The organism is Microbacterium sp. NPDC058389 (assembly GCF_042722305.1).
Lineage (GTDB): Bacteria > Actinomycetota > Actinomycetes > Actinomycetales > Microbacteriaceae > Microbacterium.
On the sequence record NZ_JBHXJQ010000002.1, the window covers coordinates 242,452 to 298,197 of the forward strand.

General features: G+C 65.0%; 54 protein-coding genes (1 of these 54 only partly in view). 29 read left to right on the forward strand and 25 right to left on the reverse strand.

The window, feature by feature from the left end:
- Positions 1-339 precede the first annotated feature (339 nt).
- The 7 genes from ACFWJ8_RS03965 to ACFWJ8_RS03995 all read right to left on the reverse strand — a co-directional run bounded on the left by ACFWJ8_RS03965 (position 340) and on the right by ACFWJ8_RS03995 (position 8,760).
- On the reverse strand, positions 340-1,383 hold the full coding sequence (locus ACFWJ8_RS03965; RefSeq protein WP_378809209.1) for a class I mannose-6-phosphate isomerase: 1,044 nt from the start codon (positions 1,381-1,383) through the stop codon (positions 340-342).
- Entirely contained in the window at positions 1,383-3,425 is a 2,043-nt protein-coding gene (locus tag ACFWJ8_RS03970) for a hypothetical protein (protein WP_378809212.1), read from the reverse strand. The genes ACFWJ8_RS03965 and ACFWJ8_RS03970 overlap by 1 nt, the downstream gene beginning before the upstream one ends.
- Before the next feature lie 118 nt (positions 3,426-3,543).
- Complete coding sequence (locus ACFWJ8_RS03975) at positions 3,544-4,578, reverse strand: LacI family DNA-binding transcriptional regulator (RefSeq protein ID WP_378809215.1); 1,035 nt, start codon at positions 4,576-4,578, stop codon at positions 3,544-3,546.
- Positions 4,575-5,402, reverse strand: coding sequence for a carbohydrate ABC transporter permease (locus ACFWJ8_RS03980; RefSeq protein ID WP_378809218.1), 828 nt, complete (start codon positions 5,400-5,402; stop codon positions 4,575-4,577). The genes ACFWJ8_RS03975 and ACFWJ8_RS03980 overlap by 4 nt, the downstream gene beginning before the upstream one ends.
- On the reverse strand, positions 5,399-6,361 hold the full coding sequence (locus tag ACFWJ8_RS03985) for a carbohydrate ABC transporter permease (RefSeq protein WP_378809221.1): 963 nt from the start codon (positions 6,359-6,361) through the stop codon (positions 5,399-5,401). Before ACFWJ8_RS03985 ends, ACFWJ8_RS03980 begins: the two co-directional genes overlap by 4 nt.
- Positions 6,362-6,429: 68 nt before the next feature.
- Positions 6,430-7,722 (reverse strand): ABC transporter substrate-binding protein, encoded by a 1,293-nt coding sequence (locus ACFWJ8_RS03990; RefSeq protein ID WP_378809224.1) that lies wholly within the window; start codon positions 7,720-7,722, stop codon positions 6,430-6,432.
- Between the two features lie 108 nt (positions 7,723-7,830).
- Complete coding sequence (locus tag ACFWJ8_RS03995; RefSeq protein ID WP_378809227.1) at positions 7,831-8,760, reverse strand: sugar-binding transcriptional regulator; 930 nt, start codon at positions 8,758-8,760, stop codon at positions 7,831-7,833.
- A 93-nt stretch (positions 8,761-8,853) separates the two neighbouring features.
- Between ACFWJ8_RS03995 and ACFWJ8_RS04000 the strand changes: the two genes are divergently transcribed.
- Positions 8,854-9,870 carry an NAD(P)-dependent alcohol dehydrogenase gene (locus tag ACFWJ8_RS04000; protein ID WP_378809229.1) on the forward strand — a complete coding sequence of 339 codons (1,017 nt, stop codon included), beginning with the start codon at positions 8,854-8,856 and terminating at the stop codon, positions 9,868-9,870.
- 87 nt (positions 9,871-9,957) lie between these two features.
- Here ACFWJ8_RS04000 and ACFWJ8_RS04005 read toward each other — a convergent pair whose 3' ends face one another.
- From ACFWJ8_RS04005 to ACFWJ8_RS04035, 7 genes are all read right to left on the reverse strand, one after another.
- Entirely contained in the window at positions 9,958-10,497 is a 540-nt protein-coding gene (locus ACFWJ8_RS04005) for a hypothetical protein (protein ID WP_378809230.1), read from the reverse strand.
- A 96-nt stretch (positions 10,498-10,593) separates the two neighbouring features.
- On the reverse strand, positions 10,594-11,496 hold the full coding sequence (locus ACFWJ8_RS04010) for an alpha/beta fold hydrolase (protein WP_378809232.1): 903 nt from the start codon (positions 11,494-11,496) through the stop codon (positions 10,594-10,596).
- Positions 11,486-11,959, reverse strand: coding sequence for a winged helix-turn-helix transcriptional regulator (locus ACFWJ8_RS04015; protein ID WP_378809233.1), 474 nt, complete (start codon positions 11,957-11,959; stop codon positions 11,486-11,488). Before ACFWJ8_RS04015 ends, ACFWJ8_RS04010 begins: the two co-directional genes overlap by 11 nt.
- Before the next feature lie 100 nt (positions 11,960-12,059).
- Positions 12,060-12,518 (reverse strand): OsmC family peroxiredoxin, encoded by a 459-nt coding sequence (locus ACFWJ8_RS04020; protein ID WP_378809235.1) that lies wholly within the window; start codon positions 12,516-12,518, stop codon positions 12,060-12,062.
- Complete coding sequence (locus ACFWJ8_RS04025) at positions 12,515-13,375, reverse strand: enoyl-CoA hydratase/isomerase family protein (protein WP_378809237.1); 861 nt, start codon at positions 13,373-13,375, stop codon at positions 12,515-12,517. Before ACFWJ8_RS04025 ends, ACFWJ8_RS04020 begins: the two co-directional genes overlap by 4 nt.
- Positions 13,376-13,698: 323 nt before the next feature.
- Positions 13,699-14,247 carry a flavin reductase family protein gene (locus tag ACFWJ8_RS04030; RefSeq protein ID WP_378809239.1) on the reverse strand — a complete coding sequence of 183 codons (549 nt, stop codon included), beginning with the start codon at positions 14,245-14,247 and terminating at the stop codon, positions 13,699-13,701.
- A gap of 119 nt (positions 14,248-14,366) precedes the next feature.
- The gene (locus ACFWJ8_RS04035) at positions 14,367-14,936 is read right to left on the reverse strand and encodes an RBBP9/YdeN family alpha/beta hydrolase (protein ID WP_378809242.1); all 570 of its coding nucleotides are present in this window, start codon (positions 14,934-14,936) and stop codon (positions 14,367-14,369) included.
- Positions 14,937-15,096: 160 nt separating this feature from the next.
- On the opposite strand from ACFWJ8_RS04035, the gene ACFWJ8_RS04040 reads away from it, so the two are divergent.
- Positions 15,097-16,173 carry a hypothetical protein gene (locus ACFWJ8_RS04040; protein ID WP_378809245.1) on the forward strand — a complete coding sequence of 359 codons (1,077 nt, stop codon included), beginning with the start codon at positions 15,097-15,099 and terminating at the stop codon, positions 16,171-16,173.
- A gap of 66 nt (positions 16,174-16,239) precedes the next feature.
- On the opposite strand, the gene ACFWJ8_RS04045 is transcribed toward ACFWJ8_RS04040, so the two are convergent.
- Together ACFWJ8_RS04045 and ACFWJ8_RS04050 are read right to left on the reverse strand one after the other, a co-directional pair.
- Positions 16,240-16,842, reverse strand: coding sequence for a hypothetical protein (locus ACFWJ8_RS04045; RefSeq protein ID WP_378809248.1), 603 nt, complete (start codon positions 16,840-16,842; stop codon positions 16,240-16,242).
- Entirely contained in the window at positions 16,832-18,112 is a 1,281-nt protein-coding gene (locus tag ACFWJ8_RS04050) for an ATP/GTP-binding protein (RefSeq protein WP_378809251.1), read from the reverse strand. The genes ACFWJ8_RS04045 and ACFWJ8_RS04050 overlap by 11 nt, the downstream gene beginning before the upstream one ends.
- Positions 18,113-18,486: 374 nt before the next feature.
- On the opposite strand from ACFWJ8_RS04050, the gene ACFWJ8_RS04055 reads away from it, so the two are divergent.
- The 4 genes from ACFWJ8_RS04055 to ACFWJ8_RS04070 all read left to right on the forward strand — a co-directional run bounded on the left by ACFWJ8_RS04055 (position 18,487) and on the right by ACFWJ8_RS04070 (position 21,463).
- Entirely contained in the window at positions 18,487-19,536 is a 1,050-nt protein-coding gene (locus ACFWJ8_RS04055; protein ID WP_378809254.1) for a ComEC/Rec2 family competence protein, read from the forward strand.
- Positions 19,533-20,228, forward strand: coding sequence for a hypothetical protein (locus tag ACFWJ8_RS04060; RefSeq protein WP_378809257.1), 696 nt, complete (start codon positions 19,533-19,535; stop codon positions 20,226-20,228). The genes ACFWJ8_RS04055 and ACFWJ8_RS04060 overlap by 4 nt, the downstream gene beginning before the upstream one ends.
- A 157-nt stretch (positions 20,229-20,385) precedes the next feature.
- The gene (locus ACFWJ8_RS04065; RefSeq protein WP_378809261.1) at positions 20,386-21,201 is read left to right on the forward strand and encodes a metallophosphoesterase; all 816 of its coding nucleotides are present in this window, start codon (positions 20,386-20,388) and stop codon (positions 21,199-21,201) included.
- Positions 21,188-21,463, forward strand: coding sequence for a hypothetical protein (locus tag ACFWJ8_RS04070; RefSeq protein WP_378809264.1), 276 nt, complete (start codon positions 21,188-21,190; stop codon positions 21,461-21,463). The genes ACFWJ8_RS04065 and ACFWJ8_RS04070 overlap by 14 nt, the downstream gene beginning before the upstream one ends.
- Before the next feature lie 263 nt (positions 21,464-21,726).
- Here ACFWJ8_RS04070 and ACFWJ8_RS04075 read toward each other — a convergent pair whose 3' ends face one another.
- The 3 genes from ACFWJ8_RS04075 to ACFWJ8_RS04085 are packed head-to-tail and all read right to left on the reverse strand — an operon-like array spanning position 21,727 to position 24,438.
- Entirely contained in the window at positions 21,727-22,674 is a 948-nt protein-coding gene (locus ACFWJ8_RS04075; protein ID WP_378809267.1) for a sugar kinase, read from the reverse strand.
- Positions 22,671-23,309: a bifunctional 4-hydroxy-2-oxoglutarate aldolase/2-dehydro-3-deoxy-phosphogluconate aldolase gene (gene eda / locus ACFWJ8_RS04080; protein WP_378809269.1), complete on the reverse strand. Its 639-nt coding sequence runs from the start codon at positions 23,307-23,309 to the stop codon at positions 22,671-22,673. The genes ACFWJ8_RS04075 and eda overlap by 4 nt, the downstream gene beginning before the upstream one ends.
- A complete protein-coding gene (locus ACFWJ8_RS04085; RefSeq protein WP_378809271.1) occupies positions 23,302-24,438 on the reverse strand; it encodes a glycoside hydrolase family 88 protein in 1,137 nt (378 codons plus the stop codon). Before ACFWJ8_RS04085 ends, eda begins: the two co-directional genes overlap by 8 nt.
- 298 nt (positions 24,439-24,736) lie before the next feature.
- Here ACFWJ8_RS04085 and ACFWJ8_RS04090 point away from each other — a divergent pair, with 298 nt between their 5' ends.
- On the forward strand, positions 24,737-26,080 hold the full coding sequence (locus tag ACFWJ8_RS04090) for an MFS transporter (protein WP_378809273.1): 1,344 nt from the start codon (positions 24,737-24,739) through the stop codon (positions 26,078-26,080).
- Positions 26,081-26,137: 57 nt separating this feature from the next.
- On the opposite strand, the gene ACFWJ8_RS04095 is transcribed toward ACFWJ8_RS04090, so the two are convergent.
- Entirely contained in the window at positions 26,138-26,896 is a 759-nt protein-coding gene (locus ACFWJ8_RS04095; RefSeq protein WP_378809275.1) for an IclR family transcriptional regulator, read from the reverse strand.
- A gap of 146 nt (positions 26,897-27,042) precedes the next feature.
- Here ACFWJ8_RS04095 and ACFWJ8_RS04100 point away from each other — a divergent pair, with 146 nt between their 5' ends.
- Both ACFWJ8_RS04100 and ACFWJ8_RS04105 read left to right on the forward strand, forming a co-directional pair.
- A complete protein-coding gene (locus ACFWJ8_RS04100) occupies positions 27,043-27,861 on the forward strand; it encodes an enoyl-CoA hydratase/isomerase family protein (RefSeq protein ID WP_378809277.1) in 819 nt (272 codons plus the stop codon).
- Complete coding sequence (locus ACFWJ8_RS04105; protein ID WP_378809279.1) at positions 27,858-29,120, forward strand: CaiB/BaiF CoA transferase family protein; 1,263 nt, start codon at positions 27,858-27,860, stop codon at positions 29,118-29,120. The genes ACFWJ8_RS04100 and ACFWJ8_RS04105 overlap by 4 nt, the downstream gene beginning before the upstream one ends.
- A gap of 42 nt (positions 29,121-29,162) precedes the next feature.
- On the opposite strand, the gene ACFWJ8_RS04110 is transcribed toward ACFWJ8_RS04105, so the two are convergent.
- From ACFWJ8_RS04110 to ACFWJ8_RS04125, 4 genes are read right to left on the reverse strand one after another with little or no spacing between them, the layout of a single operon-like run.
- Positions 29,163-30,179, reverse strand: a complete 1,017-nt coding sequence (locus ACFWJ8_RS04110; protein WP_378809281.1) for a LacI family DNA-binding transcriptional regulator — start codon at positions 30,177-30,179, stop codon at positions 29,163-29,165.
- 29 nt (positions 30,180-30,208) lie between these two features.
- Positions 30,209-31,105: a carbohydrate kinase family protein gene (locus ACFWJ8_RS04115; RefSeq protein ID WP_378809283.1), complete on the reverse strand. Its 897-nt coding sequence runs from the start codon at positions 31,103-31,105 to the stop codon at positions 30,209-30,211.
- A gap of 29 nt (positions 31,106-31,134) precedes the next feature.
- Positions 31,135-31,659: an SIS domain-containing protein gene (locus ACFWJ8_RS04120; RefSeq protein ID WP_378809285.1), complete on the reverse strand. Its 525-nt coding sequence runs from the start codon at positions 31,657-31,659 to the stop codon at positions 31,135-31,137.
- Entirely contained in the window at positions 31,656-32,282 is a 627-nt protein-coding gene (locus ACFWJ8_RS04125; RefSeq protein WP_378809287.1) for an orotidine 5'-phosphate decarboxylase / HUMPS family protein, read from the reverse strand. Before ACFWJ8_RS04125 ends, ACFWJ8_RS04120 begins: the two co-directional genes overlap by 4 nt.
- A gap of 297 nt (positions 32,283-32,579) precedes the next feature.
- On the opposite strand from ACFWJ8_RS04125, the gene ACFWJ8_RS04130 reads away from it, so the two are divergent.
- The 12 genes from ACFWJ8_RS04130 to ACFWJ8_RS04185 all read left to right on the forward strand — a co-directional run bounded on the left by ACFWJ8_RS04130 (position 32,580) and on the right by ACFWJ8_RS04185 (position 44,625).
- Positions 32,580-33,539: a carbohydrate ABC transporter permease gene (locus ACFWJ8_RS04130; RefSeq protein WP_378809290.1), complete on the forward strand. Its 960-nt coding sequence runs from the start codon at positions 32,580-32,582 to the stop codon at positions 33,537-33,539.
- Positions 33,536-34,357 carry a carbohydrate ABC transporter permease gene (locus ACFWJ8_RS04135; protein WP_378809293.1) on the forward strand — a complete coding sequence of 274 codons (822 nt, stop codon included), beginning with the start codon at positions 33,536-33,538 and terminating at the stop codon, positions 34,355-34,357. The genes ACFWJ8_RS04130 and ACFWJ8_RS04135 overlap by 4 nt, the downstream gene beginning before the upstream one ends.
- 63 nt (positions 34,358-34,420) lie before the next feature.
- Complete coding sequence (locus tag ACFWJ8_RS04140; protein ID WP_378809295.1) at positions 34,421-35,707, forward strand: ABC transporter substrate-binding protein; 1,287 nt, start codon at positions 34,421-34,423, stop codon at positions 35,705-35,707.
- A gap of 130 nt (positions 35,708-35,837) precedes the next feature.
- Entirely contained in the window at positions 35,838-36,794 is a 957-nt protein-coding gene (locus ACFWJ8_RS04145) for a LacI family DNA-binding transcriptional regulator (RefSeq protein WP_378809298.1), read from the forward strand.
- A gap of 123 nt (positions 36,795-36,917) precedes the next feature.
- Positions 36,918-37,811, forward strand: a complete 894-nt coding sequence (locus tag ACFWJ8_RS04150; protein WP_378809301.1) for a helix-turn-helix domain-containing protein — start codon at positions 36,918-36,920, stop codon at positions 37,809-37,811.
- A complete protein-coding gene (locus ACFWJ8_RS04155) occupies positions 37,811-39,553 on the forward strand; it encodes a dihydroxyacetone kinase family protein (protein ID WP_378809304.1) in 1,743 nt (580 codons plus the stop codon). The genes ACFWJ8_RS04150 and ACFWJ8_RS04155 overlap by 1 nt, the downstream gene beginning before the upstream one ends.
- Positions 39,550-40,017: a ribose-5-phosphate isomerase gene (locus ACFWJ8_RS04160; RefSeq protein ID WP_378809306.1), complete on the forward strand. Its 468-nt coding sequence runs from the start codon at positions 39,550-39,552 to the stop codon at positions 40,015-40,017. The genes ACFWJ8_RS04155 and ACFWJ8_RS04160 overlap by 4 nt, the downstream gene beginning before the upstream one ends.
- On the forward strand, positions 40,014-40,856 hold the full coding sequence (locus ACFWJ8_RS04165; protein WP_378809308.1) for a triose-phosphate isomerase family protein: 843 nt from the start codon (positions 40,014-40,016) through the stop codon (positions 40,854-40,856). Before ACFWJ8_RS04160 ends, ACFWJ8_RS04165 begins: the two co-directional genes overlap by 4 nt.
- Positions 40,850-41,986 (forward strand): Gfo/Idh/MocA family protein, encoded by a 1,137-nt coding sequence (locus ACFWJ8_RS04170; protein ID WP_378809310.1) that lies wholly within the window; start codon positions 40,850-40,852, stop codon positions 41,984-41,986. The genes ACFWJ8_RS04165 and ACFWJ8_RS04170 overlap by 7 nt, the downstream gene beginning before the upstream one ends.
- Positions 41,983-42,981, forward strand: coding sequence for a sugar phosphate isomerase/epimerase family protein (locus tag ACFWJ8_RS04175; protein ID WP_378809312.1), 999 nt, complete (start codon positions 41,983-41,985; stop codon positions 42,979-42,981). The genes ACFWJ8_RS04170 and ACFWJ8_RS04175 overlap by 4 nt, the downstream gene beginning before the upstream one ends.
- A complete protein-coding gene (locus ACFWJ8_RS04180) occupies positions 42,978-44,081 on the forward strand; it encodes a serine hydrolase domain-containing protein (protein WP_378809315.1) in 1,104 nt (367 codons plus the stop codon). Before ACFWJ8_RS04175 ends, ACFWJ8_RS04180 begins: the two co-directional genes overlap by 4 nt.
- A 31-nt stretch (positions 44,082-44,112) precedes the next feature.
- Positions 44,113-44,625, forward strand: coding sequence for a VOC family protein (locus ACFWJ8_RS04185; RefSeq protein WP_378809318.1), 513 nt, complete (start codon positions 44,113-44,115; stop codon positions 44,623-44,625).
- A gap of 44 nt (positions 44,626-44,669) precedes the next feature.
- Here the strand turns inward: ACFWJ8_RS04185 and ACFWJ8_RS04190 are convergent, their stop codons facing one another.
- Entirely contained in the window at positions 44,670-45,563 is an 894-nt protein-coding gene (locus tag ACFWJ8_RS04190) for an aldo/keto reductase (protein WP_378809320.1), read from the reverse strand.
- 245 nt (positions 45,564-45,808) lie between these two features.
- Between ACFWJ8_RS04190 and ACFWJ8_RS04195 the strand changes: the two genes are divergently transcribed.
- The 8 genes from ACFWJ8_RS04195 to ACFWJ8_RS04230 form a co-directional block, all read left to right on the forward strand.
- The gene (locus ACFWJ8_RS04195) at positions 45,809-46,765 is read left to right on the forward strand and encodes a zinc-binding dehydrogenase (RefSeq protein WP_378809322.1); all 957 of its coding nucleotides are present in this window, start codon (positions 45,809-45,811) and stop codon (positions 46,763-46,765) included.
- Positions 46,766-47,116: 351 nt separating this feature from the next.
- Positions 47,117-47,803, forward strand: a complete 687-nt coding sequence (locus tag ACFWJ8_RS04200) for a hypothetical protein (protein ID WP_378809324.1) — start codon at positions 47,117-47,119, stop codon at positions 47,801-47,803.
- A 214-nt stretch (positions 47,804-48,017) separates the two neighbouring features.
- Positions 48,018-50,378 (forward strand): hypothetical protein, encoded by a 2,361-nt coding sequence (locus ACFWJ8_RS04205; RefSeq protein ID WP_378809325.1) that lies wholly within the window; start codon positions 48,018-48,020, stop codon positions 50,376-50,378.
- Between the two features lie 116 nt (positions 50,379-50,494).
- Entirely contained in the window at positions 50,495-51,721 is a 1,227-nt protein-coding gene (locus ACFWJ8_RS04210; RefSeq protein ID WP_378809327.1) for an extracellular solute-binding protein, read from the forward strand.
- An 82-nt stretch (positions 51,722-51,803) separates the two neighbouring features.
- Complete coding sequence (locus tag ACFWJ8_RS04215; RefSeq protein WP_378809330.1) at positions 51,804-52,820, forward strand: LacI family DNA-binding transcriptional regulator; 1,017 nt, start codon at positions 51,804-51,806, stop codon at positions 52,818-52,820.
- Positions 52,821-52,965: 145 nt separating this feature from the next.
- A complete protein-coding gene (locus ACFWJ8_RS04220; protein WP_378809332.1) occupies positions 52,966-54,063 on the forward strand; it encodes an ABC transporter ATP-binding protein in 1,098 nt (365 codons plus the stop codon).
- Positions 54,060-54,956: an ABC transporter permease gene (locus ACFWJ8_RS04225; RefSeq protein ID WP_378809334.1), complete on the forward strand. Its 897-nt coding sequence runs from the start codon at positions 54,060-54,062 to the stop codon at positions 54,954-54,956. Before ACFWJ8_RS04220 ends, ACFWJ8_RS04225 begins: the two co-directional genes overlap by 4 nt.
- A 2-nt stretch (positions 54,957-54,958) precedes the next feature.
- Positions 54,959-55,746, forward strand: partial view of an ABC transporter permease gene (locus tag ACFWJ8_RS04230; RefSeq protein WP_378809336.1) — the 5' portion only. It continues 43 nt past the right edge of the window; 788 of the gene's 831 nt are visible here — the first part of the coding sequence; it begins with the start codon at positions 54,959-54,961; its stop codon lies beyond the right edge, outside the window.

Here is a 55,746-nt window from a genome sequence, read left to right on the forward strand (position 1 = left end):
GGTGTGGGGGGCGATGGGCGTCCGTCCCCGCAGCCAGCCGGCCGCGTGTCGCGCGCGCGGCGGGGGGCCGACGGCGGCCCGCCCCCCCCCCCCCCCGCCCGCCGAGCGCTTGCACGTGAGCGATGTGGGACCAACAACCATCCCCAGACCGGAGCACGGTTGCGTGAGAAGAGTCCCTCGGCCGCCGCGTGGGACGTTGCGGCGGCCGAGGGACCTGAACCGCACCCGAAACTGTCACTGCCCGCTGGGGGGAACGGGGCTCGGCACTGGGGCTGCCGTGGACGGGGTGCGGGCCTGATGCTGGGTTGAAGCTCCAGCAGTCTTCCTCGCGTCTGCTGCTCAGGCGCTCACGTCATGCTCATGTCTGCGGGCGACCGCGGGTGGGATACACCGGATGACTTCCATCGGCCCAACGAGTTCCACGCTCCCCGCAGCAAACGGCACCAGCACCGTCGCTCCGCGCTCCACCGCGATCTCGCTGTCCGACGTCCGAATTGCTCCCGCGCCGTCGATGACGACAAGGACGGCATACCCGCTTGCCAACCCATGCGCACCGTCGGCCTTGATCCGCTCGGCCCGGAAGAAGCGGTCAGCAGCGGGGGGTAGGAGCCAGCCATTGCGTCGCGCGACCATGAGGCTGCGCAGCCTGGCTCCGCCCCAGCTCGACCGGTCCAGGGCGGTCAGCGCAGTTGCCTCATCCAAGTCCAAGAATGCGTTGCGACGATCGACGCCGGGATAACCGGTGAACTCCAGCAACACGGAAACGTCGGCTGGCTCCTGGAGTTCGACAACCGTCAGCCCGGGGCCCAGGGCGTGAGGGACACCGGCGGGCACCAGAATCGCGTCACCCACCCTCAGGACGATCTTGTTCATGGCCGCCAGCATCCCCGGCACGTTCTGCGAGTCAACCCAGTCCGCGACCTCTTCGGCACTGACATCGCGAGCGAACCCAAGATAGGCAGCGCCCGAGTCCGGCCCCGCGTCGCGGATGGCTGTGACGATCCACGCTTCGGTCTTGCCGTGAGCGAGACCAAGATGCTTCGCGGCGAACGCGTCATCGGGATGGAAATGGACGAACAGCCGTTCTCCCGTGTCGAGTAGCTTCACGAGCAGTTCGGGCTGGGCTCCGAAGGCATCCACATGTGAGGCGCCGAGGAACTGCTCCGGCGTCTGGGCGATCGCATCCTTGAGCACTGAACCGTCCGGAAGCGTTGACAAGCCGATGTGGTCGTCGCCGAAGATGGACACCGTCGACGCGATGAAGTCCTCGGGGCGGTGGTCGTCCTCCGAGCTGGTACCTCGCAGCGCGGCGATCCCCTCACCCCCACGGTACGGGCGCGCCGGACGATTGGGGGCGAGGATCATCGGGGACAGGCCAGTCATCAGTCCTCACCCTGGCTGAACTCGATCACTGCATAGGTTGCCAGCTGGGGCACCGTCACCGTCCACACACCCTCCTGCTGCGTCAGCTCCAGGTCCACAGCCTGCTCGCCGGGCGCGTACAGGCGTGCCCGGCTGAAGGTGCCAGCCAGCTGTGCGCCGACCGTCACTCCCGTGCGTGGGCGGACGACGTCGCTCTCCTCGTCGTAGTCGTAGTTCACGAGATGAAGCGCGACGGCGCCGGACTGCAGTTCGTGCAGGCTCGCCGCGGCCAACGGGCCGAGGTCCGCGACAATGTCGACAGGCGTCAGCGCCGGCAGCTCGTCGATTGCGTCGACGATCGCGACATTGGCGTGCGACGTCAGTTCCTCGCGGGTGGCGGGGTCCAGCTCGCTGCCGTACACCCCGTGGATGAGGACATGTCCACCGCGGTGTACGTAGTCGAGAAGAGCCCGATGCTGCTCGGCACTGACGGCCCACACGTCGGGCAGAACGATCGTCTCGTACCGGGACAGGGACTGTCCGGTCACGTCATTCGCACGGAGCGCTTCGTCCGGGAACACCACGACGTCGTACCCCTTGGAGGACCGGCTGAGGGATTCGATGACCTCCCAGTACGACTGTGCCGGCGCGTCGGGCTGTTCGACGTCGGGGAACCAGCGTTCCCCGTCGTTGAACTGGTCGGAGTCGATCGTCAGCGCGATGAGGCTGCGCACCGAGTGCACGACAGCGGTCCGGTGGGGCGACGACGGCGAGATGAGGTGGTCGATCTCTTTGAGGAACTGGCCGGTCTCGACCACGAGGTGGCGGGGCACCCAGTACGAATCCTTCACCTCGGTGCCCAGCCACGACCCGTAGGGCAGCGACATGTTCGCGCCCATGGCGCTGGCCTCGAAGATCGTGAGCCGGAACAGGTCGAACGCGCGTCCGAGCTGCACCTTCTGAAGGAGTTGCTCGGTGACCCCGCCGTAGGGGTTTTCGACGGCGACGAGCGGCTTGCCGCGGGAGAGCCCGACGCCGTGGCGGAAGTACCAGGGCTGCTGGTACTTCGTCTCACGCATCTCGGTGACCAGCACATCGACGTGATCGACCATCGGGTCGAAGTACGGCGCGCAATCGTAGAAGTTCCCGGCGACCCGGATCTCGACGCCCTTCGAGGCTGCGTACTGCTTGGCGTAGGTGGAGAGCTCCTCGAACGTGCGGGCGATGGCCAGCTGCTGGCAGCGGCTGAAGTGCTGGTACAACGGAAGCCCGCGTGGATTCTCGCCGGCGCGGTGGCCGAGCTCGAGGAGCCAGGCACGGTAGTCGAACCGTGTCAGGTCAACGCCTTCCAGTTCGACCGGAATCTCGTCGAGGGCGAGCAAGTACGCGCGCATCTCATCCATGCAGTCTCGACAGAAGCAGCCGCCGTAGCGCAGCGCACTCATCGGCGTGTCGGTCTCGTCGAGCTGGATGCCGCGGGCCCCCGCGTCGATCTGAATCCTGATGACTGCCTTCAGATACTCCCGCCACACCGGGTTGTTACGGTCGGCGTAGTAGCTGACCTGGTCGCGGACCGCTACCTCGACCCAGTGCGCACGGATCGGGTTGCCTTCGAGGTCGCGGCACGCGACTTCCTCCCACAGGTTGGTGACCTGCTCGCCGGCGGAGTTGACCAGCCCATCGGGGAAGTAGTGACGGAACGGCTTCCACGACGCAGGTCCGGTGTCGGTACTGAACTCCCGCAGCCCGATCGTGGTCTGTGGGGCGACGCCGCGCAGCTCATTCTGAGCGACCACCTCGCCGTCGACGAGCTCGGCGGGAAACTCCCACGCCTGCGATTCGAAGATGATCGCGAACAGGTCGATGTCGCGCTCGCGGGCGTGGTGGATGAACTCCGACTCGGAGACGTAGCCGTAGTGACGGAAACGGGCCGGGACGGGGCCGTAGGCCTCCTCCTCGAGGTAGGGCAGACTGATCGAGCCGCCGCCGAGGCCCGCCCAGACCAGGATGGTGGCGCCCATCTCTTCGAGGTCGTCGAGCATGCTGAGACGGCGTGGTGGCATGCTGGGGTGCTGGCAGTAGGTCTGGGGGGACCATCCGTCGAAGTAGACGCCGCGTTCCATGTGCGTGAGAGCTTTCTGTTCGTTGTTGGGTCGGGTGTGGGTGTTCAGTGGCCCGGAGCTACAGGCGTCCGGTGCTTTCCCTGATCAGTAGTTCGGTGGGGAGCACGCTGACTCCGGTGTCGATGCCTTCGCTGATCAGGCGGATAGCTTCCGCACCGAGTGCTCGGGTGGGCTGCGAGATCACGGTGATCGACGGGTGAGTGAGCCATGCCCAGGGCACGTCGTCGATCATGGCCAGTGAGATGTCCTGCGGCATCCGCAGTCCGAGGGTGCCGATCGCGGCCAGCGCCGCCTCACCGAGCACATTGTTCGAGGCGATGACGGCGGTTGGCCGGTCTGGGCGGTCCACCAGACTCAACGCACTGCCGTGCGCTGAGTCGCGAGTGAACTCCTGGCGGATGATCAGGTCTTCGCTTAGCGGCATCCCCGTCACCTGGTGGGCGCGGCGGAATCCTTCCTCACGCAACCGACCGCTTGACAGCGCGACTGGGCCGCCGAGGTACCCGATCCGTGAGTGGCCTTGCTTGAACAAGTGCACCGTGAGACGGAAGGCAGCCTCGTCGTTGTCGATGACAACCGCTGGCGCATCGAAGCCGGCCAGCAGCCGGTCAGCGAAGACGACAGAGACGCCCCGGTCCCTTGCTGCACGCCAGGTCTGCACATTGCCGCCCGTCGGGAAGGCAATGATCCCGTCCACTCGCTGCTCAAGGAGGAGGTCTACGTACTCCCGTTCGGCAGTCGGGTCCTCACCGCTGGACCCGACGATGACATGGCGGCCGGCGGCTTTCGCAGCGTCGAGCACACCCTTGGCGAACTCGCCGTAGAACGGGTTGGCGATGTCGGCGACCAGGAGGCCGATGGTGTCGGTGCGTTGCCGCTTCAAACCCCGGCCGAGGGCACTGGGGCGGTAACCCAGTTCGCGCACCACCTCCTCGACACGGGTTCGGGTGGCGTCGGCGACCCGGCCGTTGCCGGAGAGGACGCGCGACACCGTCCCGAGTCCGACGCCTGCCGCGGCGGCGACGTCTTTCAACGTCGGCGGTGACTGGTTCACTGTCGAGTCGAGCGGCTCGACGGCATCGGCGGCGGTCATCCCTTCACCGCCCCTTCGAGCACGCCGCGTACGAACTGCTTGCGGAAGAGCAGGTAGACCAGCAGGGGTAGCGCTGTCGCCACGGCGAGCACGGCCATCTGCACCGCGATCTGCGAGGTCGATCGACCTGCGAACTGCAGTACCCCCACCGGGACGGTGTACAGGTCCGGGCTCTGGATGTAGACCAGCGGGTAGATGAAGTCGTTCCAGACCCAGATGACGTTGAAGATGATCACCGTCGTCAGCGCCGGTCGAGCCAGCGGCAGCATCACCTGGAGGAAGATGCGGACGTGGCCGGCACCGTCCATGGTCGCCGCCTCACGTAGTTCTTTCGGGACAGAGTCGAAGAAATTCCGCATCACGAGGATGCCGAATGGTGTCCAGCCGAGATAAGTCATCACGAGCGCAAGATAGCTGTTCTCGATTCCGAGGACTTCGATCCATCGGTAGCCGGCGATGACGAGAGCCTGCGGCGGCACCATCAGGCCGATGATGAGCAGGCCGAACCAGATGTTCTTGCCGGGGAAGTCGAACGTCGAGAACCCGTACGCCGCGACGGCCGCCAGCAGGGCGATGAACACGACGCTGAGGACGTTCACGATCACGCTGTTGGTGATCCAGGTGCCCAACCGGCCGTCCTCGATGAGGAAGATGTAGTTGTCCAGGCTCCAGGTGCCGTCGAATCCGAACGGGTTCGCCAACGCGGAACTGTTGTCTCGCAGCGAGATCGTGCCCATCCAGAACAGCGGGTACAGGATCGTCAGCGCCAGCAGACCGAGCAGTACGTACTTGATGGCGCGGTTCGCCACCGTGCTCGCGTTCATCGTTCGTCTCCTTCAACGGTGGCGCGCGCCGCGCGACGTTCGGCACGATCACCGCGGCCCTGACGGACGTAGAAGAAGGTGAGCACCAGAGTGATGAGCAGCAGCACCACGAGGATCGCGCTGCCGTAGCCGACCTGGTTGCCACTGAACGCCTGGAAGAACGCCCATGTGGACAGCACCTCGGTGGCGTGGTTGGGGCCACCGCCGGTGGTGACGTAGATGGTCGCGAACACTTTCAGACTGTCGATCGCCGCGAGCAGCACGACGAGCTTGATGGTGTCGGAGATCATCGGGAGGGTGACGAACCACGTCTCCTGCCACTTCTTTGCGCCGTCGACCTTGGCTGCCTCGAAGACGTCACCCGGCAGGGTCGACATGCTGGACAGGAAGATGAACAGGTAGATCCCGAAGCCGATCCACACGTCGAGCAGGATGAGGATCGGCAGTGCCCGGTTCGGGTCCGCCAGCCACGCGCCCGCGAACGCCCCGAGCCCAACAGCCTTCAGCAGTGGGTTGATCAGTCCGTTGTTCGGGTCGAGGAGGAACTTCAACACAAGGCCGACCACGACCAGCGAAAGGGTGGTCGGGATGAGGAAGACGCCCTGGAAGAACCCGCTGAGTGGGAAGGCGCGGCGCAGGGCCAGGGCCAAGCCGAGGGCGAGAAGTGTGCGGAGGACGACGGAGCCGATCAGGAACCAGATGTTGTGGACCAGTGCCTGGAGGAAGACGGTATCCCCGGCGAGTCGGATGTAGTTGTCGACGCCATTGAAGTGGATGTTGTCGTAGCTGTAGCCGTTCCAGTCCGTGAAGCTCAACAGCACGGTCAGCCCGAGCGGGATCAGCAGGAATGCGACGAAGAAGAAGTATCCGGGGGCGATCGCTGCCAGTGCCCTCCCGGGTGACCGGGTGGAGTTGAATGGCTTGCGTCTCCGGCTGTTGCGGATCGCGGTAGTGGTCATGAGGAGAAGTCCATTTCGGCGGACGTCCCGGGAGCGCCTTTCGGGCGACGCTCCCGGGAGCGTAGGGGTCAGCCTGCTGCTGTTTCGGCGGCCTGCTGCACCGAGGCGACGAAGTCCTCGGGCGTCATGGTCCCGGCAGCGACCCCGGTCGCGCCGTTGTACATGGCCTGGTCGCCGACCTCCGGCGGCACGAGTCCTTCGAAGTAGGTGACGAAACCCTGCCCGCCGCCGGTGAACGCCTGTGAGGCGATGTCCCACGCCGGCTGCAGGTCCTCGGGGAGGGCCGCCTGGGAGTCGGCGATCATGTTCATCACGGACGCCTTCGAGAACAGGTCGCCAGAGGACTTCTGCGCCATGTAGCTGAGGAACTCGTAGGAGGCGTCCTTGTCCTTCACCTTGGCGGGGATGCCGAAGCCTTCGTTGATGCCGCCGAGCTGCTCGGTTGAGGGGTTGGCCGGGTCAGCCTGCGGGAACGGCTTGAGCTGCACATCGAACGACGGCGGAGTCTCCGCCAGAGTCTGCTGGAACCAGGTGCCCGTCTGCATGAATACTGACTTGCCGGAAAGGAACAGCGACATCATCGAGTTGTAGTCGGAGCCGGCTACGCCTTCGGGGAACACCCCCGCTGCGGCCAGCTGTGCGACATCCTTCGCCGCCTCGAGGAAGCACGGGTCGTCCCAACGGGCGCCGTCCTGTGCTGCCGCGGCGTTGATCGTGTCGATCCCGCAGCGCTGGATGGCCAGCAGGTACCACCACTGCGCCGCTTCCCAGCCTTCACCGCTGTAGAGCGAGACTGCATTGATCCCGGTGCCCTCGAGCTTCTTGGCGATATCCACGAAGTCGCTCACCTTGGTGGGGGCTTCGATGCCGTACTTGGCGGCGAGGTCCGGGTTCATGTAGAGCACGTTGCTGGTGTAGAGGTCCAGCGGGATGCAGTACACCTTGCCCTCGTAGGAGCAGAGCCCCTCCACAAGCTTGCTGTCCGAGTAGGAGAACGCGTCCTTGTGCTCGTTCCACCAGTCGGTGATGTCCGTGAGAAGCCCCTCTTTGGCGTACTCCTCGGTCTGCCGGAACCCCTCGAACTGCAAGATCGCGGGCGGGTTGTTGCCGGAGATGCCGGTTCGCACCACGGTGTCTGCTTCGCCATCGGCAAGCTGCCGGTTCTCGAACTTGGTGTCGGGGTGTGCCTCATTGAAGTCGTCGATCAACTGCTGCATCGCCTCGTTGCCGGAGCCAGCCAGTTGGTGCCAGACGCTCAGATTCGTCGACGCGCCGCCGGCGGCAAGTCCGCAGCCGCTGAGTGCGACTGCGGTGAATGCCGCGACCGCGAGGGCGGCGCCGCGCTGTGTTGCCTTCCGCATTGTGGTCACTTCCTTGTGTTGGGAGGGTTGCCGATCGGGTGCGGCAACGTTTCCACAAAGTATGCGCGTGTGGCCAACGAGCGTCAAACATGCCCGCTCATATGAGCGTTACTCGTCGAGGAGCCTCCTGGCCAGGCCGCTGTCGGTCACCAGAGAGTTCACCAACCCGGACCGCAGCGCCGCCATCACGGCATCCGTCTTGTTCCGGCCGCCGGCAACGCCGATCACTTCCGGGATCGCGCGCAACTGTTCTTCGTTTGCTGCGATTGTGCGGGCGTCGAGGTCGCGAATCAGCCGGCCATCGCGGGCCACGAGCAGCCCCCCGACATCCGCAATGACGCCCTTCTGCAGCAGCATCGTTCGGGTGCGCTGGTCGAGCGCTCTGCTCTCAAACAGCTCGGAGTCCGGCGGCTGCCAGCTGCCGACCGCCACCATCGCCAGACTCACCCGCGAATACTGCGCCAAGGTGGTGGAGATCTCCGGCTGACGTCGCAGAACTGTCGTCGCATCGACGTCCGACATCACCAGCGGCGCGTAGATCGTGTATGCCCGGCCGCCAGAGACGAGGCTGGCGCGCCGCATCACTTCGACAGCGGTGCTCTGAATTGAGCCAGCGACACCGGACAACTGGACGATGTCCGCGCTGGCCAAGGCGCCGAGGTTGCGCGCCATGACCGTGAGGGTGCGACCCGAGGTCAGTCCGACGACCTCACCGGGGGTCACCAGCTCCTCCAACAATTGGGCGGCGACACGGCCGAGATACTGCTGAACGACCTCGGAGTTCTCCATCGGCGTCGCGACTACCAGCGCTCGCCGCAATCCGAAACGCTCTTTGAGGCGCAGGGAGAGATGGGCGTCGACCGGCCCCGGTGTCTCCACCGTGATGCTCACGATGCCGCGCTCTTTGGCTTCCTCAAGCATTCTCGCGACCTTGAACCGGCTGAGGCCGAGCTCGTCAGCGATCTCAATTCTGGAGCGGTTGTCGTTGTAGTAGCGGTTGGCCACGTACGCCAACCGCAGCATTTCCTCGGGTCCCATCTATCCTCCGCTCATATGAGCGCCGATGTTGCTGCTTTGTTGCGCCGTGGACGTATCGTACCGTCCGAAACGTCATCCGTAGGGAGAAGAAAGATGGCAGAGAAGATGAAGGCGAGCGTGCTGCTCAGACAGGGCGAGCTGGAAGTGCTTGAGGTGGACTGGCCGGTCCCGGCGGCCGACCAGGTGGTGGTGCGCATCGCCGCGGTCGGTGTCTGCGGGTCGGACGTCCACTATTTCGACGAGGGGCGGATCGGAGACTTCGTCGTCGACGGCCCCTTGATCCTCGGCCATGAGGCTGCAGGGACCATCGTCGCTGTCGGTGCGGGCGTGCCCGCGGATCGTGTCGGTGAGCGTGTGTCGATCGAGCCGCAGCGCCCATGCCGGGTCTGCGCGCAGTGCAAGGCGGGGCGCTACAACCTCTGCCCGCAGATGGAGTTCTACGCGACGCCGCCGATCGACGGCGCGTTCGCGGAGTACGCGGTGATCCAGGCCGACTTCGCGCACCCCATCCCGCCCTCCCTGTCGTTCGAGGCCGCCGCGTTGTGCGAGCCGTTGTCCGTAGGAATCTGGGCGAACCAGAAGGCTGGCACCGGTCCCGGATCGCGGGTGCTCATCGCCGGCGCCGGACCGATCGGTGTGATCTGTGCGCAAGTGGCTCGCGCTTTCGGGGCATCCGAGGTCGTTGTCAGCGATCCAGCGGCGGGGCGGCGTGATGTCGCTCATCGGTTCGGCGCGACCAAGGTGTTCGACCCGACGTCGGGTGCGGAGCTCGCAGACGACTTCGACGTGTTCATCGACGCGTCCGGCGCGGCGGTCGCAGTGCGCAGCGGCATCCGTGCGCTCGCTCCTGCCGGACGCGCCGTGCTGGTCGGCATGGGCGCGGATGAGTTCCCACTTCCGGTTGCCCGAATCCAGGCTCGCGAACTCGTGGTGACAGGCGTGTTCCGCTATGCGAATACGTGGCCGCTGGCGATCGAGTTCGCAGCTGCTGGACTTGTCGATCTGGACGCGATGGTGACGGGCCGATTTGGCCTCGATGACGTCGAGGCCGCGTTCGGGGCGGCGAAGGATCCCGCGACAATCAAGGCGATCATCACGCCGGGAACGTAGCGACAAATCAGACGGGACGGTGGGCGGGACCTGCCGTCCCGTCTGGCGCGACTGGCTGGCGGTGATGTCGACGCTGCAGGTGTGGGGTCAGCCCAGCGTCACGGGGACGTCGACGCTTGCAACGTTGTCGCCGGTGATCTCTTCGACCTCTACCAGGGGTCCCGTCATGAGTTCGCCTGCCTCACCGATGCATTCCTGCACCTTCTGCGGCTGGTTTCGGGCGATGGGGAGGGTGATCGACATCAGATAGTCACCATGCAGGGGAGTGCCTTTGTCAGAGAACGGTCCGAACGTGATCGTGCCATTGGCGAGCACGCTGGCGTCCTGGCCAAAGTAGCCGCCCTCGACAAAGAAGCTTGCGTTCATCTCGGCGCCATCGGGCAGGTTCGATGCTGCATCGACGAAGACGGCGCCAGCTGCGTCCGCGCGGATTTCGTAAGTGATGACGACTTCAAACGGCTCGCCAGTGCACTCTCCGTGCATCTCAGGTGTCGATGCCGGGCTCGCCGCCTCAATGGACCGCTCGGGCGTCACTTTCGGTGTCGGGGCCAGCCCATCAGTCGAAGCGCACCCGGAGAGCACGATCGCCAGTGCAACCGCCAGCGTCGCTGGTGCAGCAAGGTTCATCCCCAGAGCTTGGCAGAAGCGAACCTTCACAGCTGTAGTTCGCGAAACGATCTGGGCACCACGCTTCTCCAACTGGCGCCTTTCGAATTCGCGCCGTCAGTCGGGCGACCCGAGAAAGCGGTCGATATCGTCCGCGAACTCTTCGGCGTGCTGGAACAGGAACGCGTGCGCCGCATCGCTCCATAGCACTGTGCGCGCCTTGGTCAACTTCCTCGCTGTCGCATACGTGTGGTCGGCAAGGATCATCACGTCGTGGGTGCCGTTGGCAAGAAGCACTGGCATCTCCAACTGCTCGAGCCGAGCCCAGTACCCTTCGCGGAACCGACCGAGTGCGGTGAGTTGCCCCCTCACGGCATCGCCGCTGATCGCTGCTTGTGACTGGTCGAGGCGATAGCGCAACCGCTTCAGGTGCTGCGTGCCGGCCTCTCGACCCGCCGGCGTCTCAGGGAAGAACAGCGCCAAGAAGTCGTCGTCACTGTTGACGGGCTTCGACGCGATCGCGCCGACTCGCTCGCTCATTCGTGGGATGTCGGGAATGCCTCCGGGCGTACTCCCGGCGATGATAAGCCGACGCACCAGCCCAGGCTCGGTCAGTGCCACTCCGAACGCAACCATCCCGCCCATCGACCAGCCCAGCAGATCGACCTGAGGGAGGCCGAGCGCTTGGATGAATGCGATCGTCCCATCGACGAGCTCCTCGATTGTCGACGCGGGGTCTCCCGTTGATGCATTGAGTCCGCGGTTGTCGAATATGATGACTTCGCGTTCCCGGGCGATCGCGTCGAGAAACGCGGGGTCCCAGTGGTCGATCGTGCCGCGCAGACGCATCGTCAGCACGAGCGGGGGAGTGGAGCCAGGGCGGCCGAGCAGACGGTACGCGAACGTTTCGCCCAGTGGGCCGTCCACGTACCTGGTCGGCGCGAGGTCTGCTTGATACGGGGAGGGGGTCACGTCGTGTTCTTCCAGGTGTGGGTGATGCAGGTCAGTGTCAGTGCGCATGTGCCTGCGGTGTCAGCGCGAGTTCGGTGTCGCTCACACGATGGCCGTGCTCGCACTCGAGGACTGCTTCGACACCGCCGCCACACCCGTCGTGGACAAGGTCTAGGACTGCGTCATCGGCGACGTGGCGGCGTCCCCAGCTGAAGATCCCCATCACGATCGGTTCCAACTCCGCTCCGGCGGGTGTGAGTATGTACTCCTCGCGGGCGCGCTTCCCCGGCGCCTGATAGGAACGCCGTCTGAGCAGGTTGGCGCCCTCTAGCGCCCGCAGCCGACTGGCGCCGACGCTGCGAGCCATCCCGACCCGATCACAGAAGTCCTCGAAACGTGTCGTTCCGTAGAACGCCTCGCGCAGCACTAGCAGCGCTGTGCGGTTGCCTAGGATCTGGGTGGTCCGCTCGATGGGGCAAACGCCGACGGCAGACCAGCCGGCGCGGTCGTCAAGACCGTTTGTGAGTTGCATGACAGCCCTTCTGTCCTGGGGTCGGAGGTGGTGTTCGGGGGACCTCATCTGACTACAGCTTGCTCATGTTGTGCCGTGGTTGAGCGGAGGTGTGCGGTCCTCAGTTGTGTTCGGCGGTCACGGTCACCTCGACGCGAAGGGCCTTCGAGAATGCGCATCCGACTCGCGCGCGTTCGACCAAGTCAGCGAAATGCGGCTTTGTCGCCTCGGCGACGTTGGCTTTCACTGTCAGGTGGATACCGAGGATGGCGGGTCCGGCTGAGTCCCGTCCCATCTCTACGTACGCCGAGGTCGTGACCCTGTGAACCGTCTCGCCGCGGAGCTCGGAGATGTTTGCCAGGGCGTGGTTGAAGCACGCGGCGTGCGCAGCGGCGAGCAACTCCTCGGGGCTTGCTCCCGTGGCACCCTCGAATCGGCTGGCGTATGTGTAGGGAGCGTCGGTCAAGACGGGGCTGCCCGTTGAGATGGCGCCGTGCCCCTTCCGGAAGGTTCCTTCCCAGGTCGAGAAGCCTTCGACGACGCGGCCACCGCCATACTCAGGCTGGCTGAGCAGGGTCATCGCTGCTCCGGTCCGTACCAGTCCGGGAGATTCAGCTCCGCGGGTGCGAGGGACCCTCCGGCCTTGGCACGAACCCGAGCCGAGATGGCGCGCGAGTCTTCGGAGGTTGCCAGCTGCAGGATCGCCTGGAAGCTCTCCTGGAGTTCGTCGGTGGCGGGAAGCTGCTGTCTCGCCGCGACGAGCGCTTTGGTGCGCACGATCGACTGTGCGGGAAAGCTTGCGATCCGTCGGGCAAGCCGGTCAACATGCTCATCAAGATCGGCATCAGGAAGCGACCGGTTCACGAGGCCGTACAGTTCTGCGGTCTTCGCGTCGATGTCCTCCGCGCCGAGGATCATCTCCAAGGCGCGGGCGCGGCCGATGTGGCGCGGCAGCCACTCCAAAGCGCCGCCACCGGGAACCATTCCAAACCCGACTTCGATCTGGCAGAACTGCGCGCGCTCGAGACTGGCAAATCTCAGATCGCAGGCGATGGCGAACTCGTTGCCGATTCCTCGCGCGCGGCCTCGTACCTTCGCGATGCTCACGATGGGGGCCTGGCTAAGCCACGTACTGAAACTCGGCCAATGCTCGATCAGGCTGCGCCCGCCCGCTGCCGCCGAGATGTCGCCTACGCGTGGAAAGTCCACGTGGGCGAAGAAGAAGTCCGGATGCGCTGACTCGAACACAACGACTCGCACGTCCGCGGCGGCGCTGTCGACGTACTGCTGCAGGAGTGTAAGGCCGGCGAATACTTCTGGGTCGAACAGATTCAGCGGTGGGTTGTCGAACTGGACCCGCAGATACCCCGGGGACACCTGCGCGACGTGGACGACCGCGCTGTCGATCAGTGACGACGGGCTAGCGACAGGCGACATGACTACTCCTCTCCTGCGGGCGCAGGGTCAGTCGATGTAGATATGGACGGAAGCTGAGTACAGCATCCAGTACTCAGCCAGGGTAAACCCGATGAGTTCGGTTTGCAATACTCAGCTCGTCCTAGGAGCGTGTCAGACCGCCGCTCGTGCCGACTCGATGGGCTTCGAGACGACGCCCGCGGAGCCCTTTCGCTCGCCGAAACCACTGATGGCGACCCGGCATTGGGGTGCCGGGTCGCCATCAATGCGGAGGCCACCGGTTCGTCGTCCGGCCACTGGGACCACGCTCGGTCCCGATGTCGTGCCAGTGGGACTCGTGCCGTCTAGGTGGTCAGCTGGATGCGCGAGGCGTAGTCCACGCCGAAGTACTCGCCTGGTCGCCCGCCCCGCAACAGGGTGCGAGCCTTCTTGATCTCAAACACGTCATTGGTGATGGTGAGGGGGTCGAGGTGGATGTGTACCGCTTCGCCGATGACCAACCAGGAATCGAGCTGCGTGCCGTTGTGGGTCTGCAGCTGAGTGATCTGGGTAGCGACGCACTCGATTGCTACCGGGCTCTCGGCAACTCGATCGGCTTTCACCGTCATGCCGCGGACAGGCGTCAGGCCCGTGGCGTCGAACTCATCTCGACCTTCGTCGCTTGACGTGGCCTCCACCTCCGCCACGAGGTCCACCGTTGCGAGGTTCCAGATGAACACCCCTGTCTCCTGCACGATCTGGACGGTGTCCTTCCAGCCGTTGCTCGCAAACGCCAGCAACGGTGGCCTGTTGTCAAGCAGGTTGAAGTAGCTGTATGGCGCCAGGTTGCGACGGCCATCCGTGGTGCGCGTCGAGATCCAGCCGATGGGTCGCGGGCCGACGATGGAGTTCAACGGGTTGTGACTCAGTCGATGGCCCTCGGATGGCACGTACGAGTGCATCGGCCGTGGCTGCGAGGTCGACGAGTCGTATGCGGTCGCGGAGTGGGGGCCGGTCTCGAACATCTCGTGCCCTATCCGACCGTGATCCCGGCGGCCGACAGGGCAGGGAGCAGTTCGGGGAACGTCGTCTTGCCCTCGGTCTCCTGAAAGTGACCCGCACCCGGGACCGTGACGAGGTCCGCACCGAACCGTGCCGCAAGCCTCGCGGTGATCGCAGGGTCGACGATCGCGTCGTTGTCGGAGACAAACACCGTCCGGTTGGGCGTGAGGGCTCGGAGTGCCTCGATGTCCAGCGGTACGCGGGTAAACGCGTCGAGCGCCGCGTATCCGGGCAGTGGTTCTGCGAATCCTCCGACTAGAACGATGCCGGCGAGCCTCCGACCTTCGGGCAGCGCGGCAAGCGCATTGAGGGCAGTGACCGCACCCAGGCTGTGCCCGATGACCACGGTGTTCTCATCGGCAGCCGCGATCGCTTCTGCGGCGACGACTTCCCATGTGTCGAACTTCGGAGCCGTCGGATTCGGAAGCTCGGGGACCTCGACCGTCACGCTCGGCACCTGCGCTGCCAGCCAGGGGAACCAATGGCTCCGCGGCGTGGCGCCGTATCCATGGATCACGATCAGGCGCTGCTTGTCGGTCATAGGAGTCCTTTCGTCAGCCCCACCCAGGGTGGCGGGGGCAGAAACCGTAACCGACCCGAATCTAATTACATTCCGGATATGTAACGTATTTGCTCCAGGCTGCGCGAGAGGGGTCCGGCTGGACCAACCGAAGAACTCTGTCGTTCGCTACGGTGGCGCCATGGGGAAGGCTGACAACGTCGTCGTCGAAGCAGCGCCGCGACGGGCCCGGGAGTCATTTGCAGAGCTTGGCGCGTTCGTCGCTCTACTTGCTCTGCCCGCCGCGTTCCTAGTGCTGTGGGTCGCGGCGGGCGCGGACTGGGTTCGGTGGTGGGAACTGGCCATCCAAGCAGGTTCCGCTGTGCTCGCTGAGATCGGATGGGTCTTCGGCGTGTACGTGCCAACGTTGCTGGGCTTTTACGTGCTGGTCCTCGGCGAACAGTTGGGTCATGCGGTCGACGCAGGGAGGCTTCGGCGGCTGTTGGGGGGTGTCGCGGAGATCAGCTTCGCGGCTCTAGTCCCCGCCTTGCTGCTCATTGTGCTGTCCTGCCTCAGTGAGCCTGCGAACATCGGCCCGCTGCTCGTGATCGGACCTGCAACGCTCCTTCTGCTCTTCCTCACCGTGCAGTTGGGTGGCTTCGTGGTCTTTGACGTCTCCGTCCAGCTTGATGACGCGGTAAAGACTCGGCAGAAGGCGAAGGTCCGAATGCAGGCGCTGCAGCCGCGCTCCCGTCGGCCGGTCTGGTTAGTGCTGGCCGCGAACGGCGTAGGCACGGTTACCGTGGGCTGTCTTGCCATCGCGGCGGCGGGGGCTGCGCCGTGGCTGACGCAGTGGCAAACGTACGTCGTAGTGGGTGCGGGCGCACTGCTCATGTGCGGTCTTGGTGCCTTCGGGGCAACGATGGTCGTGGCCGGCACCCGACTCGGTCAATGGGCCGCGATTGCGCTGCTCATCCTGATGTGGGCGGCAGTCACGGTGATCGCCTGGGGCGTGCGCGGTCACGTGCTCAACCCCGTTGTCTTGGCGTACGGCGCGATGGCGGCCGCGGCGACACTCTCCGCCTACTGGCCGCGGCAACATGCCGCCCGACGCCTCGTGGACTGGACACTCGTGGGCGCGGTGACCACCGTCGCTGCCCGCAACGAAGCGAGGGCGCACCGGGCGAGCGTGATTCGAATCGCGGAGTTGAGATCGCTGCTTGGCCCCGAGAAAGGTCCGCCCCTCGTTCAGCGCCTGTGGGGCGCCCTGCGCGCCTGACCTGTCGCCGGCTCGGCTGGCCGCCCAGCACGCTCGGTCGGGGGCGCTTCATGGATCGGTAGTCGCCTACAGCAGGCCGATCTGCGCCGTCCCATGGAACCTCTCCGACGAACCGAGAATGCTGTCCACCAACCGGTACGCATCGGTGCGGACGCTCGGCTCAACGAGGGCCAGTGCCCGGGACTTTGCCACCTCGTACCGACCGGACAGCGCGTCCTCGTATCGGCGCAGTGGCTGCGCGAACGTTGGCGAAAGAACTTGGAGAGCTCCGGTGAGGGCCTCGGAAGTGGGGGGTTCGGGCAGATCGGCGAGGTGGAGCATCAGCCATGTTCGAAGGTCGGGGGTGGAGCCGACGACTGATACCCGGGGCGCTTTGGCGTCGCGCTGCAGGTCCGCGGCCTCGTCCGGCGTGACGCCATCGAGGATCACCCAGACCTGCTGGCACTCGGATCCCATGGTGCGCTGATCCCGCGCGATCTTGGCGGCTCGTCGAATCGTCTGCTTGGGGTCGTCCGCGGGTGAGGCCTCTTCGAACAGGCCGGGGTGCTGGTCGATGCGCCTCAGCAGCCATCGCGTGTACTCGCGGTGCAGCGGCGTGGATCCAACGACGAGCACTCTGTCTTTCGGGAACTGTGTGGCGCGTGGCCTGCGCAAACGGTCAGGATTCATCGCCGCTGTCGTGATCTGCGACCGCGTCAACGAAAGCGCGCGGCTCGAGCCGGGGTACCCCGCCGTAACGGCCGTAGAGGTAGTAGCGGCTGAACACCTCGTTTGGTCGGGCCTTCAACTTGGCGAGCGGGTCCACGGTCGAGACCCCGTCTGCGTTCTTGTTGATGAACCAGATGTCTTCCCGGGATAGGACATCGAACGGAGTTGTGTTCATCATCACCGTGACATCGTGGGTCGAGAGGATGAGCTGCGCTTGCCGCGGATTGGACTCGCTGCTGGTGAACAGTCGCACAAGCTCGTTCACAAGCAACGCGTGCAGGCTCGTATCGATTTCGTCAATGATGAGCGCACCCCCGGTGTCGAGACACTTCAGGATGGGAGCGAGCAGCGCGAGGAAGTTGCGGGTACCTACCGACTCGAAGCTGAATGGAAGCGTGATCGACTTGCTGCCGGCACGGTGGGTAAGTCGAGGTGAGAGGTGTCGCTCGGGGAAGTCGATCTTGACCGCGTCGGGGGCATGGGAGCGCATTTCCGCAAAGACGGCTCGGATCTCTTCGGGTATCTCGTCTTCCTCGATCGTGACGGATTCGACGCCAAGATCGGCGATCGCGAGGAGCCGGCGCGCCCGGTCGAGCAGGCGAGGGTTCTCGCGATACGTCTCCATGGACTGCTCGAGCAGCTGTTGCATGTCGCCGTTGACCCAGGTGGCCATGCTCGATAACCGGGCGCCCAGCGGGGTCAACGTCTCGTGGTTGAGCAGCTTCACCGTCGACATCAGCAGCGCGTTGGGTCGAGTCAGATTCGCGAGCGCCTGATTCTGACCGGTGAGCGTGTCACCGAACCGCCACGTCTCGGGCGCGTCAACGTCGCGTTCGAAGAGCACCCGTACGCGACCTTTCGGCCACGACCGTAGCCACTCCTTCAAGATGCGATCCGCGTCGTAGCGGAATCCGTACTCGTAGCGGACGTCGTCGACGAGGACAGTGATCTCGAACTCGGTCCACGGGTGCTGCTTCGATCCGAGCAGGAACGGTTCGAAGGGGAGACCCGCTTCTGCATCCGCCGCCGACTGCGAGAGCATCCGGAACATGAGGCGCAGACCGCGCAGGAGGTTCGATTTTCCGGACGCGTTGGAGCCAAGCAGCGCCACCGCGGGGGCCACCGTGGGGTAGGGAAACTTCCGGTCGGCGTTCTTCGGAGAGCGCGTCAGCACAAGGTGGGAGGGGTCGCGGAACGACCGGTAATTTTCGAGCTGGAAAGCTAGCAGCATTTGATCTCCACGCCCCCACACTAGCTGTTTAAACGGGCAGTTCTGACAGATTCCTGCGAAAACGGCGCCTAAACCGGCATCAAGTTCCGGTTTCAGGTGTCCGATGCGCTATCCTGAGAACGCGAAGACCCCGAACACCGGTGAGGGGTCCTCGTAGGTGGCTCGGGGTCGCGCAGTTTCTTTAGGCGGAAACAAGTTGACTCTAACGCTCCCGATGGGCGTTGCGAAACCGCAGTTTCGTGAACCACCTCCTCAAGACCCGAGCGGCAAGACAACCCGGAGACGCACGCGCGTGCTCTCTTCTTGCCCTCTTTCTGCTCGTCGACGCTCGTCGAGCAGCTCACCGGTCTATCCATACGGAGGTTCACATATCCATGCTTGAGCTCGACTTTCTCCCCGTTGAGAACGAAGACGGCGACAGTACGCGCAGCGGCGACGCCATCGCTGCGCGGTTCACCCACCCGACCGAGAACCGCCAGGTCGTGATCGCCGTCGACGCCGGCTTCACCGACGTGGGCGACCAGCTCGCGGACCACATCAAGAAGTTCTACGGCACCTCGCACATCGACCTGGTGATCTCGACGCACCCCGACACCGACCACCTGAACGGCATCAAGACCCTGCTCGAAGCCTGCACGGTGGGGGAGCTGATGATCCACCTTCCGTGGAAGCACAACTCGCGGGCTCACGAGATCGGCAACTACGACCGCATCGTGGAGGTCGTCAACCTCGCCGTCTCGAAGAGTGTGACCGTCACCGAGCCGTTCGCCGGCACCGACCGCTTCGGCGGCGCCGTCACGATCCTTGGCCCCGCCCTTCCGTACTACGAAAGCATGCTGGACGAGGCGGTGGCCGATGCCGCCGGCACCAGTTCCGCGTCGCTGTCGGCGGGAGGTTTCGGCCACGCCCTGCTGACCAAGGGCGCCAAGGTCCTCGAGCGGGTGCGCGCGGCATACCCGTTCGAGACGCTCGACAACATCGACGACACCGGGGCTCGCAACAACATGTCGGTGATCACGCTCCTCCGGGTCGCTGGCGAGCGGATTCTGCTGACCGGTGACGCCGGTATCGGAGCCCTCGACCAGGCCATCGACGCGTACGAGATCGTGATGGGCGGGCGCATCTCGACGTATCCGCTGGACCTGCTTCAGGCGCCGCACCACGGCAGCCGGCACAACCTCGGACCGGCGATCCTCGACCGTATCCTCGGCACGAAGGGCCACCCTCACAACCCGAACGCCTCGGCGCTCATCAGCAGCGCGAAGAACTCGGAGAAGCACCCGTCGCCGCGCGTCACGAACGCGCTGGGCCGCCGCGGCGCGTCTGTGTACGTGACCGAAGGTCGCACCATCTGCCACTCGTCCGGCATCTCGCGTGCCGGCTGGGGGCCGATGGACCCGGTCGGCCCGCTCGAGGAAGAGTGATCTCCTGGTTCGGCCGCGGGTACGTGCTCCGTGCACGTACCCAGCCGGCCCTCCTGGTCGCACTCCCGTTCATCGCGTTCCTCCTCTACATGCTCGGAGAACCGAAGGTCGCGATCGTCGTCCCCGCGCTGTCGGTTCTCGGGGTGATCGCCTTCTCGGCCGAGATCGTCCGGGGGCGTGGTCGGCGATTGGAGGAGCGACTCGTGAAGGAGTGGGGTGGACTGCCGACCACCAAGATGCTCCGGTCGTCGGAAGGGGCCTCGGCGGTCCGTCGACGGCGTGAACTCGAGACGTTCACCGGGCTGACCCTCCCGACCGAGCGCGAGGAGGAGCTGGACCCGGCCGCAGCCGATCGCGAGTACGTCGCCGTCGTGAAGGTCGCGATCGCACGGATTGGACGAGGCACGCTGCTGCAGTCTGAGAACATCGGATACGGGTTCCGTCGCAACATGCTCGCGTGGAAGCCCGTGGAGTTCTGGATCGTGGCGGTCGCGGCACTTCTCAACGGTGCAGTCGGTCTGTGGCTGCACTTCCCGATGGCCACCTACGGAGTATGGGCCGTACAGGCGGTTCTCCTGGTCTGCTGGATTGCGTTCGTCAACGCGGCGTGGGTCCGCGACCAGGCCGAGGCCTACGCGACCGAGTTCTTCACGGAAGTGTCGGCTGCCGTCGCCAGCAACGCGAAGGTCTAGTACTCCCTGCGGCGACAGGCGGTCGTGCGGCCCATGCACACGACCGTCTGTCACCGCCGGCGCGTGACCCCCGATCCTCGCGGCTACGCTTTAGCGCCTTGACATTACTGATCAGGTCGGACAAACATGGTCGGAACGGGTGAGACTGAGGAGCCACATGAGTGTGCTCGAGACAGCGGCCACGTTCGCCCTTCCGGACACCCAGGTGTGGATGGTCGGAGACTGGCACGGCAACACCGGCTGGCTGCAGACGTTGCTGCCGGCGATGCGGCAACACGACCCATCGATAGCCACCATCCTGCAGTTGGGCGACTTCGGCTTCGATATCACGGCCCCCGGCTTGGCGGCGGTCGACTACTGGGCGGGGCGGGCCGGCATCCATCGGATTCTGGTCACCCTGGGTAACCATGAGCCTTGGGGCAAGATCGCCACGGCACAAGCGGAGGCCCGCGGCAAGGCGATACGCGTCAGCGAGGTGGTGTGGCTATTGCCTCGGCCGTTCCGCTTCATGCTCGGTGGCCGCGAAGTGTTGAGCCTGGGCGGCGCGGCGTCGGTCGACAAGCGATGGCGCACCCCTGGCAAGGACTGGTTCGAGGACGAGCTCATCACCGACGAGATGGTGGACCAAGCCATCGCGGGTGGCTCCGCTCATGTGATGCTGACACACGAGCCCGGGAGCACCGTGGTACCCGAAGTCGAGAGCGTTCTAGTTCGCAACCTTCACGGCTTCCCGGAGGACGCGCTGGTCGAGTCGGCTGCGTCGCGTAGGCGCGTTGAACGAGTCTGGGAGGCGGTCCAGCCGCGGCTGCTCATGCACGGGCACATGCACGTGTACGGCGACCGCGTCTTCGCCGATGGGCGGAAGATCATTTCGCTGAACAGGGATGTGATGGCCGGGAACGCCGGTGTCCTTGACATGGAGACGCTGAGCTTCGAGCCGCTCCCACTCGTCTCGATCCGTGGCTGGTCGTGATCCCATGACGGATGTTGACGATGGGCGCGGCCGCGAAATCGCGCTGCGGATCGGAGAAGCGGTGCGCAACGCGCGTCGCGTGCTCGACGCGCTGGATGACACCCCGTCCAACCAGTTCGACTACGCGCACTACTGGCACGGCTACAACAATCTCGACAGTGTGCTGCGCGAACTGCTCGAGGCGTGCGAGGCGGTCAACTGGGAGCGAACGGCGGAGCATTTCGCGCGGCACCACCGGGAGGGGCTGGACGGGCATCGGTGAGGCGGGTTGTCCCCACGCGCAGTAGCCCTCACGTCACCCGTGGGGCCCCCGCGGCGAACGGGGCGGGGGTCAGAGACAGCCGTGTCGACATTGCTCGCGGCCGTCGACGAGATGAGCCGGGAGTCGGTGGCACTCGGCTGCGTCGCAGATCCTCGTTCGGCCGGAGCATCGCGCACGCACCAGCGTCGCGCGCGAGCTCGGTGATGGCCGGTCTGTTGTTCGGTGACAGTGCGTCCGAACCCGCCGTTGAGGGGCGCGCGACCCTAGCGCGCGACCTGCTCGGTCGAGTAGAGGGCCGCGAGTTCACTCTCCGTCGGTGCACCTTCCCAATCGCCGCTGACCGTGCATGCGAACGCGCCTGTGGCGACGGCTGTGTCAAGGCGTTCGGAGGGCTCCGCGCCTTGAAGCGTACGTGCGAGGTATCCGCCCACGAACGCGTCGCCGGCGCCGACCGTGTCCACGGCGTTGACGGGTACCGCAGGAACCTCGTGGATCTCACCGTCGATGCTTGCGACGCACCCGGCGTCGCCGAGCTTCACGATGGCCTGGCTAGCGCCCAGGTCGGCTAGAGCGAGTACCGCTGAATGGGCATCCGTCGCGTCGGGTGCCACGATCGATGCCTCGTCCTCCGATGCGAAGATGATGCTCGCCTGGCGTGCGATCTCCCGGTACAGGGCGACAACGTCGATCCCTCCCGCTAGGCGCTGCCGGTGGTTGATGTCGAAGGAGACCGGTACCCCGGACTCCCGTGCAATCCGCACGGCGTGCAAGGTTGCTTCCCGCGCCTGCGGTGAGAGTAGCGGGGTGATGCCTGTCACGTGCAGCAGCCCACTGGCTGCGACGAGCTCATCTGGGATGTCGGCCTTGCTCAGCCGACTGCCTGCACTGCCATCTCGGTAATACCAGACGTTGGTCGCGACTGAACTGCGGCGCTCCTTGATCATGAGGCCTGTGGAAGAGTCGGGATCAATGATCGCGTGGACGTTGACACCTTCGCCGCGCAGCGTCCGCTCAACCCGATCGCCGAGACTGTCTGCTCCTCGTCGACCGATCCAGTGCGCGTCAACACCGAGTCGGCTCACCGTGACGGCGACGTTACTCTCCGCACCACCGAGCCCCACGCGCGCCTGACCTGCATACGCGAGCGGGTCGGTCGTGGAGAACAGAGCCATCGTCTCGCCGAACGTGAGGAGGAACCTGCTGTTCGTCATAGCTGCGGGGATCCCGGGTGCGCCGCAGTTACCGCGCGAGCCGCGCGGGCAGCTATCTCATCGAACTCGCCACGATCAATCAGATCGCGCGGTGCAACCCAGCCAGTCCCGATCGCGACGACACCGGGTGTGTGACCGTACTCGCTCACGTTGTCCACCGCGATGCCCCCGCTGGGGAAGAACTCCAGTCGAGGGAAGGGACCGCGTAGCGCGGCGAGGAACTTCGTCCCGCCGAGCAAGGAGACAGGAAAGACCTTTACCGTGGTCAAACCGTCAGAAAGCGCTCGCTGGGCTTCGGTCGGTGTCGCGATACCTGGAAACACCGGCATTCCTGTGGCCTGACACCATTGCACGACGTCCTCGGCATACCCCGGAGACACCACGAATGCTGCGCCAGCGTCGGCGGCGCGCTGCGCGTCGGTGATCGTGAGAACGGACCCGGCGCCCACTGCCAGTCGACCATCCTGTGCGATTCGCGCCAATGTGGGAAGGCCGGCGCTGGTGCGAAGTGTCACCTCAACCCGGCGGATCCCACCGGCAGACAGCGCGTCCACCAGCGGGACCGCCGCGGCGGCATCGTCGATCTCGATGACGGGGACGATGTTGGGTGCTGGAACGATTGGCTGCTCATTCATCGTCGGAGTTCGTCCCTCCGATTCGCTGGGCACGCTCGATTGCCTCGAGGAAGTAGTAGTCGCCCCACATGTTGCTCTCCTGGACCCCGAGACCGTTGGCGCGGTGATACGTCGAGCGCCTGATGAGGCCGTCCCATGCGGGGTCGTCGACGGATAGGAAGGGAGGTGCGCTCAGCCTCGCCAAGAGCCGCAGGCCGGCATCTGCGTAACGGTCGGCTCGTTCGAGGTCCAGTTCCGCCAGCTGCAGGAGACCAGCGCACATGATGGCAGCACCCGAAGCTTCGAACGGGAACTCCGGGGTCGGCTCGCTCCAGTCGTTGGGGGTGACCGGCTCGTCGATGGCGTGAGCAAGGTAGGTGTCGGCGAGGGCCCGTGCCGTTGTCAGGAACTCGAGCTCACCGGTCCGGTGGAAGCACGACCCAAACCCATACAGCGCCCATGCGTGCCCGCGGACCCAACTTGAGTCAGCGCGATACCCCTGGTGCGTGGCTGCGCGGAGGAACTCGCCGGAGTCGGGGTTGAACCATCCTTCGTGGACGGTGGTGGCATCGCCCCGCACCAGGAACCGGCGGCTTGTGCGCGCGTGCGCGTTGGCAACGTCGACCAGTCGCTGCTCGCCCGCGAGCTCGCCAGCCTGGTAGAGCAGGTCGAGGTTCATCATGATGTCGATGAACGTGCTGCCCGGATTGACCCACGTGCGGATGTACCCGCCCTGCTCGTTGAAGTTCGAGGCGTGGGTGCGGGCGGCCGTAACGAGAACGTCGGCGGTGCGGTCAGTCGGGTCCACGAGGTGGCGGCGCCCCCAACTGGGGGTGAAGAGGAACCCGAGGTCGTGAGTGCCGCGGTCGGTCTTGCGCGGCTCGACGATGTCGCAGTACCGCTCGGCGCGCTCGCGCCACACGGAGTCTCCCGTGGCGTCCGCAAGGATCCACAGCTGCCCGGTGAGGAACCCGCCCGTCCACGCCGGCGCCCACGCATCCTCGGCGATGTGCCACCGTCCGTCTGCTGTGAACACGGGGATCTTGCCGGGGTGCGTCGTCACCAATCGATCCAGCCGATCGGCGGCGATCTCGATCACGGTACGCGCGTCGACGGCGGTCGTCGTGTCTGCCGTAAGCGGGGAGGTCATCATCGGTCCTCTCTGAAGGGAGCGCCGGGAACAGGCGTCGCCACGCTACAGAGCGGGTCCCACACCTGCAATAGTCAGGAGCTAAAAGAGTTATCTTCTGCCTAACCCGCACACTTCGATCGCGGTACGATTGTTGGGGCAGATCTCGATGATGGCGCCCGTTAGCTTTCTGCTAACAGGTTTTGCCAGAGGCTATTGATTACGAAATACGCGCTCTTCTACGGTGTCGTAGCGAACCGGCAACACTGCCGACAACCCGACATTCGCGCCCCTCGGCGCCCCAAAGGAGTGGACAAAGATGACCTCCACAGCAACCTCGACGACCTCGAGCACGCTGATCAGGCGCGTGACGAGCGCCTCCGTGATCGGCAGCGTGGTCGAGTGGTACGACTTCTACTTGTACGGAACGGCGGCGGCCCTGGTCTTCAACCGCCTGTTCTTTCCCACCTTCGACCCGCTGACCGGGACGCTGCTCGCATTCGGTACGTACGCGACGGGCTTCCTCGTGCGGCCGATCGGAGGCGTGATCTTCGGACACCTCGGCGACCGGATTGGTCGCAAGAAGGTCCTCGTGTTCACCCTGATTCTGATGGGCACGGCCACCACGCTGATGGGCGTACTGCCCACCTACGCGGCGGTCGGGGTGCTCGCGCCGATCCTCCTGCTCGCCTTGCGCATGATTCAGGGAGCAGCCGCCGGCGCGGAGTACACCGGAGCCATCGTGCTCGTCGGCGAGTTCGCTCCAAAGCCGCGACGAGGATTGCTGTCGAGTCTTCCCGGCGCCGGCATCTCCATCGGCATCGTGCTTGCCGCATCGGTTTTCGCCCTGTTCTCAATGCTGCCGCCTGAGCAGTTCGATGCCTGGGGTTGGCGAGTGCCGTTCCTGCTGAGCGCCATCGTGGTCATCGTCGGTCTCGTGATCCGCCTGCGCGTGCCGGAGACGCCGGAGTTCGAGAAGCTCGTGGCGGCGCAGAAGGACAGCCAGAGCCCGATCAAGACGCTGTTCAAGACGCAGCCGAAGGAGTTCTTCCTCGCTCTGGGTATTCGTATCGCAGAGAACGGTTCGGCCTACCTGCTTCAGGTGTTCGTGCTCACATACCTCGTGACGCAGGTTGGTTTCACCAGCACCGTTGGTCTGGTGGGCACGCTCATCGGTGCGGGCCTGTGTATCGTCCTGATCCCCGTCTACGGCGCGCTGGCTGACCGCATCGGCTCACGCTACGTGTACCTCGGTGGAGCGATCATCTTCGTCGCCATTGCTTTCCCCTACTTCCTCCTGCTGGATACCGGGAACCCTGTCGTGGCGGCGGCGACGATCGCATTGTCGATCGCGCTCGCATACGGACCGATGTGCGCCGCGCAGCCGACACTGTTCATTGACATGTTCGACACGCGCGTGCGGTTCTCTGGAATCTCACTGGCTCGGGAGTTCTCCGCACCTCTTGCCGGCGGTGTCGCCCCGCTGATCGCCATCGCACTTCTCCAGGTGACGGGGGGTGCGCCATGGCTGGTCGCAACCTATATCGCCGTCCTCGGCTTGGTCACGGTGGTCTGCCTCCTGCTGCTGCCCAAGCGATTCGGACGGAAGACGGTTGGCGCCGTCGAAGCGGAGCAGAAGCAGCCGGTTTCACTGGCTGCGTGAGCCCGCATTGGGCGCGGGGTGGGGGCACGGCCCCCGCCCCGCGCCTGTTTGTGTGACTCAGTTTGAGTTGGCGATCGCGGCCCCCAGCCTTGACGAGATCGCATCAGCCTCCGCGGACAATGCTGATACGAGCCGCCCCGCGCGGTTGGTGTTCACGCGGGCTGCCGGTCCCGCAAGAGTGAGGGCAGCGATCACACGGTTGGTGTAGTCGCGGATCGGGACCCCGATGCTGCTCATGCCCAGCTCTTGCTCCTGCCAGCACGCGGCGAATCCCTGCTCGCGCACCCGCGCTAGCTCGGCGCGCAGCGCGAAGGGGTCTGTGATTGTGTTCGTGGTGAACGCGCGCAGCGGGCCAGCAAGGATCTCCTCGATGAAATCATCCAGAGCGAACGCCAGCAGCACTTTTCCGGACGCGTTCGCATGCAGTGATGAGCGTCTGCCGGTGTTGGCGACAAGCTCAAAACTCTCGGAGGACTGCCCGCGGTCCAGGTAGATCACGGAGTGGCCGTCCCGGATGCTCAACAACACCGCCTCCCCTGTTTGCTCGGCGAGGTGGTCGAGGTGGAATCGCGCAACCCGAGCCAGATCCGTGGATCTCACAACGGCGCTCCCGAACTCCCACAAACCCCAGCCGAGTTCGTACAGGTTGTCGGGGCGCCTCACGATGACGCCTTCCAGCATGAGCGTACGCAGCAGGTGGTAGGTCGCCGGCTTGCTGGTTTCGATCGCCCTTGCAAGGTCGCTCAAACTCATGGGCCGGTTGTTGCGGGCGATCACGCGCAGCAGCCGGAACGCTCGGCCCACCGACTGCACCACGCGGACGTTCGAGTCTCCGACCGGGGGAGACTCAGGGTTCTCTAGGTCGCGCACGTAAGTCCTTAGCTTCTCGTTAACAGCATTTCCCTGACGCTATTGAGTATGCAGTGGAGGGCGCCTTAGCCTCAAGGCCTGGAGGATCGACGATGACCGCGCAATCACTGGTGAACTTGGAGCGCCGCCCGAACGGCGTTGCCGTGCTCACTTTGTCCAACCCGCCCCTCAATCTCAACACGCTCGGATCCATTCGACAGATCAACGAGCACTGCCGCGCCCTGGCCGCAGACGGCTCGGTGCGTGTGGTTGTCGTGACCGGCGACGGCGACCGGGCATTCTGCGCCGGAAGCGATATCAACGAGTTCGCGAGCGTGCGCAACGATGTGGTCTCGAAGAAGCTCGCCGCCGAGAACCGAGCGTTCACGGCGATCGAGGAGTTGCCCCAGCCGGTGATCGCCGCCCTCAACGGTGTGACGCTCGGCGGTGGCGCAGAGATCGCGCTGGCCTGCGACCTGCGCATCATCGACGAGACCGCTCGCATCGGCTTTCCCGAGGTGAAACTGGGCGTGTTCCCCGGCAGCGGTGGCGTCTTCCGGCTGCCCCGTGTCGTGGGAGAAGGCGCCGCCCGCCGGCTGCTGTTCACGGGGCAGATGATCGATGCGTCCGAGGCGTTCAGAATTCAGCTCGTCGATGAGATTGCGCCTGCCGGCAAGTCGGTTGAGCGGGCGCTTGAGCTCGCAGCCGAACTCGCCAACGGGCCGTCGCTGGCGCTCGCGTTGATCAAGGAAGGGCTCGCCGGCGCGCGGTACGAGAACACGCGCGAAGCCACCGAGCGCACCCTCGCTGCCAGCCACCAGGTGTTCCGTGGCCCGGACATCGAGGAGGGTATTGCCGCGTTCTTCGAACGCCGCCCTCCGCAGTTCACGGCGGCTCGAAACGAGACTCCCGGAAAGGACGAAGGACGATGACGCTCCCGCTGGCAGGCGTCCGGGTGGTCAGCCTCACCCACTATCTGCAGGGTCCCGCGTGCGCGCAGATGCTCGCAGACCTCGGTGCGGACATGGTGAAGGTGGAGCGACCCGGTGGAGCTTACGAACGACACTGGTCCGGCGCGCAGTCCTATGTCGGCGATGAAAGTGTGTTCTACCTGCTTGCCGGGCGCAACCAGCGCAGCGTCGAACTGAACCTCCGTGAACCCGAGGGCGCCGACGCGCTATGGCGGCTGATCGAAGACGCCGACGTTGTGCTGGAGAACTTCCGTCCCGGGGTTCTCGACAAGCTCGGGTTTTCCTGGGATGCAATGCGCGCCAGGAACCCCCGTCTGGTCTTCTGCTCCCTCACCGGGTTCGGACCCACCGGTCCGTCCCGGCTACGACCAGGGCAGGACCTGCTGATCCAGTCCCTCAGTGGCCTGACGGGGCTCAGCGGGGGAGCCGCCAGCATCCCCACTCCCGTGGGCAGCGCCATTGTCGATCAGCATGCCGCCGCGCTCGGTGCGATGGGTGTGCTCGCAGCCCTCTTCCGCCGGGAGCACACCGGGGAGGGAGGGCGTGTGGACAGCAACCTCCTCTCGGCGGCGTTGGACCTGCAAATCGAGCCGTTCAACTATCACCTCAACGGTGCGAACCTGTACCCCCGGAGCGCGAGCGGGCTCGGAAGCCGGTTCCATCAGGCGCCGTATGGCGTGTACGAGACCTCGGACAGCTACCTGACGATCTCCCTCTCGGATGGCCAGACACTGGCCCGAGCGTTCAACGACCCCTGGCTAGCTGGCCTCTCGAAAGAAGACCAGTTCACGCAGCGGGAGGAGATCAGCGCACGCATCGCTGAGCACCTCCGTCAGGCGACGACCGCGGAATGGGAGGAACGGCTCACGCAGGCAGGCATCTGGAATGCGCCGGTGCGCGACTACGCGGACGTCGAGGCTGATCCTCAGCTCGGTGCAAACGCGAGCATCATGTCATTCGACCACCCACGCGCCGGACAGGTGCGGGTGCTCGGTCACCCGGTGCTGTACGACGGTGAACCGCTGCCGCTGCGCATCATCCCTCCCAGCGCTGGCGAGCACACCACCGAGGTCCTCGAATCCCTCGGCTACAGCGCAGACGACCTCGCGCGCATGCGTGCGGACGGGGCTATCGGACCGGACCGCGAACTGCAGCCATTCGATGCGAAGACAGAAGCACCAGCAACGGCCTACTCGAAGTCGGCGCGGACCACGGCCTGACGGGCGACCGCTTGCCGGTCGGGCCGGGCCGCACACGGACGTCTAGCGCGGGCGGATCGAGTCGCGCCGGATCAGCCGGGTTGGAAGCCGATGGACGCCGAAGTCGGAGCGAATGTTCTCGATGCGATCGATGAGCAGGTTGACCGCGAGGTCACCGATTTCGGCAGTGGGTTGATCAACCGTTGTGAGCCGCGGACTCGTGTGCGCAGCCCACGGAGGGTCGTCGAAACTGACGATGGACATGTCAGCAGGCGCGGTGAGGTTGTGCCGGCGCAGGCTGTCCAAGACTCCGAGTGCGATGATCGCGTTCGTGGTGATCACGGCAGTCGGTCTCTGCGGGAGAGCGAGCAGCGCATCCATGGCCAACGCTCCATGCTCGACCCGCAGACCGCCACGCCGCTCGAACTCGGGACGTCTAGGGACTCCCAGGCGCTCGAGGGCGGCTCGATAGCCGCGCATTCTTTCGGTTCCGCTGCGGGACACGGGCAGCTGCGCGATGTCGCCGGCATGTTCCGAGGCGGAGCGCGTGATCAATGCGATGTCTCGGTGGCCGGCATCAACGAGAGCGCGCACCGCCTCATCGGCACCCTCAAGGTTGTCCGAGATCACCGAATCGACTTCGAGGTCTTCGAGGTAGTCGTCGACGAGCACGAGCGGGACATCAAGGGCTGCGAGTTCAGCTCCTCGATCGTCGCCCAGGTGCGAAACAGGAGAGACGATAAGCCCGTCGACGCGCTTCTCCTGCAGCACTCGAAGAGCTGTCTGCTCGGCCTCGATGTTCTCGTCAGTGTTGGTCGCCAGCACGTCGTAGCCCCGTCTTCGTGCCCCGTCGATGACGGCGCGAGCAAGCCGGGAGAAGAACGGGTTCTCGATATCGCCGACGATGAGACCGAGGGAGTGGGTGCGGCCCGTGATCATGCTGCTGGCGAGCTTGTTGGGACGGTATCCGAGCCGCTCCGCGGCGGCGAGCACTACCTCTTTCGTTGCCACCCCCACCGAGCCGTAACCGCCCAGCGCGCGGGCCGCCGTCGCCGTCGAGACCCCGGCCTCGCGGGCCACCTCCGGAAGTGTCACGCTTGTCGCTTTACTCAAAGGCGGGCTCCCGCATGGTTGACCTGTTCCGCTCGTGGCATTGATGTTGCTCCCCCGGAGTGAAGACACGTGTAGGCAGCGACGGCCATCGCGAAGTGCAACCGGTCCGTCCACTCCGACGTCGCTGCCGGCCAGCCGTCGCGCACGATCGAAGCCCCGATGGCTGCGAGAGTGGCGTCTCCCGCGCCCATCGGGTCTACGACCTCGGACGCGGAGAGCTGGCTTGAAGCATACGTGGACCCGGCGGAGGTTGTGATGCTCGCTCCGCCCGCGCCGTGGGTGGCTAGAACTGCCCGCGCGCCGAGCCCAAGAATCTCTGCGGTCGCGTCGTCGAGTGAGCAGCCCCAAAGCAGGTCGGCATCGTCCGCGGAGAGCTTCACCAAATCCATCACCGGGGCGAGGGTCTCGATCTCCCGGCGGTGGGCGAGAGCATCATCGCCACCACGCCGGCGCGGGTTCGGATCGTAGAGCACACGGCCCGGCGCGTCGTCGAGCAGCGCCGCAACCCGGCCCGCATCGTCGGCGAAGCGTGCGGCACTGAGCGCCACCGTGTGGCCTTGGTTGACGAACGCGAAATGCTCATCGACGAGTTGGAGAAGCCCAGACGGATCGTCGGAGGAGAACCTGTACTCGATCCCGTCGCCGTCTCGTCGCGATTCCACCACTGCGGTTGGCCGAGTCGTGTGCGCCGAGCGCGCAAGAGCGACCCCTTCTCGCTCGAGGAACGAACGGATGGTTCGCCCGGCATCGTCGTCTTGGACCACGGCGATCAGGCTAGTGGCGATCCCCAGTCGTTGCGCGCCGACCGCGACGTTGAGTGCTGCACCACCAACTGCATCGAGACGGTCCACGCCATCGAGGATTCGGTCGATGACCGCGGAGCCGATCGACACCAGTTGGAACGACGTGCGTACGCATCCAGTCATTGCAGATTGGTGTGGTTGCGCCGGAGCACCGACTTTGCATCGGGAACCGATTCAGCCAGCAGGTGCACGACTGCGTCGAGCGCAACCAGTGCCGTGTGCTCGAAACGAGTGCCGCCAACCTGCGATTGCTTTTCAGCGGGGATCTCGACTACGACATCGGCGAGAGCCCCGATGGGACTGTCCGCATCCCTGAGAACCGCAATCACCTTTGCTCCCTCGGACGCGGCGATCCGTGCAAAGTGCTCAGTTGTGTGCGTCGTGCCGCTGCCAGAGATCGCCACCAACACATCGCCTGCCCGCACGGACGGGGCAGTGGACTCACCGGCGCTGTGCGCTCGGAATCCGAGGTGCATGAGACGCATCGCAGTCATTGCGCCGATGAGGCCTGACCGTCCCTGACCCGTAAAAGTGATGGCCCCATCGGACTCCCGAATGACGGCCGCCGCGCGCTCGAGGTCACCGACATCGACACTGCGTACCGCACTCAGCAGCTCGTCGACCACCGTGTCGAGGGCCGTCATCGCAGCGCCTCCGCAAAGGTGCTCGCCGCAGCGGCCGGATCAGCGGCCGCTGTGATGGCGCGGCCGATGACCACCACGTCTGCGTTGAGCCTGGCGGCCTCAGCGATGTTCTCCAAGTTGATGCCGCCAGCCAGCACGATGCCCAGGCGAGTGTCGATCTTCCGAGCCCGAGCGAAGGAGTCATTCGAGTGGAGGTCGCCGGCGAAGCGTGCGTCGGTCGAAGTGTGCAACGCGATGTGGGTGATTCCCGCGGGCAACGCGTCGATGGCGACCGTCAGCGGATCCGCCTCGGTGACCGTGTCAAGGACCACTCCGCGTCCTCGGTCGCCCGCAACCTCGGCCACAGTGCGAAGCGTCGCGGCGCTGGCGCAGGAGAGCGCGGTGATGTAGTCAGCGCCGGCGTCGAACAGCATCCCCGCCTCCTGCAGGCCTCCATCGACGGTCTTGCTGTCTGCGAGAACCATGGCGCGCGGTGCGAGTTCGCGGACGGTGGAGATCACCGAGAGCCCGAACCGCTTAAGGAGCGGCGTTCCCACCTCGACGATGTCGATGTCCGTCGCCACCTGTGGCAGAACGCCAAGCGCGGCGGGGAAGTCCAGGGCAAGTTGCAGGCGAGAGGTCATCGGTCTCCTTCGGTACAGACGTCGGTGCGCGGGCGATTTTCGGCAGATTGCACAACCCCGCAAACGTTGATAACGTTCTCACGACTTGAGGCCGACGTCAAACGTCGGCGCAGCAGCAACAACGAAGGAGTTAGTTGATGTCACCGCGGCAGCCCGAGGCGATGGCACAGACCTCTAGCCGACCGGAGGCCGGTTCGCGCCCCGTTTCCACGATCTGGCAGAGGAGTCTGCGACATGACTCGCAGAGCCAAAACAGCGTCAGCGGTACGCAAGATGTGCGTGGCGCGAGACGGAAGGGTGGTCGCCGTGCAAACTGATGTCCTCTCGCGACCCGAGCCGGGTGTGACGACGGTCCGACCGGCTGATGTCGGCCCGCGCCCCCGTCCCCGCCGACGCCGGATCTCACCCATCTGGTGGTTCGCCGTGCCGGCTCTGGTGCCCTACCTGTTCGTGGTCATCGTGCCCAGTGTTCAGGGCGCAGGGTTCGCGTTCACCGACTGGGACGGTCTGAACCCGGACTGGCAGTTCACTGGACTGGACAACTTTGTGAAGTTCTTCCAGGACCCCCAGGCACTGCGGGCGCTGACGAACACCCTGACCCTGGCGATCGTCATGACGATCTTCGAGAACGTGATCGGGCTGGGCCTCGCCTTGGCCTTGAACACGAGGGTGAAGAGTCGGCATGTTCTCCGCGTCATCTTCTTCATGCCGGTCGTGCTGCTGTCGATCGTCGTCGCCTTCATCTGGCAGTTCATCTACACCCCGAACGGCCCTATCAACGAGGTACTGCGCTCCATCGGCCTCGGATCGCTTGCGCAGAACTGGCTCGGCGACCCGAACATCGCCCTGTGGGCGATCGCGGTCATGGTTATCTGGCAGTTCTCCGGTTACTCGATGGTGATCTTCCTCGCCGGTTTGCAGGGTGTGCCGGCGGAGCAACTGGAAGCGGCGAGCCTGGATGGCGCGAACGCGTGGCAGCGGTTCTGGCATGTGGTTCGCCCGCTACTGGCGCCGGCGATCACTGTAAATCTGATGCTCTCGCTCATCCGAGGCCTCATGATCTTCGATCAGATCTGGGTGACCACGCAGGGCGGGCCGGCGTCTTCCACCAACTCGCTGTCGACTCTGGTGTACCGAAACGCGTTCCAGTACGGCGAGTTCGGTTACAGCGCAGCAATGGCCGTCGTATTGACCTTCTTCGTCGCCGTGCTCGGCGTGATCCAGTACCGCTTCCTGCTCCGGGGTGAGAAGAAATGAACCGCTACACCTGGCGTACCGGCACCCTTGAGGGCGTCCTCTGCGTAGCTGCACTGCTATTCCTGTTCCCGGTCTACATCCTCGTGAACATGGCGTTCCGCGACCCCAGCGACCTCAAGTCGCCGATCTCGCCCACGCTGGAGCCGACATGGCGCAACTTCGTCGAGGCGTGGGCACAGGCCGGGCTTGGTGGGGCCATCGTCAACAGCATCATCGTGACCGTGATCAGCGTCACCCTGCTGGTGGTGCTGGCCGCGATGGCGGCGTACCCGCTCGCGCGCATCACGGCCCGGTGGTCAAGCGCGATGTTCTACCTCTTCATGGTCGGCCTGCTGCTGCCGTTCCAGCTGGGCCTGATCCCGCTCTACCGCCTGATGCGCGAACTGGGACTGCTTGGAGGGCTCGTTCCTCTCGTCATCATCTACGTGGGGATGCGTTTGCCGTTCTCGGTGTTCCTGTACGTCCAGTTCCTGCGCCAGGTGCCCATCGACTACGAAGAGGCGGCATCCCTCGATGGCGCAAACCGCTTCCAGACGTTCTTCCGCGTCGTGTTCCCGCTGGTGCGACCCGTCACAGGCACCGTGGTGATCCTCAACGGTCTGTTCGTCTGGAACGACTTCCTGATTCCGCTGCTCTACCTAAGCGGCACAGGGAACCAAACCATCCCCGTCGCGATCTACTCCTTCGTTGGTGAGTTCTCCACCCAGTGGGAGTTGGTGTTCGCATCGCTTCTCATCGGCGCGCTGCCGGTAGTGGTCGCCTTCTTCTTCATCCAGAAGTCCCTCATTCAAGGGCTCGCCAGCGGTGTCAAGGGCTGAGCCAGCCAACCACAGCATCGATTCCTCGCATCACCCGCATCACACACAATGAAAGGAACCACCATGGCGCTTTCACGCATGCGCATGGGGCTCACGGCCGCGACGTCGCTCGCCGTAGCCGCCCTCGTCCTGAGCGGCTGCAGCACTGCACCCGCCGCAAGCGACAACACGGCAGACGGCGACGGCACCTTGCTGTCAATCTTCTGGAAGGGCTCCGAGAAGGCCGGCATCGACGCGGCGGTTGCGGCGTACAAAGAGTCGCACCCCGATGTTGAGATCGTTGTCTCGACCGCTGACGTTGAGCAGTACCAGGCCACGCTGCGCACGCAGTTGAGCGCCGGCACGGCGGCGGATGTCGTGTTCGTGTGGCCGGCCAATGGCAACCCGGCGACGATCAGCCAGATCGCTCCCGGCGGGTTCCTCGAAGACCTCACTGACCGGGACTGGGTGGAGAACTATCCTGAGGCGATCCGCGATCTCACCTCGATCGACGGCAAGGTGTACCTGATGGCACCCGCGGTCAGCTCGTTCGGTCCTTGGTACAACCAGACCGCTCTCGCTGAGGTCGGGGTTCCGGCGCCAACGCAGTGGAGCGAGGTCCTTCCGTTCTGTGAGGCCGCGCAGGACAAGGGCAAGGTCGCCTACGCAATCGGCGCCGGAACCCTCAACACCAACCAGAACCCGCTGTTCGGCCTCGTCCCCGACCTCGTTTTCAACGACACACCTGACTTCGACAAGCAACTCACAAACGGGAAGACGACGTTCTCGGAGAATGAGGGTTGGGTGACGGCGATGGACCGCTACCAGCAGATGAACGAGGCGGGCTGCTTCAATCCGGACCCTACCGGCAGCAATCAGGACGATCAGAACAAGCTCGTGGCCAGCGGGCAGGCAGTCGGGATGTTCGGAATCGGCACCCAGTTGGCGGCGCTGAAGACACTCGCTCCTGACGAGGAATTCCTCATCACTCCCTTCTCGGGCGCTGACGGCGCCAAGACCCATTTCCTTACGGCATCCAATGCCGGCGGAGCGGCTGTCAACGCGGGCGCGAAGAACAAGGACCTCGCCTTCGAGTTCGTCGACTGGCTTGCCACGCCGGAGGGGCTGGCTGCCTACAACGACGCACTGGCCGGCACGATCCCGTCGATCCCGAACCCCAGCGCGGACATGGACGAGAACCAGAAGGTGATGACCGAGTTCCTCACGGACGGGCGCACTGTGCCGTACCTCGACCAGCGGTGGCCGAATCCCCGGATCCAGCAGGCTCTGTTCTCCGCAGTGCAGGGCATGCTGGCAGGCACGATGCAGCCGGCCGATGTGCTGAAGGCGATGGACGCTGAAGTCGAGTGACTTGACCTGACCTGAACCGACGCGGGCACGGCGTGATCGCCGTGCCCGCGTCGGCGCACCCGTACGGATAGGATCCGAATATGGTCCCGACCTTCGGGTGGGCTTTGCGGCGACCGCAAGGGAGTCAGAGATGAGCGCGGAGCGGCGCGTCACCAGCGCCGATGTCGCTCGGGCATCCGGTGTCTCTCGAGCCACCGTCAGTTACGTCATCAACAACGTGCCCGGGCGCAGCATCTCCCAGGCCACCCGGGAACTTGTTCTGCGCACAGCGAAGGACCTCGGCCACGTGCCTTTCGCGCCGGCGCGGTCGCTGCGCCTGGGACACAGCAGCATCGTGCTCGCGCTGGTCCGCGATTTCACCCTCGGATATGTGTCCAGCACCGTTCTGCATCAGCTTGACGTGGCTCTCGTAGAACGGGGCTACGGTGTCGTCGTACACCGCCTCGATGAGGAGCTTCGTCCACTCCGCGAACTGCTCGGCATGGTCTCCCCGGCTCTGGTGATCACGATGGGAGGACTCTCGCTCGACGAAGAAGCTGCCCGAGCGATCGCGCCAGGAAAGCTCCTGCGGGTTCACGGCTACGTCCCGAATGCGATGGCCGGACGGATGCAGGCCGAGTATCTTGCCCAGTCCGGTCACACCCGACTGGGCTACGCGCTTCCCGCCTCAGCTTCGCTCGCATTGATAGCCGAGGAGCGACTGCAGGGTGTTCGCTCCGCATGCCTCGACCTGCACGTCACGCCCCCGCTCGTCGAAAAGATCGACCCCAACGACCCCGCCACCGTGTTCGCTGCGCTCGACTCGTTCCTCGCGCACGGGGTGACTGCCGTCGCGGCGCACAACGACGAGATCGCCCTGATGTTCACCGCTGCGCTTGTCGCGCGTGACTTGCACCCTGGCACCGACATGGCTGTCATCGGCGTCGACAACATTCCCGCGGCGCGAATCGCCTTGACGACCGTCGAAATTGACGTGCAGGGATGGGGCGCAGCGGTCGTGCAGTCAGCGCTCTCAGTGCTGGACGACGAGGAACCGGCCCCGATCGGCACCGACTTCCTGCGACTCATCCGCCGTACCACCGCCTGAAGCCAGATCCTGGCCTTTCACGAAGGCTCTCTGCCTGCGATCTTTGAGAACGTTTGCAATCTTGGGTTACTCGTGTCACAGTTACACGAGTAACTGATCTACAGAGAGGTAGTTGATGTGGAAATGACCGGCCCTCACGCCCTCCCGGCACGCGCCGCGGACACCGATGGTGCACCGTCGACCATCATTCGCAGGCAGTTCGATCGACTGCATCTGGCGCGCGTGCAGTCCCACGGACGACCGTTCGGCTCCACTCTCGATCTCGATGAGCAGCAGTGGCCGTTCGTCGTGGCCCACAGCATGTCGGGGTCCGCGACAGTTGGCGATATCCGGCTGGGGGAGAGTGAGTTCGTCGTCCTGACCGCCGGCCGGTATCGAGTGAGCATCGAGTCGGGTGCTGACATTGTCATCCTGCGAATTCCGGCGGAGACCGTTGGCCCGCACGGCGCGGTCATCGCCGAGGCGGCGGGTCGCCCGTTCATCGCCGCCGAGGGAACCCCAAGTCTGGTCGCTCACCTCATTGCCGGGCTCGCCGTTCAAACACGTGACTATTCGACCGAGAATCCAGGCAGACTCGCCCAGCACGTTGTCGGGCTGCTCGCCTTGACCTGCGCCGACATCGTCCGGTCCCGGGATGTGTCGGCTCCGGGAGTTCTGCAACAGGCGAAGGTGTACATCGAGGCTCATCTGCCCGAGATCGATCTGACTCCCGATCGAATCGCCTCGGTACTGAACGTGTCCACTCGGACTCTCCATCGCGTCTTCGAGGCGCAGGACCAGACGATCAGCGGATGGATCCGCGCCCGACGTCTCGAACAGTGTCGTGTCGAGCTCACCGACACGTCTCAGGCGGGTCGACCTGTCAGTGCGATCGGCGCCCGCTGGGGACTGTGGGACGCCGCCCACTTCAGCCGACTGTTCAAGTCCACTTACGGGCAGTCGCCTCGGGCCTACCGCGCGCAGGCCCTCGCCGCCCGTTCTCGCACCACCGTGCAGCTAACCGGAGTGGCGCGCTGATGGGCATCGATCTTGTGAATTCGGCTGAGGACTTCACCGACGACTTCATTCGGGGCTTTGCCGCCGCGCATGCTGACCGCGTCCGTCGCGTGCCGGGCGGACTTGTGCGACGGCTCCAGGCTGGGAGCAACGAAGTCGCGGTCGTGATCGGCGGCGGCACCGGCCACTTTCCGGCGTTCGCCGGGCTGGTCGGGGAGGGCCTCGCCCATGGGGCTGCGCTCGGTAACGTCTTCGCCTCACCCTCCGCCCAACAGGTTTTCGACGTGGCAGTGGCTGCGCATCGTGGCGGGGGTGTGCTTTTGGCATACGGCAACTACGCGGGTGACGTGCTGAACTTCGACGAGGCGCAGCGTCTGCTGCGGCAAGCGGGTATCGACTGTCGCACCGTGCGGGTCACGGACGACATCGCCAGTCGTCCGCTCGATCAACGGGAAGAGCGGCGAGGAATCGCCGGGGACCTACCGGTGTTTACCCTCGCAGGCGCCGCCGCCGCGCGCGGTCTGCCGCTCGATGACGTGGAGCGGGTCGCCCGTGCCGCGAACGATGCCACCCGTACTTTCGGGATCGCCTACAGCGGATGCACGTTGCCTGGTGAGGCGGAGCCGCTATTCACCGTCCCGATGGGTCAGATGGCGCTGGGCCTGGGCATCCACGGTGAGCCGGGACTTGAGCTTGTCCCACGGAGCAGCGCTGCAGCGACTGCACGCGTCCTCGTTGACCGCGTGCTCGCAGAGTTCGACTGCACGCGGCGCCGGGCCCTCATCATCGTCAACAGTCTGGGCGGGACTTCTCTTGAGGAATTGTTCGTGTTGTACGGCGGTGTCGAGGCCCTGCTAAGCGACGCCGGAATCGAGATCGTGGCCGTCGAGGTGGGGGAGTTCTGCACCAGCTTCGACATGGCCGGCGTCTCGTTGACCATCACTTTGCTCGACGACGAGCTCGAGGACCTGTGGGCCGACCCTAGCGACGCCCCGGCATTCCGGAAGAGCCCTCGCCGGGCCGATCGGAGTGTCGACCTTGCACGTGAAGCAGACTCTGCCCTCGGCCGTCCCACCTCGGCGGAGTACAGCGAGGCCAGCCACGAATCTCGTCGTATCGCCGCCCTGATCGCTACCGGCTTCGAACTCGCACGCGATGCGGTTGAGCAGGAAGTCGGCGAACTCGGCCGACTGGACGCGATCGCTGGAGACGGTGACCACGGAATCGGAATGCAGCGTGGCGTTCGCGCTGCCTCCAAAGCGGCCGCCAGCGCCGCCGCCGCGGGCGCAGGTGCCCACAGCACGTTGAACGCCGCCGCCACCGCGTGGGCAAATCGTGCTGGTGGCACCTCCGGCATGCTGTGGGGCGCCGCGCTCGCGGAGATCGCCGCACACCTCGACGACGAGACTGCGCCGACGGACGCTGACCTCGCCGCCGCCGTGGTGTCAGCACGCAACGTGATCACTTCCCGAGGCGGTGCCTCGCCTGGCGACAAGACCCTCGTCGACGCCCTCCATCCGCTCGCTCAGACGTTCGCCGCCAGGGTGTCGGAGGGTGAGCCCCTCGCAACATCCTGGGGCGCAGCTGCCGACGCGGCAGCGAATGGTGCACTTGCCACCACATCACTCACCGCGCGACGCGGGCGCGCGAAGACTCACGACGACAGAAGCATCGGAACGCCCGACCCGGGCGCCGTTTCGCTCGCGCTCATCGCGCGGGCCGTTGGCGGCCTCGCTGCCGGAAAGGACACGCAGCAGAAATGACCGACTCGCTCCGCATCGTGGTGGGATCTGATGACGCTGGCTTCACCTACAAGGAAGCGTTGAAGGCAGACCTTGAGGGCAACCCCAGCGTGGCCTCAGTGATCGACGTCGGCGTTGACGGTGACGGTCACACCGCATACCCGGTGGTCGCCATCGCCGCCGCCGAGCTGATCGCTCACGGCGAAGCCGACCGCGCGTTGCTGATCTGCGGCACGGGCCTCGGCGTCGCCATCTCCGCGAACAAGGTGCCTGGGGTGCGGGCTGTCACGGCGCATGACAGCTATTCGGTCGAGCGATCCGTACTGAGTAACAACGCACAGGTGTTGTGTCTTGGCCAGCGTGTCATCGGGTTGGAACTTGCCCGCCGCATGATCTCGGAGTGGCTAGGGTACCGGTTCGACCCCACCAGCGCGAGCGCTGACAATGTTGCGATCATCGGCGAGTACGAGACGGGCTGCCGGTGACGATCGCTCCGCTCGTCGCGGTCAGCCACAAGGCCTACTTCGATGCCCGGCGGACGCGTCAGTGGCTTGCGAGCGTCGCCAAGCAACTCGCAGCAAGACCAAGGGGCGCTGCCACCGAACTGCTCGTGCTACCGGCGACGCCGCTGCTGGGAGATGCGGTCACGGCGCTTGCGGGGACGGGCGCCAGCGTCGGGGTACAAGACGTGTCCGCACATGGCCTTGGGGCACACACCGGGGAACTGCCTGCCGAGCTCGCCAAGGAACTTGGCGCTGCCGTCGCGATGGTCGGACATGCAGAGCGACGCCGCGACCAGGGAGAGACCGACGATCTGGTGCGTCGCAAGGCAGCCGCGGTCTGGGCCGCGGGCATCACGCCGTTGATCTGCGTCGGTGAGACCCAGCAGGCCAACGCCGCCGTCGCCGCCGCGAAGACCGTCGCTCAACTGTTGCGAGTTCGTCCTGACATTGCTCCCCAAGGTGCCCGCATGATCGTTGCCTATGAGCCGGTCTGGGCGATCGGCGCCGCGGACGCCGCGCCAGACGATTACGTCGTTCAGGTGTGCGAAGCCATTCGCTCTGAAGTTGCCGGCCTTCCAATCGACAGTCGCGTGATCTATGGCGGCAGCGCGGGGCCCGGGCAGCTGACCCGCCTCGCAGATCATGTTGATGGTCTCTTCCTGGGACGTCGAGCGCACGATCCTGCGGCGCTTATCTCGGTGCTGGACGAGGCGTTGACGCTCAACCGAACGGCACGCAGGCACAAGACGATCCCATCGCCCACCGGGAACCTGGAGAAGCTGCCCAACGCCGGGCACAGAGATGAGCAGGAGCAGTGGTGAAGGAACTTTCGGTCGCCTTGATCGGCGGCGGATTCATGGGACGCGCACACAGCCTTGCGTACGCGGTCGCACCGATCGGCGCAGACCTGGGGGTGACGGTGGCCCGTCGGGTGCTGGTGGACGTGGATCCCGCGCGCGCGGCCGAAGCCGCGCAGGCACTGGGGTGGCAGGAGACTGCGACAAACTGGCGCGACGTCATCAGCCGGGACGACATCGACATCATCGATATCTGCACCCCACCGCAGTTCCACGAGGAGATCGCTCTCGCTGCGATCGCCGCTGGAAAGCATGTGTTCTGCGAGAAGCCCATCACGAACGATGTCGACGGAGCCCTGGCGATGCGCGACGCCGCCCGCGAAGCGAACGTCGTTGCCCAGGTCGGGTTCAATTACCGGCACAGCGCCGCAATCGCTTACACGAAGCAGCTTCTGGACGCGGGTGAGCTCGGCCGCCCTCTCGCCTTCCGGGCCAGCTACCTGCAGGATGGTGCGTTCTGGGCCGATCCGGCCCGATGGCGTGCGAAGAAGTCGACCGGCGGGTCGGGCACGGTCGGTGACATCGGCTCTCACATCATCGAAGTCGCCGAGCATCTGTTCGGCGACATCCGCAGGGTCGCCGCTCGGGTCCGCGCGCGGGACATGGATGCGGGGTGGCAGGACGACCAGGCCCGCATCGACGAGGATCTCGTCGATGACGCCGGGGTGTGGCTCGCTGAGTTCGCGAACGGCGCGATCGGTACCTTCTCGGTGAGCTCGTTCGCGTCGGGCCGCAGCAACCGGTTCTACTTCGAACTGGACGCTACCCGTGCTGCGGTCGAGTTCAATTGGAACCACCGTGACGAGTTCAGGGTGTCCTTCGTCGATGAGCGTCCGCAGTTGCGTGGCTTCCGCACCGTGCCGATCAGCACCGCTCACCCCACCGGGTGGTGGCACATTCCCGGCATCGGAGCCGGCTACATCGAGACCAGCGGACAGCAGTTCCGCTCATTCCTGGAGTCGATCGTGTCGGGCCGGCCCGCCGACCCGGACTTCGGTGCTGCGGCGCATGTGCAGCAGGTTGTCGAGGCGGTGCTGGAAGCAGCCGCTGCGGACTGCTGGGTAGAAGTTCCGAGACGAGATGCCGCACGATGAGCGCCATCCGATTCGGCACGAACATCATCACGTTCTACGACCCGTCATGGTGGGGCCTGCCCGCAGGGCTGACGCACCCGGAGTGGGACCGCGCGTTCCGTGCTGACCCGCGTCACTACTTCGACACCATGCTCGACGGCGCGCGAGACGCCGGCGTCGAAGCGATCGAACTCGCACCGGATCCGGCCGGGTGGGAGGCGGCGCTGGCCTGCTACGGCTCTCCCGCGGCCTTCCAGGAAGCCCTTGCAGAGCGTGGCCTGGTGCTGAGCTCGTCGTATGCGCACGGCCGCCAACTCATCGGCGCGGCGATGGAGAGTGTCGAGGGCCGCGCTGTCGCGGCTGATGCGTTCGCCCGGCACGCCCGCTTCCTGGTCGAGATGGGCGCGGACACGATCGTGTCAGGCAATATCTCCCGCAGCAGGTTCGGCAACGACAGCCCCGATGACACCGCGATCGCCGCCGACTTCACCCGCCCTGTCAGCCAGGAGGTACACGAACGCTTCGCTGAGGAGCTGAATCGCCTGGGTGAGATTGTCGCCCGTGAAGGTGTGCTGATCGCCATCCACACCGACGCGTATTCGATCTGTTCCCGCGAGGAAGACATCGCCACCGTGATGTCGTTGACGGACCCAGCGGGGGTCGGCCTCTGCCCGGACGCGGGCCACATCGCACTGGATGGTGGTGACCCCGTCCAGGTCCTGCGCGACAACATTGCACGAGTGCGCACCATGCACTGGAAGGACTGCGCCAACCCGCTGTCCGGACACCTGCTGCGCGGCGACCAGAAAGAACGGCACGCAATAATGCTCACGCACTTCCGCGTTCTCGGGTCTGGCACTGTCGACTGGGAGAGCTGGATGGGCGTGCTGCGCGACCATCGCTGGCGCGGCTGGGCGATTGAGGAGATCGACAACTCGCCCGACCCAGTCGCAGAACTACGCCGCGGGCTTGCCCATTTCCACGACCACCTGGCCCCACTGTATCCAGACGCATGACCGCGGTATCGGTGTTCGGGCAGGCGACGGGCGCGTTCGAACCAGTCGAGGACCTGTTCGCGCGTGCAGTCGCCGCCCAGGGCGGAAGCGCCTCGCTCGCCATCATTCACGACGGGCGTCTGGTCCTGGACCTCGTTGGGGGCGAGCGGCGCCCGGACGCACTGCAACTCCTGTTCTCTGTGACGAAGCCTGTCACCGCTGTCGTCGCCCTCCGGCTACATGAGCGGGGGGAGCTCGATCTTGATCAACCACTCGCCGAGTTCTGGCCGGAGTTCTCGAAGCCGTCGACCGCGCGCATCACGTCCCGGATGGTGTTGCAGCATCGGTCGGGCATTGCGTCGCTTGACCAGACCCTCAGCCTGCCGCAGCTGCTGGCCGGCGAGGACGACGCTGCGGTAGGCGCCCAGGAGCCGTACTGGGAGCCCGACACGGACCACGGGTACCACGCCTTCACCTTCGGCACCCTGATGCGCGGTGTGTTCCGTCGCGTGCTGGATCGGTCGACCACCGAACTTGTCGCGCACGAGATGGGTGTGCCCGATCTGTGGATTGGTGCGCCGCAGCACGTACGCCATCGGATCGCGCCCATACACCGCGTCCCCAGCACGTCGACGCCTCTGATGGAGTCGGTCCGCGAAGCATCTGCGATCCCGGGGAGCAGCACGGCCCGGCTGGCTGCGACGAGCGATCTGTACAACGATCCGAGGCTCCCTGACGCGGACTGGCCCTCCACCGGCGGCTTCGCGACCGCACAGGCATTGGCTCAGTTCGGGGCGGCGACGATCGATGGGTCGCTACTGTCGGCCCCCGCGCTGGCGAACCTCACTGCGGTGCGTTCACGCGGCGTTGACCGTGTGCTGGGCGTACCCATCGCGCTCGGCACCGGGGTACAGCGGCCGTTCCCGCAGCTTCCCCTTTTGGGCCCGGCCTCGTTCGGACACGAGGGCGCAGGCGGTTCAATACTCGCTATCGACCCCGAGACAGCGATCAGCGTCGCGTGGACGACGGACACGTACCCCGCGCTGCCCGGGGCAAGTCCGGTGGCTCTTGGTCTTCTCGCCGCGATTCGGCACTGCATCGAAACTCCCCGGGGGCTCTGACGCCATCCCGATCCGTAGAGGAAGGGCACGCATGACCGCGCAGAACATTGAACACATCGGCATCCTCGTCGAGAACCTCGAAGAGGCCATTGAACGATGGTCGGCAGCACTCGGGTATCAATTCAGCCCGGTCGCCCGGTACCGAACGCAACGATGGGTCGATTCCAGCGACCGATCCCCACACTTCCATGACGCGCGAATCTCATTCTCGTTGCAGGGGCCGCCGCGCATCGAGCTGATGGAGGTGTCCGGCAACGGCACGCACTCTGCAGCACAGCTCGGCATCCATCACTTCGGATTCCCCGGGCATGCGGACCCGTTGGCGAGCGCTGCCGCGTCCGGTCTCGCCGTTGATGGTCAGTCGTTGACCGGGAACGGGGATACGCTCCTGTGCTTCACGGAGAAGGCGGCGCTGGACGGGATACGTCTGGAGTTCATCTCGCCGCTGCCCGGGCCTGTGGTCGCCGACGATGGACGACCGTTGCAGCGTGACGCACTGACGGGGCGCGCGGACTTGTGGCTGCCTCCGCTGGAGGACGCGTAACCAGCTGGGACGCGGGCGAGGGTGCCCGCGTCCCGCCGGCGAGGTCAATCGTTGGGTGACGCAGGCGGGGTACCCAATTGCTTGAGGTCATCCCAGAATGCGTCCGGGATGACTGAGTTGACGAGGCCTGGCAGTTCCTGGAGTCTGCGGATCGAGTAGACGCCCACCACGGTCGAATGGATCCGCGGCTCCTTCAAAGAGAACGCGAGAGCGGCCGCCGCAACATCGACACTGTGGTCCGCGCAAAGGCGGTGGACGGCGGCGATGAAGTTGAGCAGTTCGTTGGACGCATCGCGGTAGCCGTACGTCTGCCCGCGGGAGGTGGAACCAGCGAGGATGCCTCCGCCGAATGGTGCAGCATTGAACACGACCATGTTGCGCTCCGCCGCGAGATCCAGGATCCTCCCCGCGGAGCGGTCGACGAGTGTGTACCGATTGTGGGTGAGCACGGCGTCGAACGCGCCAGTTGCCACGTAGTCCTCGACCAGAGCTCTAGTGCCGGCCGCGATTCCGATGGCGTCGATGAGCCCCTCATCGCGCAGCGATTGCAGCGCCGGAACCGCGCCGCCCGGAGCGAAGGCCTCCTTGATGGTGATGCCATACGGGTCATGCAGATGCAGCAGAGGCAGCCGCTCCAGCCCCAGCCGGCTTATCGACTCCTCGAACGACCGGCGGACCCGGTCACCGTCGAAGACACCCGTGTCGGGGTCCGGATCGACCTTCGTGAACACGACCTTGCCGGGCGCAAGTCCACCCGAGCGTCGTATGGCACCACCGATCAGAGACTCGCTCTGTCCAGCCGCGTAGACGTTGGCGGTGTCGATCTGCTGAAACGGCGACGCCAGCAGCGCGTCCGCCAGTGCGGCGTTCGCGCCGTCACGTTTGCCAAGAACTGTCGTCCCGAGCGTCACGGGTGCGATTGCCTGCCGGTCGACCATGGATTCACGCCTTTCAGTTCACGGGGGCGGTGCACCCCTTTGCGCTCAGTATCCCGAGCAGGGAAGGAGGTGCTCGGCAGTTGGCCGGGACGCGCAACCTGAGGCCGGCTATCTGGCACGCACTGACAAGACTCGACTGCGCGTGAGCGGCAGGCTGGCATGAGATGGCCAGTGTTTGATTCGTGGTCGTGTTCGAAGAGTAGGGAGTGCCGGTGAGGGCCGTTGTGACGAGCATGCCGGGTCGGGTGGATCTGGTGACCGATTGGCCGGAGCCCGTATGTGGTCCGGACGAGGTGATCGTGCGAGTGCACGGCGTGGGGTTGTGTGGAACCGACCTTGCCGTGATCGACGGCAAGGCTGTTCCACCGTCGACACCGTGGGTGGTCGGACACGAGGGCGGCGGCGAGATCGTGGCCATCGGCGCGGCGGTGCGTGACCGATCAGTCGGACAGAGAGTGGTGATCGAGCCGAACCTTGGGTGCGGAACGTGTCAGCTCTGTCAGGACGGGCGGACATCCCGTTGCGCTCAGCGGCAAAGCATTGGCCACTCCACCACCGGACTGCTCGCCGAGCGTGTGGCGGTCCGCGCTGACCACACCTGGGTTGTGCCGGACGACATGCCCGTGGCCGCAATCGCGTGCTTTGAGCCGCTCGTGGTCGCCGATACCGCCGTGCGTCGCGCGGGAGTCGCGGCAGGCGACGAGGTGCTCATCCTGGGGGCTGGCTCGGTGGGCCAGCTTCTGGCGCAGGTGGTGCTTGCTGCCGGTGCTGTTCCCTTCGTCATCGATACCCACCCGGGGCGCCTTGCCCATGCGGTCGACCTCGGAGCACGCAATGGCGCCGAACGACCTGGGCACCTCTACCCGTTCGTGTTCGAGACCACCGGAGCCGGTCCGGCCTGGCAGACGGCGTTCGACTCCGTTGCCCTCGGGGGACTGCTCACACTGATCGGCTTCACTCGGGACGCAGTACCCGTTATCCCGATGGAACTGGTTCGCCGGCAGGTCACCGTGCGAGGGCACCTGATCTATGACCATCCCGCAGATTTCGGTTCCACCCTTGCGCGTGTCCGAGACGCGGAGCTCGTCCCCGAGCAAGGGGTGCATGCGGTCCACCCCGTGACGGACGCGCAGGCAGCGTTTGACGCTGTGCGCCAGGTGCCTGGCAAGACCTGGCTCGACTTCTCGCCCTGGCTCGATTGACCAGACCATTTGCGGCCTCGCCACCGGACGGCCGATTGATCGTAGGATCAGCCAAGCCACTCGGCATGGAACGTCTGAGCTGCCTCTCGGCAGCGGTGTTTGGCGCCTGGTGGCGTTTCGAGAACATGCCACCGGCTCGAAGAATGACGGGCGCTGTTCGCGCCACGGTTCTGGTCGCACTCGCGCTCACCTGGTACCAGATCAGATAGGTCGAGTCTCGAACCTTGACGATCCGCGGCAATACCGCCACAAGGGCCGACTGCACCCCAGAACAGGGATCACTTGGCCCTGCCCCAGGGTGGCGCCGACACAAGACCACGGCGGTGAGCGATCGTGGGGCGTGGCGCCGATATGGTGCTCATCGTGGACTGCGAAAACGACCCGATCTCCTGTCAGCTCGGCCGCATCGTGGAGGAGATGAGTCGGTTCGACTGGAACGATTTCCTGTCCACCCTCATCGCCACTCTGGTCGGTGCGGCCATCGCGGCCATTATCAGCGTGCTGCTCTATCGGCATGAGTCCAAGACGCGGCGAACTGCTGAGATCACAGATGCCGTGGTGATCCTGATCAAGGAGATCCAGGTTCATTCATCGCGCACCCGGGACTGGTTCGAGGAGCTTCAGTCGTTTCGCTCCGAGTGGGGTGCCGGGGCGAGGATCGTCGATGGGAAGCTGACCGCGTCACCGCCGGCACCGATTCGGCCCGACCGCGCTGGCCTCGATACGGCTGTGGAGACTTTGATAGTGCTCACCAAGGGCGACGACCGCAAGATCGCCGAGCGGGTGCGCCAGGTCCTCTACGAACTGACATTCATCGCCGACGGCCACCTCGCGGCCATCGAGTACGGATCGGTCCGTCGCGTGCTTGTCTCGTGGCGAGCAGGCAAGCGCTCGACCCAAGACACCCTCGCGAGCCTGCAGATCATCGACGGACGGCGGCAGGCTCTCGAGGCTGGCGCCCGGCCCGACACGCTGCGGCCTTCGCCGGAACCGTACGAGCGCGCGATCGCCCCGGACGCGGCGTCCGCTCGGCGATAACCCCCGTCGCTGAGCGGGAATCCTCCCGACAGTAGGAGGCGGCGAGGGGGCTTCGTCGGCCGCGGCCTCGTCGGGGTTACGTCGCCGAATCGCCGAATCGCCGACTCCGCCTGGTTGCGCGGCTGTAAGGAATTCGTTGACTAAAAAGTGAACGATCACTATTGTCGCTTTCGTGCGGTCGGGCTGCGGCGGCACCCACGACGAAGGAGTTGCGATGTCCGGGATTGATAGAAGGACCTTCCTGCGCGCGGGAGTCGGTGTTGCCGCCACGACGGCCCTCCTTGGCGACGTGTTTGTCGCGGACGCGCCGGCACACGCTGCCCCTGACGACAGCTGGACGCTTGAGAATCAGGTGCTTCGAGTCACCGTTCGATTCGCAAATGGCTCGGTACACCTTGACGCGCTGCGCAACCTGCGGGCGGGAGTCGAATACCTGAGTGACGCGCCCCGAACTCACCTATTCGTCTATACGCTCAACGGGGCCACCGAGGTCAAGGCCGATGACGGCGGCTGGGTTCTCGAATCGACCACGGAGAATGTCATCTACGCGGCGGTTCCCGGCGGCAATCAGCGTGTAGGGCGTCAGCGCGTGCTCGTGATCAGTCGGACCAGTCCAGTCCCGATGCGCGTGACGCTCTACTTCGAGCTTTATGACGGATCGTCGGGGCTGCGCTACTTCACGAGGATCAAGAACAACGACCCAGCGGCAAAGCTCACGATCAGCGAGTCGGTGGTGCTCGCTCTTGGGATCCCCTCGGCTCCACACGAGACCTTCTACGTGAATAACATGCGGTGGCACTCGACGACGGGCCCACTCAGCCCGGCTGCCCAGATCACCACAGACCATCGGACGCGCGCGGAGCGGGCAAAGAAGGCCATCGTGGTCTACCCGGCCGGGCACGGCTGGTCGCTCAGTCCGGAGCTCAACTGGAAGACGCAGAAGGGCAAAGGCTCGGAGGCCGAATACATGCAACCGCCATTCGCGGGGCTAAATCTGTGGAGCGGGGTGACCAACGTGCGCATCGACACGCGGCCCGAAGTGCTCCAACTCGTCCTGTTTCCCAACGAGGAGTTCGAGTACCTCTCGGTCAACTTCACGGTGTTCACGGGGACCGTGGTGGACGGGAAGATGGCGGAGCAGACTCACTTCCGTCGGAGGTTCCGCTACAACAACGTCAGCACCTTGTTCAATACGAACGACTGGGACTGGCGCTCGGCGGCCCGCCAGAACCGCTACTACAGGGATGTGGTGGTGCCGAAGGCGGCGGCTGCGGCGATGGGCATGGTCATGTTCGATGACCTGTGGAACACCACGCGCGATTCGATCGACGTCGACCCCACGCTGCTTCCATCAATCGGCAGTCTTGACGAGATCGCCCAACTCATCAGCAATAACGGAATGAAGTTCGGCATGTGGTTCAGCTTGACGGGCGGTTACCACAACCAGGGGCGTGATCTCGCGAACCACAGCGAGCTTGACGCTAAGCGGACGCAGATCTTGGCGCTCATCGAGAACTACGGGCTAGAGCACCAGATGATCGACCTCACCGAGTTCTGGCAGAACGACGCAGTGACCTCCTACTCGCACCCCACCGACAACGTCTATCGGAAGGCCGTCCTTAGCCGGAACATGCTCAACGGCATCGTCGCGGAGCATCCCGGATTTGGCGTGAAGCTCACGAGTGAGGTTGACATCTTCCCCACCCAGACCGACCGTACGAACGGTTTGTTGCACGTCGTCGACAACGGCTGGCTCACGGCGCACGGGGCGGTCACGGACAGCCCTTCGATCGAGACGGTGATCTGCTCGTTTGGTCATCTGCCGATGGGTTCGACGTACCTCGCCGGAAAGGTCTCGGGGAGGATGGAGGACTACTACTCATACCTCCCAGTGAGGAACGTCAAGTTCCCGCAGGACCCGGGAGACCCTGTGGCCTGGCCCACGGCGGGCATCACGCTCATGAGTAAGTTCAATCGCTGGCGCGCGCATCCGCGGATTTCTGCGCTGACCGAGAAGGACTTCCGTCCGGTGTATCTTGGCCAGGGCTGGGACACTGCGAACTGGACTACCTCGGTCGGACCGTATGCGTGGATGTACCTGAACGACGATCGCACCAGAGGGCTGCTCGTGGCCACGGCAGCGGGCAAGAGTCAACGAACGCTCACCGCGAATCTGCGGTGGCTGTACGACAGCGTCTCCTACGCCATCGTCGACATCACGCTCGACGACAACACCGTGTTCACCTACGCATACCGGGGGATCCGCACGGGAGCTGCCTGGAAGCAGCCGGGATTGCCAATCGACCTCACGCAGAACACATCGGCAGGGAAAGCGTTCTGGATCGACACGCCGCCGGCCACGCCGGGAATCTACGTGACGTATGCCGACCACAACGTCCAGCGCGCTTGGATCGACGGTGGGCGCCTTCTGTTCACGGGAAAGCCCAATGCGCAGGTTACGGCTGTACTCATTGATTCGTCTGTGGATCGCGCACGATTCGTGCAAGTGACGTTGAGCGCCTCCGGATCAGCGGATGTTGCGATCCCGACCACCGGGTGGGTTGCACCGGCGTGAAGTTGACCAAATAGTGAACGATCACTATTCTGTTCATGGCGGCGAAACCGCCAATCACCCTGATGGCGTCCCCAGGCCGGCGCGATCGTCAAAGATGACGGATAAGAGGCACACTCATGACACTGACACCATCTACGCGATACCGGCTCGCGCTCGGCGTTGCATCGCTCGCCGTCGCCGCGCTGGCACTCACCGGCTGCGGCGCGCCCGGCGCTGGCGACCCCGAAGAGACCGCGGAGGGGCTGGTTCCGGTCAAGCCCACCGAGCCCATCGTGCTCAACATTCTCGACGGAGGTGGCGATCTGACTACGAACGGGCACATTGTTGAGCAGTTCGTGGCCGACCACCCCGAACTCGTCAAGGAACTCAACATTCAGACCGCCCCGGGCACCGACGTGGCGGGCAAGGTGCTCGCTCAGCAGAGCGCCGGTAGCGTCGACATCAGTCTTGTCCTCGGTGGGCTCGGAATCCTCGGCAGCGAAGGAACCGGCCCCTATCTCGAGCAAGTGTCAACGTACGCCGACAGCCTTCCGGATCTTGCTGAGATCCAGGATGAGGGAATGTCGAACATGCAGGCGCTCGCCGATGGCTACGGCGTTATGGTGCGCTACGACAAGGCGGGCCCACTGTTGATCTTCAATGACGAGGTGGTGTCGGCGGACGAGATCGATACTCCGGAGAGACTGCTCTCGTGGGCGGAGGCCAATCCCGGTCGATTCGGATACGCGCAGCCGCCGAACTCGGGTCCGGGGTTCACCTTCCTGCAGGCGCTGCCGTACCTGCTTGGCGACGACGACCCGAGTGACCCCGAGAACGGCTGGGACAAGACATGGGCGTACCTGGAAAAACTCAACAAGGTGGTCACGACCTACCCGCCGTCGTCCACGGTGATGAATCAGGCCTTCGGTGCAGGCGAGCTCGACGTTGTGCCGGCGCTTGACGGGCAGGAGATCTACAATCGCCAGAACGGCGTGATTCCAGCCGATACTGCGATCACCACCTTCAAGAATCAGCACTGGATCGAAGATGCGCATTTCGCGTGGATCCCCGAGGGCGTCAGTGCCGAGATGCTGTATGTCGCTCTTGCGCTCCAGAGTGCGATCCTCGACGAGGACGCTCAGCGCTCGACGATCGCGCTGGGTGTTCTGAACACTGCAAACAAGAACGCGACGATCGAGAACGCTACGGCCGAGGGCAAGGCGTTCCTGGCGGAGTGGGGGCGTCCCGACTTCTACCCCGAAGCCCTCGCCAGCGGTACAAGCCACACCCCGCTGCAGCCGGCCGTGCTGCAGAAGGCTTTCGACCTCTGGCAGCGAAAGATCGGCAGCCAGGTCGGCAACTGAGTCGCGCTAGTGTTGCCGCGTCGGTGGGGCTCAAGCCATCACTGCCCCACCGACGCGGCGATCCCCAGATGAGAGGTCCCAAATGGCCACGCAACCGAGGCGGCGTGCGACGATGCGCGATGTCGCGCTTCTCGCAGGAGTCTCGCATCAGACCGTGTCGCGGTACCTGCGCGACGAGGGAGGTCTGAAGCAGGCTACCGTGGGGCGCATCCGGTCAGCGATCGAGACTCTCGATTATCATCCGGATCTGGTGGCGCGGTCCATGCGCACTCGACGCACTAATCGCATCGCAATCGTCCTGCCAGAATCCACAAACTGGGTGCCGCTGCGAATGCTTGCCGGCGCGGCGCAGGTGGCTCGCCAGCACGGCTACGCGATCGACGTCGTCGGACTCGGTGGCGATCCCGCACTGCGCACCCAGGATCTCATCGAACTCGTCGAGTCCAGGCAGGCCGCAGGAGTACTAAGCCTGACGCCGCTCGATGGCATCCCCAACATGGGGGGACAGTCTGCTCACCAGCTGCCAATGCTGGTAGCAGGCAGCTACGACGAGCATATGCACTTGCGGGGCGGGCTCGCTGACGGGTCGGCCATCGCTGATGTCGTGAAGCATCTCGCGAGACAAGGACACACGAGGTTCGTCCACCTCGCCGGTCCGCAGGAGTGGGCGTCGGCTCGCAATCGCAGTGACATCTACCAGCGCACGATCGCCGAACTCGGCCTCGTCTCCATCGGTACTTACGTCGGGGCGTGGTCACTCGAGTCGGGATACGAACTTGCGGGATCTATTGAGCGGTCCTCCGGGGTGACGGCGGTGATCGCTGCCAATGATCAGATCGCGCTCGGTGCGATGCGGCGGCTTCTTGAGGGCGGGTGGCGGATCCCAACTGACATCAGCGTCTTCGGCTGGAACGACGACGACTTCGCCGCGTACACGACCCCAGCGCTTTCGACAGTCTCCGCCGACTTGGTCGGCGTCGGCGCGGACGCGATGGCGCAGCTGATCGCGGTGCTTGATGGCCGTGAACCGGGCTACGCAGAGGCGCGTCTCGAGACCGCCCTGGTGGTGCGGGAGTCGAGCGGGCCCGCGCCCCACTAATCCGGCTGCCCCACCACGAGATACTCGTCACCCGGCGGGTGAACGTTCACTATTTCCATTCCACAGTATACAAATCGACAAGATGGAGCCTCTCTATGGATCGCCCGACACACGAGCCCGCATGTTGCGAGAACGGGGCCCGGCGATGACTGCATCCACGGCGTTCAACACTCTGTCGCTGCGGGGGGTCACTCGCACCTATCCGAAGGCGACGGCTCCCGCCCTGCGCAGTTTCGACCTCGACATCGAGCGAGGGGAATTTGTGGCGTTGCTCGGGCCCTCCGGTTGCGGGAAGTCCACCGCACTCGCCTGCCTCGCGGGACTCCAGCCGTTGTCCGATGGTTCGATCTGGCGCGACGAGCAGCGCATCGACACCCTCCCGGCCGAGAGGCGCGGCTTCGGAATGGTGTTCCAGAGCTATGCACTGTTCCCGCATCTGAGCGTGCGCGCCAACGTTGAGTTCGGACTTCGGATGCGCGGCGTACCCCGTGTCGAGCGCCGACGACGCGCGATCGAGATGCTTGATCTCGTGCAGTTGGAACAGCACGCGGACAAGTTGCCCGCCCAGCTCTCCGGCGGCCAACAACAGCGTGTCGCGATCGCTCGAGCTCTCGCGATCGACCCCGACTTCGTGCTCATGGATGAGCCTTTGTCGAACCTCGACGCGGCGCTACGGGTGGGTATGCGTACCGAGATCAAACGGCTCTACCAAGAGCGTGGGCTGACGGTTCTATATGTCACGCACGATCAAGAGGAAGCACTCTCGCTCGCGACCCGTATCGTCGTACTCCGCAACGGCAGAATCGAACAGGCGGGAACTCCGGCCGAGGTGCACGAACAGCCAGCGAGTCCGTACGTCGCAGGATTCATGGGATACCGGAATCTTCTCGATGGGGCGCTGCTAGGCGGCAACGACTCCGACGTGTGCGTTCGTGTTGGCGAGCTCGAACTCACCGGGGTCGCTGCAGGAGCGTTCGATTCTGGGTCGGGCGTCGTTGTCGCGGTTCGGCCGGCCGACATCCGGCTCGGTTCATCACCATCAGCCACCGGCCACGGGATTGCTGAGGTCGTCGAATACCACGGCCGCCAGCGTTCGGTTGAGCTGCGTCTCGCCGACGGTTCGTTGCTACACGTGATGACCGACCTCGCGGTTGAACAGGGCAGCGTCGTGGACTTCGAGTTTGATCCGCAGCGCGTGCTCGTCTATTCGAGTGATGCGCCCGAGGCTGTGGAGCCGGTATGAACTTGCGCACGGACATTCAGAACGGGCAGCTGAAACGTCGTCTTGCCGAGCGTGACATCGAGTGGTCGCTACTGCTGTTGTTGCCCGCCGTACTAGTCGTCGGCGCCCTGTTCATCTACCCGTTCGTGTACGGGGTGGCGATCTCGTTTCAGCCACGCATCGAGGGCGGGCCGTTCGCAAACTACATCGCGTTCTTCAGCGACTCGTTCATGTCGGACACGATCTGGAAGACTCTGCGGCTCGCGCTCCCAGTCGCACTCGTGAGTGTCTCGATTGCCACGCCGATCGCGTACCAGGCCCGGCGCGACTTCCGAGGGCGGGAGATGCTGGTGTTCGTCATGCTTCTGCCCCTGACGTTTGGCAGCATCCTGATCGCCCAAGGCATGTCGCGTGTGTTCTCCTCTTCCGGCTGGTTGAACCTGCTGCTCACCTCGATCGGCGCTGACAAGGGGCAATTCATCTACAACTACACCGGCACCTTCATCGCCGGAGTACTCACCACGACGCCCTTCGCCTTCTTGCTCATGCTTGGCTTCTTCGGCGGTATCGACCGACGGATCGAGGACGCGGCTGCGACACTTGGTGCAAACCGGTTCCATCGCTTCTGGCGGATTACCTTCCCGCTGGTGCTGCCCGGACTCATCACCGCGCTCATGCTGGCGCTGGTCGAGGCGTTCGCGATCTTCCCCTCAGCGATCCTCGTTGGGCAGCCCGACAACGCGACACGCGTGCTGACGATCCCCATCTATCAAGCGGCGGCACAGCGCTCGGACTACACCGAGGCCTCGGCCATCGCCGTGATCCTCACAATCATCGAACTGCTGCTACTCGGATCGATGGTCGCATTGCGTAACCGCATCTTCCGCGGCGCAGCCGTCGGCGGGAAAGGATGAGCATGTCGTACTTCCGCCGCACACGCCCGACCTTCACGCGGATCGTGACCTGGATCGCCGCAGGCGTGTTCATCGCGTTCTTGCTTGCGGTGTTGTTCTCAGTGGTGCTGACCGCCTTCGCCACGAAATGGGGTGCAAGTTGGCTGCCGGAGGGATTGACGACCGGCTGGTTCGCCGAGGCGATCGACACGCCAGGCCTCGTGAACTCGATCGTGGTCACGTTCCAAGTGAGCTTCGCCGTCGTGGCGATCGCGCTGATCGCGGGCGTGCCCGCCGGCTACATCCTTGCGCGCAAGAACTTTCCCAGCCGGTCTGCTCTCATGCTGTTGCTGTTGCTCCCCGTCATCCTGCCGTCGCTCACCTACGCGGTGCAGCTCGCGGCTCTCATGTATCGGATTGGAATCGGCGGATCGTTGCTGGCCGTGATCGTCGTGAATCTCGTACCGACGGTACCGCTGGTGATCCTCGTGACGGTTCCCTTCGTCGAGCAGATCTCGCCCGACGTCGAGCGTGCAGCGCGAGTGTTCGGGGCTGACTCGGGCAGGCTCTTCATCCACGTTCTCGTTCCCCTGCTCGTGCCCGGAATAGTCGCGGCCGCACTGCTTGCCTTCGTGCGCACGCTCGCCGCCTTTGATCTGACGTTCTTCGTCTCGAGCGCGAAGAGCCAGACGCTCGTCGTGTCGATCTTCGGCAAGCTGTCAGACCCCGGCGGGCCGCCGATCATGCTGACCGCTGCGATGACTGTCTTCTACATGCTGTTTGCGCTGGTCGGACTCATCGTGAGCGCCCG

Coding starts and splice junctions, on each gene's coding strand:
- ACFWJ8_RS03965 (WP_378809209.1), bottom strand. CDS start 1,383: ATGACTGGCCTGTCCCCGATGATCCTCGCCCCCAATCGTCCGGCGCGC.
- ACFWJ8_RS03970 (WP_378809212.1), bottom strand. CDS start 3,425: ATGCCACCACGCCGTCTCAGCATGCTCGACGACCTCGAAGAGATGGGC.
- ACFWJ8_RS03975 (WP_378809215.1), bottom strand. CDS start 4,578: ATGACCGCCGCCGATGCCGTCGAGCCGCTCGACTCGACAGTGAACCAG.
- ACFWJ8_RS03980 (WP_378809218.1), bottom strand. CDS start 5,402: ATGAACGCGAGCACGGTGGCGAACCGCGCCATCAAGTACGTACTGCTC.
- ACFWJ8_RS03985 (WP_378809221.1), bottom strand. CDS start 6,361: ATGACCACTACCGCGATCCGCAACAGCCGGAGACGCAAGCCATTCAAC.
- ACFWJ8_RS03990 (WP_378809224.1), bottom strand. CDS start 7,722: ATGCGGAAGGCAACACAGCGCGGCGCCGCCCTCGCGGTCGCGGCATTC.
- ACFWJ8_RS03995 (WP_378809227.1), bottom strand. CDS start 8,760: ATGGGACCCGAGGAAATGCTGCGGTTGGCGTACGTGGCCAACCGCTAC.
- ACFWJ8_RS04000 (WP_378809229.1), top strand. CDS start 8,854: ATGGCAGAGAAGATGAAGGCGAGCGTGCTGCTCAGACAGGGCGAGCTG.
- ACFWJ8_RS04005 (WP_378809230.1), bottom strand. CDS start 10,497: ATGAACCTTGCTGCACCAGCGACGCTGGCGGTTGCACTGGCGATCGTG.
- ACFWJ8_RS04010 (WP_378809232.1), bottom strand. CDS start 11,496: ATGCGCACTGACACTGACCTGCATCACCCACACCTGGAAGAACACGAC.
- ACFWJ8_RS04015 (WP_378809233.1), bottom strand. CDS start 11,959: ATGCAACTCACAAACGGTCTTGACGACCGCGCCGGCTGGTCTGCCGTC.
- ACFWJ8_RS04020 (WP_378809235.1), bottom strand. CDS start 12,518: ATGACCCTGCTCAGCCAGCCTGAGTATGGCGGTGGCCGCGTCGTCGAA.
- ACFWJ8_RS04025 (WP_378809237.1), bottom strand. CDS start 13,375: ATGTCGCCTGTCGCTAGCCCGTCGTCACTGATCGACAGCGCGGTCGTC.
- ACFWJ8_RS04035 (WP_378809242.1), bottom strand. CDS start 14,936: ATGACCGACAAGCAGCGCCTGATCGTGATCCATGGATACGGCGCCACG.
- ACFWJ8_RS04040 (WP_378809245.1), top strand. CDS start 15,097: ATGGGGAAGGCTGACAACGTCGTCGTCGAAGCAGCGCCGCGACGGGCC.
- ACFWJ8_RS04045 (WP_378809248.1), bottom strand. CDS start 16,842: ATGAATCCTGACCGTTTGCGCAGGCCACGCGCCACACAGTTCCCGAAA.
- ACFWJ8_RS04050 (WP_378809251.1), bottom strand. CDS start 18,112: ATGCTGCTAGCTTTCCAGCTCGAAAATTACCGGTCGTTCCGCGACCCC.
- ACFWJ8_RS04055 (WP_378809254.1), top strand. CDS start 18,487: ATGCTTGAGCTCGACTTTCTCCCCGTTGAGAACGAAGACGGCGACAGT.
- ACFWJ8_RS04065 (WP_378809261.1), top strand. CDS start 20,386: ATGAGTGTGCTCGAGACAGCGGCCACGTTCGCCCTTCCGGACACCCAG.
- ACFWJ8_RS04075 (WP_378809267.1), bottom strand. CDS start 22,674: ATGACGAACAGCAGGTTCCTCCTCACGTTCGGCGAGACGATGGCTCTG.
- eda (WP_378809269.1), bottom strand. CDS start 23,309: ATGAATGAGCAGCCAATCGTTCCAGCACCCAACATCGTCCCCGTCATC.
- ACFWJ8_RS04085 (WP_378809271.1), bottom strand. CDS start 24,438: ATGACCTCCCCGCTTACGGCAGACACGACGACCGCCGTCGACGCGCGT.
- ACFWJ8_RS04090 (WP_378809273.1), top strand. CDS start 24,737: ATGACCTCCACAGCAACCTCGACGACCTCGAGCACGCTGATCAGGCGC.
- ACFWJ8_RS04100 (WP_378809277.1), top strand. CDS start 27,043: ATGACCGCGCAATCACTGGTGAACTTGGAGCGCCGCCCGAACGGCGTT.
- ACFWJ8_RS04105 (WP_378809279.1), top strand. CDS start 27,858: ATGACGCTCCCGCTGGCAGGCGTCCGGGTGGTCAGCCTCACCCACTAT.
- ACFWJ8_RS04120 (WP_378809285.1), bottom strand. CDS start 31,659: ATGACGGCCCTCGACACGGTGGTCGACGAGCTGCTGAGTGCGGTACGC.
- ACFWJ8_RS04125 (WP_378809287.1), bottom strand. CDS start 32,282: ATGACCTCTCGCCTGCAACTTGCCCTGGACTTCCCCGCCGCGCTTGGC.
- ACFWJ8_RS04135 (WP_378809293.1), top strand. CDS start 33,536: ATGAACCGCTACACCTGGCGTACCGGCACCCTTGAGGGCGTCCTCTGC.
- ACFWJ8_RS04140 (WP_378809295.1), top strand. CDS start 34,421: ATGGCGCTTTCACGCATGCGCATGGGGCTCACGGCCGCGACGTCGCTC.
- ACFWJ8_RS04145 (WP_378809298.1), top strand. CDS start 35,838: ATGAGCGCGGAGCGGCGCGTCACCAGCGCCGATGTCGCTCGGGCATCC.
- ACFWJ8_RS04150 (WP_378809301.1), top strand. CDS start 36,918: ATGACCGGCCCTCACGCCCTCCCGGCACGCGCCGCGGACACCGATGGT.
- ACFWJ8_RS04155 (WP_378809304.1), top strand. CDS start 37,811: ATGGGCATCGATCTTGTGAATTCGGCTGAGGACTTCACCGACGACTTC.
- ACFWJ8_RS04160 (WP_378809306.1), top strand. CDS start 39,550: ATGACCGACTCGCTCCGCATCGTGGTGGGATCTGATGACGCTGGCTTC.
- ACFWJ8_RS04175 (WP_378809312.1), top strand. CDS start 41,983: ATGAGCGCCATCCGATTCGGCACGAACATCATCACGTTCTACGACCCG.
- ACFWJ8_RS04180 (WP_378809315.1), top strand. CDS start 42,978: ATGACCGCGGTATCGGTGTTCGGGCAGGCGACGGGCGCGTTCGAACCA.
- ACFWJ8_RS04185 (WP_378809318.1), top strand. CDS start 44,113: ATGACCGCGCAGAACATTGAACACATCGGCATCCTCGTCGAGAACCTC.
- ACFWJ8_RS04190 (WP_378809320.1), bottom strand. CDS start 45,563: ATGGTCGACCGGCAGGCAATCGCACCCGTGACGCTCGGGACGACAGTT.
- ACFWJ8_RS04200 (WP_378809324.1), top strand. CDS start 47,117: ATGGTGCTCATCGTGGACTGCGAAAACGACCCGATCTCCTGTCAGCTC.
- ACFWJ8_RS04205 (WP_378809325.1), top strand. CDS start 48,018: ATGTCCGGGATTGATAGAAGGACCTTCCTGCGCGCGGGAGTCGGTGTT.
- ACFWJ8_RS04210 (WP_378809327.1), top strand. CDS start 50,495: ATGACACTGACACCATCTACGCGATACCGGCTCGCGCTCGGCGTTGCA.
- ACFWJ8_RS04215 (WP_378809330.1), top strand. CDS start 51,804: ATGGCCACGCAACCGAGGCGGCGTGCGACGATGCGCGATGTCGCGCTT.
- ACFWJ8_RS04220 (WP_378809332.1), top strand. CDS start 52,966: ATGACTGCATCCACGGCGTTCAACACTCTGTCGCTGCGGGGGGTCACT.
- ACFWJ8_RS04225 (WP_378809334.1), top strand. CDS start 54,060: ATGAACTTGCGCACGGACATTCAGAACGGGCAGCTGAAACGTCGTCTT.